Below are 57,671 nucleotides of genomic sequence, written 5' to 3'. Positions count from 1 at the left end.
GGCAGGGCTGCAGCTTAGGTTGATGACATTGCGCGAAAGCTGGCCCCTTGCCTGAAATCGAAAAGGCACTTTGTTCCCTCCGGAATTCCGGACTGTTCCAATTGAAAGTTTGGATTTCCAGACGTTTGAGCGACAATTCCCCGGATGTTGTCGCGTGGTGGCTGCCTATTTGACAAAGCCCTGTGCCGCTTTCATAGTTGCGCACAGCAAACGTTTGCTATCCGATAAAAAAGCAAAAAACGGAGTGAACTTCATGCATTTGCCTTCCCTTGGACGGATCCGGGCCTTGGCCGTACTCGCCGTTCTTTTCACTGCTTCCGTCGCCTGCGCCGAAGACCGCCCCAAGGTTGCCCTGGTCATGAAGTCCCTCGCCAACGAGTTCTTCCTGACCATGAAGGATGGCGCCAAGGCCTATCAGAAAGAACACCCGGATGACTTCGAACTGGTGTCCAACGGCATCAAGGACGAATCCGATACTGGCGCGCAGATCCGTATCGTCGAGCAGATGATCGTCTCCAGGGTGGATGCCCTGGTAATCGCACCTGCCGATTCCAAGGCACTGGTGCCAGTGATCAAGCGCGCCATGGATGCCGGCATCATCGTGATCAATATCGATAACCGCCTCGATCCCGGGGTGCTTGCGAGCAAGCAACTCAGCGTGCCCTTCGTCGGGCCGGACAACCGCAAGGGCGCGCGTCTGGTCGGCGACTACCTGGCGAGCAGGCTCAAGGCCGGTGACGAGGTCGGCATCATCGAAGGGGTGCCGACTACCACCAATGCGCAGCAACGTACCGCCGGCTTCCAGGACGCGATGGAGGCAGCCCAGATGAAGGTTGTCTCGGTACAGTCCGGCAATTGGGAAATCAACAAGGGCAATGCCGTTGCGTCGGCGATGCTCAACGAATACCCCAATCTCAAGGCCTTGCTTGCAGGCAACGACAGCATGGCACTGGGCGCAGTCTCGGCGGTGCGCTCGGCGGGGCGTAGCGGTCAGGTTCAGGTGGTGGGGTACGACAACATCAAGGCCATTGCGCCGATGCTGGCCGACGGGCGTGTGCTCGCCAGCGCCGACCAGTATGCCGCCCGACAGGCAGTATTTGGCATCGAGGCGGCGTTGAAGATGCTCAAGGGCGAAAAGCCAGAGGTGGATGGCGACAATGTCATCCAGACGCCGGTCGACCTGGTGGTCGGCAAACAATGAGCACCGACGTGCTACTGACCGTCAGCGGGGTAGGCAAGACCTACGCCCAGCAGGTGCTTGGCGGCATCGACCTTACCCTTCGGCGCGGCGAGGTAGTGGCGCTTACCGGCGAGAATGGCGCGGGCAAGAGTACGCTGTCGCGGATCATCGCCGGCCTGGAACTGGCCAGCGCCGGAAGCATGGAGTTCCAGGGGCGTCCCTACCAGCCAGGCAGTCGCACTGTTGCCGAGCGCCTGGGTGTACGAATGGTGATGCAGGAACTCAACCTGCTGCCGACTCTCAGCGTTGCGGAAAACCTGTTCCTCAACCAGTTGCCCGGACGCTTCGGCTGGATCGATCGCAAGCGCCTGCGGCGCCAGGCCGGGGTGGCCATGGCGCGCATGGGGCTGCAGGCTATCGATCCGAATACGCCGGTGGCAGAGCTGGGCATAGGCCACCAGCAGATGGTCGAGATCGCCCGCAACCTTATCGGCGACTGCCATCTGCTGATTCTCGACGAGCCCACTGCCATGCTCACGGCGCATGAGGTTGAACTGCTTTTCGAGCAGATAGAGCTGCTGCGTGAGCGCGGAGTCGCGGTGCTTTATATCTCCCACCGATTGGAAGAGCTCAGGCGCATCGCGCAACGTATCGCGGTACTGCGCGATGGCCAGCTGGTCTGCGTCGAGCCGATCCTGCGCTACAGCAGCCAGGAGTTGCTCAGGTTGATGGCGGGGCGGGAGCTGGTCGAGCATATCCAGGCGCCAGATCGGCGGATTGGCGAGCCGTTGCTGCGGGTCCGCGGCCTGGGGCGAGGAGAAAAGGTCGTCGATGTTTCGTTCGAAGTGCGGGCTGGCGAGGTCTTCGGGTTGTTCGGCCTGGTGGGCGCAGGACGTACCGAACTGCTGCGCCTGATCTACGGCGCAGACCCTGCCGATCACGGCACGCTGGAGGTGGGCCGGCCACTGCGGAAATGCCGCATCGATTCGCCGATGGCGGCGGCGCGTCTTGGCATTGCCCTGATCAGCGAGGACCGCAAGGGCCAGGGTCTGCTTCCGGGCGAGTCGGTCAGTGCCAACCTGGTCCTGGGGAACCTCGCAGCGGTATCCCGCGCGGGTATGGTGAGCCAAAGCGCCGAGCGGGCGCTGGCCGAACGGTGCATCGCTGCCCTGGGCATACGTAGCGCAGGATCGGAGCAGTTGGTCAGGGAGCTGTCCGGCGGTAATCAGCAGAAGGTCGTGATTGGCCGATGGCTCGAACGGGACTGCCAGGTATTGTTGTTCGACGAACCGACCCGGGGCATCGACGTCGGCGCGAAGCTGGATATCTATCATCTGCTTGCCGAACTGACTCGCCAGGGCAAGGCGCTGGTGGTGGTATCCAGCGACCTGCGCGAGTTGATGCTGGTATCCGACCGTATCGGTGTGCTCAGTGCGGGGCGGCTGGTGAGTACCTTCGAGCGGGGCGACTGGAGCCAGGACAACCTGCTGGCTGCGGCCTTTTCCGGCTATCACGAACCTGAAGCGCTGTCGTCCGCGGCAGCGCCGGGAAATCCGCCATGAAGACATCCTCCCTGGGTACTGCGCCGACGGCCAAGCGTGCCCCCGGTCGGCTTGCGTTCGGCACCTGCTTCGGCCTTGCAGGTGCCCTGCTGGGCATGGTTGCCCTGTTTTCCCTGCTCAGCAGCCATTTCCTGTCCTACGCGACCTTCAGCACGCTTGCCAACCAGATTCCCGATCTGATGGTGCTGGCGGTAGGCATGACGTTCGTGCTGGTCATCGGCGGAATCGATCTCTCCGTCGGCTCGGTGCTGGCCCTCGCGGGTTCGGTGGTGAGCGTCGCCATGCTGGGTTGGGGCTGGAGTGTATTGCCGGCAGCCTTGCTGGGCATGGGCAGTGCGGCCCTGGTCGGCAGCCTTACCGGATCCATCACCGTAGCCTGGCGTATTCCTTCCTTCATCGTATCCCTTGGTGTGCTGGAGATGGCCAGGGGTGCTGCCTATCAACTGACCGATTCGCGCACTGCCTATGTCGGGGATGCCCTGGCCTGGTTGTCCGATCCCATCGCCTTTGGCATTTCGCCGTCGTTCCTGATTGCCCTGGCCGTGATCGTGTTGGCCCAATTGGTGCTGGTGCGTACGGTCTTTGGCCGCTATCTGGTCGCAATCGGCACCAATGAAGAGGCCGTGCGCCTGGCCGGGGTCGATCCCCGGCCCTACCGGATCCTCGTGTTTGCCCTGATGGGTTTGCTTGCCGGCCTGGCGGCACTATTCCAGGTCTCCCGGCTGGAGGCGGCCGACCCCAATGCCGGCTCCGGCCTGGAGCTGCAGGTCATCGCCGCCGTGGTGATCGGTGGTACCAGCCTGATGGGCGGGCGTGGCTCGGTGGTCAGTACGTTCTTCGGCGTACTGATCATTTCCGTGCTGGCGGCGGGGCTGGCGCAAATCGGGGCGTCGGAGCCGACAAAGCGCATCATTACCGGAGCGGTCATCGTGATCGCCGTGATTATCGACACTTATCGCAGCCGGCGCACAGGTCGGTGGAATTGAAAGCATGGCAACCATAAAAGACGTAGCGGCACTGGCTGGAATTTCCTATACCACCGTGTCCCATGTGCTGAACAAGACCCGGCCGGTCAGCGAGCCGGTGCGTTTGAAGGTCGAGGCCGCGATCGCCGAACTCGACTATGTGCCCAGTGCAGTGGCGCGCTCCCTCAAGGCCCGCAGCACCGCAACCATCGGTCTGCTGGTGCCCAATAGCGTCAACCCGTATTTTGCCGAGCTGGCCCGGGGAATCGAGGATGCCTGCGAGCGTAACGGCTATTGCGTCATTCTGTGCAATTCCGACGACAATCCGAAAAAGCAGCGCAGTTATTTGCGGGTGCTGCTGGAAAAGCGCATCGACGGCCTGATCGTGGCCTCGGTGGGGGAGGAGCGCGATCTGCTCGAGAGCCTGTCAGGCGTGCGAACACCCATGGTCATTCTCGATCGCGAGCTGGAGGGGGTTGACGCCGATCTCGTGCGCATCGACCACGAGCAGGGAGCCTATCTGGCGACCCGGCACCTGCTTGATCTGGGGCACGTGGATATCGCCTGCATCAATGGCCCGGCGCAGACCAGCGTGGCGAAGATGCGCCTTGCCGGCTTCCAGCGGGCCCTGGCTGAAGCGGGGGTGAGCTTGCCCGAGGGGCGGGTGGTCAGCAGCGAGTTCACCAGCCTCGGTGGTTACGGTGCGGCAGCCCGCCTGCTCGCCGGCGACCGCCCGACGGCGATCTTCGCCGGCAACGACATGATCGGCATGGGTGTATTGCGCGCTGCTGCCGAGCGTCATATCACGGTGCCGGGCGAGTTGTCGGTGATCGGTTTCGACGATATCCAGATGTGCCAGTACGTCTATCCGGCGTTGACCACGGTCGGGCAGTCCATCCGTGACCTTGGCGAGATGGCTGCGTCGATGCTGTTGCGGCGCATAGTGGCTGCTGGAACGCTACCTGTGGAACAGCGGATCGTCGCGCCGAAGATCGTCCTGCGCGAGTCTACCGGGCGCAGTCCTGACCTGTTCGGCGCAGAGGGCTGAGGGCGCATCATGCAGGGCAGGGTTGTGGTGATCGGCAGTCTCAACATGGACCTGGTGACTCGCGCACAGCGTCTGCCACGAGCAGGGGAGACCCTGGCGGGAGAATCTTTCACCACGGTCCCCGGGGGCAAGGGGGCGAACCAGGCGGTCGCCGCTGCAAGGCTCGGGGCCGAGGTCGCGATGATCGGTTGTGTCGGTGATGATGCCTATGGCCAGTCGCTGCGCGAGGGGCTGATTGCAGAGGGTATCGACTGTCGAGCGCTCGAGGTGGTTGCTGGCATGTCCAGCGGTGTGGCGTTGATCGTGGTGGATGCAGCCAGCCAGAACACCATCGTCATTGTCGCGGGCAGCAATGGTTGCCTGTCCTCTCGCTTGATAGAGCGTTTCGACGCGATGCTGCAGGGGGCGGATGTGGTGGTCTGCCAGATGGAGGTACCGCCGGATACCGTGGCATTTGCCCTTGCACGAGCGCGGCAACTGGGCAAGACGGTGATTCTCAATCCTGCGCCGGTCAACGGTCCACTGCCCGTGGAGTGGCTGGCCTCCGTCGACTACCTGATTCCCAACGAAAGCGAGGCGGCGGCCCTGACCGGCCTGCCCGTGGACGACCTGTCCTCGGCGCAGGAGGCAGGCCGGCATCTACGCGGCCTGGGCGCGGCTCGGGTCATCGTTACACTGGGGGCGCAAGGTGCGGTAATGGTCAGTGCCCGGGGAAGCGAGCATTTCGCCGCGCCAGTGGTGCAAGCAGTCGATACCACGGCGGCCGGCGATACCTTCGTCGGTGCGTTCGCGGCGGCTTTGGCTCGCGGCTGCACCGAGCATGAGTCGATTCTTTTCGGCCAGCGTGCTGCTGCGATTTCCGTTACTCGCGCAGGGGCCCAGCCGTCGATTCCTCGTCTGGAAGAGCTCGGTGGCTGACGTCATGGGGATGAGCAGCCAGCGGGTCGTTCCGGTAGCGCTCGAAGACCTGGTCGATGAAGAGGCGGGCGGCATCGCTACCCATCTCCTTGACCAGCAGGTCGATTGCGATAAGGCTCAGTTCTTCCGCTGTTCCCGGGCTATAGGCGCTCTGTCCTTCAGGCCATTTGACCTTGATGTCGGCATCGATGCTGTGGCTGGTCATGGAGATCTCACGGTTGCCGTTTTATTGAAAGCATGCCGCTGGTTCCAGGGTCCCTGTGCTTGCATGACCGGGTTCGGTGCGGTGCTTTCAGTTTAACCGTGTTCCAGGGGAGGTCGCTCTGCGACTTAGGCATAAGGATGCCGACATGGCAAACTATCGGTATTTCTCCGGCAGGACCGCGGCATGACCATCGATCTCAACGACCCCCGGCAATTCACCCTCGACAACGTCCGGCAGTTGCTTGCCAGCGGCAATCCGATGAAGCACAACCAGTTGCGTGTCAGTCGAGCGGGGCAGGCCTGGTTGTCCGAAGTGGTTGGCGGCGCGCAACTGGATGGCTTGCTGTTCCGGCTGGAAACTTGGGCAGCCGGTTCCGGCTGCGTGGGGGCTGTGGCTGCGGAAGATGAGCGCTGGGTTCGGCAAGTGTTCAAGGTCTTGCAGGATAACTGGCCAAGGCCTGTCAGCGACTATATTGATCTGTACTGAATCGATCTGTGCAAAATCCAGACACTATTGCCATTTTTCCTGAGCATGCGACTCAGGCAAACTGACCCGCTTTTGTAACAACTGGCATCAGATGCTGTCGGAACGAACAGCATTCAGCATCCCTTAAGGAGGATTCATGTTTCATTTGCGTGCGTCACTGGTGAGCCTCTTGGCTGCTGCCGTTCTGGTCGGCTGCAGCAGCGGTGGCAGTGCATCGAAGACACCCGAGCCGGTGGCTCCTGCGAACACTGATGGTCGTTGCGACGCTGGCAATGCCGGATTTGTCGTTGGCAAGCCTGCGTCTGCCGACCTGCTGGAGCAGGCGCGCAAGGCAAGCGGCGCACAGTTGGCCCGTATCCTGAAACCTACCGATGCGATCACCCTGGAGTATCGCTCCGAGCGGTTGAACCTGCATGCCGATGACAAGGGCATCGTCAATCGCGTCAATTGCGGCTGATTTGTTGCGCCAATGAAAAAACCCGTCGCAAGCGACGGGTTTTTTCATTCGGCAGAGGGTTACTCTGCTGGACGAACCTGTGCAGCCTGCATGCCTTTCTGGCCTTTCTCGGCCACGAAGGATACGGTCTGGCCTTCTTTCAAGGATTTGAAGCCGTCGGATTCGATCGCCTTGAAGTGGACGAACAGGTCATCGCCGCCGCCTGCAGGAGTGATGAAGCCGTAGCCTTTCTCATCGTTGAACCATTTAACGGTGCCGTTTTGGCGATTGGACATGGGGTGTATCTCCAGAAACTAGATTTTCGGTAGTGCGGTGTCGCCGAGAGCCAACAGGATGCACTTGATCATCATAGTCTAATTATTGGCAAGTGGTGGCTTTTAGCTTCATCGAATGCTGATCTGGCGCAAGATTGAGCCGGATCAGCCTCACTGTTTAGGCGCGCAGGCGGATTTCACTGCAGCCTGGGCTCTGTCCCTCAGCTTGGCGTCTACGCCGGCCTTGCTGTCCAGTTGCTCGATTTCCGCGGTGGTGAAGTTCTTCTCGATGGCGTCTGCGCCGCATTTGCAGTGCTTGTCTGCCTGGGCGGCGGTGACACCTTGCTGGCTGCTGGCAACCTGTACGCATTGATCCATGTATTCGCCTTTCTTGCCTGCGGGCCATGGTCCGGCATTGGCGGCCAAGGGCAGCAGCAGGGATCCGGCGGCAGCCAGTGCAAGAAGAGAATGAAGTCGCATAACCAGGCACTCCTTGGGTTTCGGTCTCATGGAAGAGAAGAGTAGGACGCTTCAATGACTCTGAGCGGGAAAAAACCGCTGGAGTTCACTGAACGGTCTTTTTTCCAAATATTTCTCCTTGTCGCGGGTTCAGCGGGTCGCAGCGTTCGATCCCTGTGCTAGGATGCCCGGCTCGGGTTCGCTGAGCTTCTGCTTCGCGTATCCCGTATCCACTTATTTCTGTTCCAGTCACTCTGGTTCGTTCCCTGGCAGGCATCCGACTTCTGCCACTGTGAGGCAGGCCTTCCGCAAGGAAGGACAGGGGCGAATCGCGTACTGGCTCATCCCAACCCACGTGACCTTTGGTAGGGGTCACCACTAGGAGAGGAGGCGCCATGCCCGTAATTACTCTTCCCGATGGCAGTCAACGCACGTTCGACAAGGCGGTTACCGTTGCCGAGGTCGCTGCATCCATTGGCGCAGGTTTGGCCAAGGCCACCGTCGCCGGCAAGGTCGACGGCAAGCTGGTCGATGCCTGCGACCTGATCGAGCACGACGCTAGCCTGCAAATCATCACGCCCAAGGACGAAGAGGGGCTGGAAATCATTCGTCACTCCTGCGCGCACCTTGTTGGTCACGCAGTGAAACAACTGTACCCGACCGCGAAAATGGTCATCGGTCCGGTCATCGACGAAGGCTTCTACTACGACATCGCCTACGAGCGTCCTTTCACGCCTGAAGACATGGCGGCGATCGAGCAGCGCATGCAGCAGCTGATCGACAAGGACTACGATGTCATCAAGAAGGTCACCCCGCGCGCCGAGGTGATCGAAGTGTTCAAGGCCCGTGGCGAGGATTACAAGCTCCGCCTGGTCGAGGACATGCCCGATGAGCAGGCGATGGGCCTGTACTATCACGAAGAATATGTCGACATGTGCCGCGGCCCGCACGTGCCGAACACCCGTTTCCTCAAGTCGTTCAAGCTGACCAAGCTGTCCGGCGCCTACTGGCGCGGCGATGCCAAGAACGAGCAACTGCAGCGCGTCTATGGCACTGCCTGGGCCGACAAGAAGCAGCTGGCTGCCTACATCCAACGCATCGAGGAAGCGGAAAAGCGCGATCACCGCAAGATCGGCAAGCGCCTCGGCCTGTTCCACCTCCAGGAAGAAGCCCCGGGCATGGTGTTCTGGCACCCGAATGGCTGGACCCTGTACCAGGTACTGGAACAGTACATGCGTCAGGTCCAGCGCGAGAACGGCTACCTGGAGATCAAGACGCCGCAGGTGGTCGATCGCACCCTGTGGGAAAAGTCCGGACACTGGGCCAACTACGCCGACAACATGTTCACCACCCAATCGGAAAACCGTGACTACGCGGTCAAGCCGATGAATTGCCCGTGCCACGTGCAGGTGTTCAACCAGGGGCTCAAGAGCTATCGCGAGTTGCCGTTGCGCCTGGCCGAATTCGGGGCCTGCCACCGTAACGAAGCCTCCGGCGCCCTGCACGGCATCATGCGTGTGCGCGGCTTCACCCAGGACGACGCGCATATCTTCTGCACCGAAGAGCAGATGCAGTCCGAATCGGCAGCGTTCATCAAGCTGACCATGGATGTGTACTCCGACTTCGGCTTCCAGGACATCCAGCTCAAGCTGTCCACCCGTCCCGAAAAGCGCGTCGGCTCCGATGAGCTGTGGGACCGTGCCGAGGCCGCACTGGCCGCTGCACTGGACAACGCAGGCCTGCCGTATGACCTGCAGCCGGGCGAGGGCGCCTTCTATGGTCCGAAGATCGAGTTCTCGCTCAAGGACTGCCTGGGGCGTGTCTGGCAGTGCGGTACCCTGCAGCTGGACTTCAACCTGCCGATCCGCCTCGGCGCCGAGTATGTTTCCGAAGACAACGGCCGCAAGCATCCAGTGATGCTGCACCGCGCCATCCTCGGTTCGTTCGAGCGTTTCGTCGGAATTCTGATTGAGCACTACGAGGGTGCATTCCCGGCCTGGCTGGCGCCGACCCAGGCTGTGGTGATGAATATCACCGACAAACAGGCCGAATTCGCCCAGCAGGTGGAAAAAACCCTGACCAATAGCGGATTCCGTGCCAAGTCTGACTTGAGAAATGAAAAGATCGGCTTTAAAATCCGCGAGCATACCTTGCTCAAGGTTCCCTATCTCTTGGTTATTGGAGATCGGGAAGTCGAAACGCAAACTGTCGCTGTGCGTACCCGTGAAGGTGCCGACCTGGGCTCGATGCCCGTCGCCCAGTTCGCGGACTTGCTTGCGCAAGCGGTTTCCCGGCGTGGTCGCCAAGATTCGGAGTAATTACCATTAAGCGTGATATGAGACAGGATAAACGAACTGCACCGAAGGCCCCGATCAACGAGAATATCTCGGCACGCGAGGTTCGGTTAATTGGCGCTGACGGCGAGCAGATTGGCATCGTCTCGATTGATGAAGCGCTTCGTATCGCTGATGAAGCGAAGCTGGACCTGGTAGAAATTTCTGCTGACGCTGTACCCCCTGTATGCCGGGTGATGGACTACGGCAAGAGCCTCTTCGAGAAGAAGAAGCAGCAGGCTGCGGCGAAGAAGAACCAGAAGCAGATCCAGATCAAAGAAATCAAGTTTCGTCCAGGGACGGAGGAAGGGGATTACCAGGTAAAACTACGCAACCTGGTACGTTTCCTTAGTGATGGGGACAAGGCCAAGATCTCTCTGAGATTCCGTGGTCGTGAGATGGCCCACCAGGAGCTGGGCATGGAGCTGTTGAAGCGGGTCGAGGTTGACCTCGCCGAATACGGCACCGTTGAGCAGCATCCGAAGATGGAAGGACGCCAGCTTATGATGGTCATCGCCCCCAAGAAAAAGAAGTAACCACCAGGGCACGGCAGGCCTTGCGGTTATGTTTATCCACTGAATGCGGAGTATCCGAACATGCCAAAAATGAAAACCAAAAGCGGTGCCGCGAAGCGTTTCCTGAAAACCGCTTCCGGCTTCAAGCACAAGCACGCTTTCAAGAGCCACATCCTGACCAAAATGTCGACCAAGCGTAAGCGTCAACTGCGTGGTAGCAGCCTGCTGCACCCGTCGGACGTTGCAAAAGTCGAGCGCATGCTGCGCGTACGTTAATTTCGGTCAAAGATAGAGGAAGTAACTCATGGCTCGTGTAAAGCGTGGCGTCATCGCTCGTAAGCGTCACAAGAAAATTCTGAAACTGGCTAAAGGCTACTACGGCGCGCGTTCCCGCGTATTCCGTGTTGCCAAGCAAGCGGTCATCAAGGCAGGCCAATACGCCTACCGCGACCGTCGTCAGAAAAAACGTCAGTTCCGCGCTCTGTGGATCGCTCGTATCAACGCTGGTGCTCGCAACAACGGTCTGTCCTACAGCCGTCTGATCGCCGGTCTGAAGAAAGCGTCCATCGAGATCGACCGCAAGGTTCTGGCTGATCTGGCAGTGAACGAAAAAGCGGCGTTTGCTGCGATTGTCGAGAAAGCTAAAGCCGTTCTGGCTTAAGTACCCACGACAATCATCCGCCGCCGGACCCGGCGGCGGATGTTAAACGTCATAGATAGGGGAAGAGCCTGTAAGCTCTTCCCCTATTTCGTATCTGGAGTCTGTACATGGAAAACCTGGATGCGCTGGTCTCCCAAGCCCTGGAGGCTGTGGAACGCGCTGAAGACATCAATGCCCTGGAGCAGATCCGGGTTCAATTCCTTGGCAAGAAAGGCGAACTGACCCAGGTGATGAAGACCCTGGGCAACCTGCCGGCTGACGAGCGCCCGAAGGTGGGTGCCCTGATCAACGACGCCAAGGAGCGCGTCACCGAAGTGCTCAATGCACGCAAGGCCGCTTTCGAAGAGGCCGAACTGAGCGCGCGCCTGGCGGCCGAATGCATTGACGTGACCTTGCCGGGCCGTGGCCAGACCTCCGGTGGCTTGCACCCGATCACCCGTACCCTCGAACGCATCGAGCAGTTCTTCACCCATATTGGCTACGGCATCGCCGAAGGCCCCGAGGTCGAAGACGACTACCACAACTTCGAAGCGCTCAACATTCCCGGCCACCACCCGGCCCGGGCAATGCACGACACCTTCTATTTCAATGCCAACATGCTGTTGCGGACCCACACCTCGCCGGTACAGGTGCGGACCATGGAGTCTTCGCAGCCGCCGATCCGCATTGTCTGCCCGGGCCGCGTCTATCGCTGCGACTCGGACCTGACCCACTCGCCGATGTTCCACCAGGTCGAAGGCCTGCTGGTGGATCGCGACATCAATTTCGCCGACCTCAAGGGCACCATCGAGGAGTTCCTGCGGGTCTTCTTCGAGAAAGAGCTGGCGGTGCGTTTCCGTCCGTCGTTCTTCCCCTTCACCGAGCCGTCGGCTGAAGTCGATATCCAGTGCGTAATGTGCAGTGGCAAAGGTTGCCGCGTGTGCAAGCAAACGGGTTGGCTGGAAGTCATGGGCTGCGGCATGGTGCATCCGAACGTGCTGCGCATGTCCGGGATCGATCCGGAAGAGTTCTCGGGCTTCGCATTCGGCATGGGCGCCGAGCGCCTGGCCATGCTGCGTTACGGTGTCAACGATTTGCGCCTGTTCTTCGACAACGACTTGCGGTTCCTCGCGCAATTTCGCTAGGTCGCGCACCCGTAACGAATCTTTAGGAGAGCAGGATGAAATTCAGTGAAAAGTGGCTGCGCGGTTGGGTCAACCCGCAGGTTTCCCGTGACGAACTGGTGGCCCGTCTGTCGATGGCTGGACTTGAAGTCGACAGCGTGACCCCGGCCGCCGGCCAGTTCAGCGGTATCGTCGTGGGCGAGGTGCTGAGCACCGAGCAGCACCCCGACGCCGACAAGTTGCGCGTTTGCCAGGTGAGCAACGGCAGCGAGACGTTCCAGGTTGTCTGTGGTGCACCGAACGTGCGCCCGGGCCTGAAAATTCCCTTCGCCATGATCGGCGCCGAGCTGCCGGGCGATTTCAAGATCAAGAAGGCCAAGCTGCGTGGTGTCGAGTCCAACGGCATGCTTTGCTCGGCCTCCGAGCTGCAGATCAGCGACGACAACGACGGCCTGCTGGAACTGGCTGCCGATGCGCCGGTTGGCCAGGACATCCGTGAATACCTGGATCTGGACGACGCCAGCATCGAGGTCGACCTGACTCCGAACCGCGGTGACTGCCTGTCCCTAGCTGGCCTGGCCCGCGAAGTCGGCGCCCTGTACGCCGTACCGGTCACCCGGCCGGAGGTCCCTGCGGTCGCCCCTGTGCATGACGAAGTGCGCCCGGTGGAAGTGCTCGCGCCTGCTGCCTGCCCGCGCTACCTGGGCCGGGTGATCCGCAATGTCGATCTGTCCCGTCCGACCCCGCTGTGGATGGTCGAACGCCTGCGTCGCGCCGACGTACGCAGCATCGACGCTGCCGTCGATATCACCAACTACGTGATGCTCGAACTGGGTCAGCCGCTGCACGCCTTCGATCTCGCCGAGATCAACGGCGGCATCCGCGTGCGTATGGCGGAGGTGGGCGAGAAGCTGGTCCTGCTGGACGGCCAGGAAGTCACCCTGCGTCCCGACACCCTGGTCATCGCCGACCACAGCCGTGCTCTGGCCATCGCTGGCGTGATGGGCGGCGAGCATAGCGGCGTGTCCGCGACCACCCGCGACCTCTTCCTGGAAAGCGCGTTCTTCGAGCCGATCTCCGTCGCTGGCAAGGCCCGTTCCTACGGCCTGCACACCGATGCCTCGCACCGCTATGAGCGCGGTGTCGACTCGCAACTGGCCCGTGAAGCCATGGAGCGTGCCACCGGCCTGCTGCTGGAAATCGTTGGCGGTGAAGCCGGGCCAGTCATCGAGACGCTGAGCGAGGAGCACTTGCCGAAGGTTGCGCCGATCACCCTGCGTGCCGAGCGCATCAGCCAGATGCTGGGCATGGAAATGGCCAGTGCCGAGGTCGAGCAACTGCTCAACGCCCTGGACCTGAAAACCATCGCTGGCGAAGGCCAGTGGCAGGTCGAAGTGCCAAGCCATCGCTTCGATATCAGCCTCGAAGTCGACTTGATCGAAGAGCTGGGTCGCCTGTACGGCTACAACCGCCTGCCGGTTCGTTACCCGCAAGCACGCCTGGCGCCCCAGGCTCGCGCCGAGGCTCGTGGCGAGCTGCCGGCACTGCGTCGGTTGCTGGTCGCTCGCGGTTATCAGGAAGCGATTACCTACAGCTTCATCGATCCGAAACTGTTCGAGCTGTTCACCCCGGGTGTCGAGCCGCTGCTGCTGGCCAACCCGATCTCCAGCGACATGGCGGCCATGCGGGCGTCCCTGTGGCCAGGCCTGGTCAAGGCGCTGCAGCATAACCTCAACCGCCAGCAGGACCGCGTGCGCCTGTTCGAGAGCGGCCTGCGCTTCGTCGGCCAGCTGGAAGGCCTGCAACAGCAACCGATGCTGGCCGGTGTGGTGTGCGGTAGCCGTCTGCCGGAAGCCTGGGCCAACGGCCGTGAAGGCATCGACTTCTTCGACGTGAAAGCGGATGTCGAAGCGCTGCTGAATTCCTCCGGCTCGCTGGGCGAGTTCACCTTCGCTGCCGGCAAGCACCCGGCACTGCATCCGGGCCAGACCGCGCGCATCGAGCGCAACGGTCGCGAAGTCGGGTTCCTCGGTGCACTGCACCCGGAACTGGCCAAGACCCTCGGTCTGGACCGTCCCGTGTTCCTCTTCGAGCTGGTACTGGGCGAAGTAGTGGAAGGGCGCCTGCCGAAGTTCCATGAACTGTCGAAGTTCCCGGAAGTTCGCCGTGACCTGGCCTTGATCGCGGGTCGTGATGTTGCTTCGAGTTCGGTACTTGAAGTAATTCGTGACAATGCAGGCGAATGGCTCACCGACCTCAGGCTGTTTGACGTCTACCAGGGTAAAGGTATTGATCCTGATAGAAAAAGCCTGGCAGTCGGCTTGACCTGGCAACATCCATCGCGCACTCTTAACGACGATGAGGTGAATGCCACGACCCAGAATATCCTCACCTCGCTCGAACAAAGGTTGAACACCACGTTAAGGAAATAGCGTATGGGTGCTCTGACGAAAGCTGAGATGGCAGAACGGCTGTACGAGGAGTTGGGCCTGAACAAGCGTGAAGCCAAAGAACTGGTTGAACTGTTCTTTGAGGAAATCAGGCACGCTCTTGAAGACAACGAGCAGGTCAAGTTGTCCGGCTTCGGCAACTTCGATCTGCGCGACAAACGCCAGCGTCCGGGACGCAACCCCAAAACCGGGGAAGAAATCCCGATAACGGCACGCCGCGTCGTCACCTTTCGTCCAGGGCAGAAACTGAAGGCCCGGGTTGAGGCTTATGCTGGAACCAAGCCATAACGACGAACTCCCGCCTATTCCGGGAAAACGTTACTTCACCATTGGTGAGGTCAGTGAACTCTGTGCGGTAAAACCGCATGTGCTCCGTTACTGGGAGCAGGAGTTCCCGCAGCTCAACCCGGTCAAGCGCCGCGGAAACCGGCGGTATTACCAGCGCCAGGACGTGCTGATGATCCGCCAGATCCGCGCTTTGCTTTACGACCAGGGCTTCACCATCGGCGGTGCGAGGTTGCGCCTGTCCAGTGACGAGGCCAAGGACGATACCACCCAGTACAAGCAACTGATCCGGCAGATGATTGTCGAGCTGGAAGACGTGCTGGTGGTGCTGAAGAAGTGACCCGGGCCGGGTTTTGGAAGGGGCATGAAAATAATCCTTCCAAAATTCAAAAGCTTAAGGTAGATTCTTCACCGTTCTCAGCAATACCGAGAATGTAGTCGGGGCGTAGCGCAGCCCGGTAGCGCACTTGCATGGGGTGCAAGGGGTCGAGTGTTCGAATCACTCCGTCCCGACCAAAAATCCCCCGAAGATCCAGTTGCTGTCTCGGACTGGATTTTCATAGATGCTGGTTAGTGGTCATCCACATGCCACATCGTAAAGCGGTAAAAAAGCGGGAATAGCTCAGTTGGTAGAGCACGACCTTGCCAAGGTCGGGGTCGCGAGTTCGAGTCTCGTTTCCCGCTCCAAACATGAAATGCCAGTCAGCCTAGCTGACTGGCATTTTTCATTTCCGGGTCCGAATATTTTCGGCCGGCCCAGGGTCTGTGTGAAAAGTCTTGAGACGAAGGTCAGGCAAGGCGAAAACAGCCGAGGAAGCGGAGTTTACGGGTTGTAAATGAGCATTCCGAGGCTGTTTTCAACGCAGCATCATCGAGTATCAAGGCTTTTCACACACAGCCTAGGAACGATTCTTCAAGCGGGACGGTCCAGTGACGACGCCGGCTCAAGGGATCTTTTCCAAAATGCGCTAGGCTTCTCGATCGGTAATTCAATGTGGATCGACAGATCCCGAGGGAGTGCTGTGCAAGCGCGAAAATTCAAGACAATCTGGTTTCCTCTCGCAGCCATCGCCGTCATTGTCGGCGGGTTGGCGCTGCTGTTCGCCTGGGCTGCGGGTCTGCTAGGGGATCGGACCACCACCAGGACATTCCTTGGCAATACGCTGCAGGAGTTCGAGCCCGGTTATCGTCGTGCACATGGCAAGGGTGTGTGTTTCACCGGGGTCTTTCACAGTAGCGGGGCCGCGTCCTCGCTGTCGAAGGCTCGTGTTTTCTCCCAACAGGACATCCCGGCCATCGGACGCTTCTCCATCGGGTCCGGAGATCCCCATGCGGCCGATACTTCCACCAGTACCGTCAGCATGGCCTTGTTGCTTACCGCCGACGACCAGTCGCAATGGCGGATGAAGCTGAACAACGCACCCTATTTCCCGACCCGTGATGCCGAGGGATTCCTGGCGCAGAGAAGCGCTTTCGAGCCCGATCCTGCCACGGGGCAGCCGGATCCGGCACGTGTCGCTGCGTTCTTCGAGAAGTATCCTGAAGCGCGCAAGGCGGTCGAGTACAAGGCTACCGCGCCCTGGCCGCGCAGTTTCGCAGGTGCGCAGTACAACGTGATCAACGCTTTCGTGTTGCTGGCCGCGGATGGCAAGCGCCAGGCCGTGCGCTGGTCCATGCGACCCCATGCGACGCTGCCAGGCCTTTCTGCCGAAGAGCGGGCGAAGGCTGGCCATGATTTTCTGTTCGAGGACATAAAACAGCGGTCGGCGAACGGGTCGCTTTATTGGGACCTGGTCCTGCAATTGGCCGAAGCCGGCGATCCGGTCGATGATCCTTCCCAGCCATGGCCTCCCGAGCGGCAACAGGTGGTCGCCGGTACGCTGGAGGTGACCAGCGTTCGCGATCAGGCCGAAGGCGGATGCCGCGATATCAACTTCGATCCCACGCTCGTGCCCTCGGGTATCGAACTGTCCAAGGATCCTGTACTGGCAGCACGGGCTGGAATTTATTCGCACTCCTATAACGCGCGCCTGCGCGAGATCGGGTTTGGAAAAGCGACCCAGGCTATCGGCAAGAAGGACGGCGAATGATGCACGACCTACCTGAAACCCCCGCGCCCGCACCTGGGCATTTCAACCTTCTCGGACGAGTCCTGCACTGGGCAATGGCGATCGGAATCATGGCCATGCTCTTCATCGGCGTCGGCATGATGAGTTCATTGTCCCTGCGTCCCTGGTTGATCGACCTGCACCAACCGCTGGGGATTGCCATCCTGGTCCTGGCGTTGCTGCGTCTTGCCAATCGCCTGCTGCGAGCGGTGCCGCCGCTGCCCGCGAGTGTTCCACGATGGCAGGCGGCGGCGGCACATGCTTCCCACTGGTTGCTTTACCTGATGATGATCGCCTTGCCGCTGCTCGGCTGGGCGGTACGTTCCGCAGGCAACTGGCCCGTCATCCTCATGGACGGATGGATGCTGCCCGCCATAGTCCCCGAAAACCCGGTGCTTTACGCATGGCTGCGCTTGGCACACGGAATCGGCGCATGGCTGCTGTTCGCGCTGCTTCTGGGGCATATCGGTGCTGCCCTGGTGCACGCCTGGATTTTCCGTGATGGCGTCTTTTCCAGCATGGCGCGAGGGTCCCGTACCCGGGTGTCGCGCCTGCCGGACAACTGAGTCCCCTCACCACCTAACGAGATGAATCGCCAGGCCGATCAGCGCGCAGGCCACCAACACCTGGATCACTCCGCGCTTGAAGCGGAACAGGGCGACGGCTGCGCCTGCGGCGATCAATGCCGAAGGCCAGTCGAACATCCCTGCGAAGCCGTTTGGCCAGAGCACGTGGAAGCCGAAGAACAGTGCCAGATTGAGGATGACCCCGACCACGGCGGCGGTGATTGCGGTCAATGGCGCGGTGAACTTCAGTTCGTTGCGGGTCGACTCCACCAGCGGGCCGCCAGCGAGGATGAACAGGAACGACGGCAGGAAGGTGAACCAGGTGACCAGGCTCGCGGCGATCGCGCCGGCGGCGAACGGATGGTCGGCGCCGAACATGGGATGTGCATAGCCGCCTACGAACCCGACGAAGGCCACCACCATGATCAGCGGCCCGGGGGTGGTTTCCCCCAGGGCGAGGCCGTCGATCATCTGGGTCGGCGTCAGCCATCCGTAATGCCCCACTGCTCCTTGATAGACATAGGGCAGAACCGCATAGGCGCCACCGAAGGTAAGCAGCGCGGCCTTGGTAAAGAACCAGCCCATCTGGGTCAGCGTGCCGTTCCAGCCGAAGGCTGCGAGCAGGACGCCCATGGGCAGCAGCCAGAGGGCCGCACCGAGCACGATCAGGCCAAGCAGGCGGGGCCAGCGGAAGCGGGCGTGCTCGGGGGCTGGCGTGTGGTCATCGATCAGGGCAGGGCCGTAATCGGTGCTGGCCGCCTTGTGCCCACCGCCGATCACGAATTTCTCCGGTACCAGGCGACCGCCGATGTAACCGATGATCCCGGCGCCCAGCACGATCAGCGGGAAGGGCACGTTCAACGCGAAGATGGCCACGAACGAGGCTGCGGCGATTGCCCACAGCCAGGGGTTTTTCAGGGCCCGGGAGCCGATCCGGTGCGCCGCATGGACGACGATGGCGGTCACCGCCGGCTTGATGCCGTAGAAGATCCCGGCCACGGCCGGTACTTCGCCAAAGGCGATGTAGATCCAGGACAAGCCGATCAGGATCAGCAGCGATGGCAACACGAACAACGCGCCGGCGATCACTCCGCCCCAGCTCCGGTGCATCAGCCAGCCTAGATAGGTAGCCAATTGCTGTGCTTCTGGTCCGGGCAGGAGCATGCAGTAGTTCAGCGCATGCAGGAACCTCTTCTCGCTGATCCAGCGCCGACGCTCGACAAGCTCCTGGTGCATGATGGAGATCTGCCCAGCGGGCCCGCCAAAGCTGATGAAGCCCAGTTTCAGCCAGAACAGGAACGCTTCGAGGACGCCCACGGGAGGGCGCTCGACCTGTGGTCGCTCGGTGGCAGGGGTGTCGGTATCAGCCAATTGGCAGTCTCCTCGGATGGTGTGGTGGCGAATCGATAAGCGCCCTGGCATTGGCGCGCACAAAACTCATTTTCCGACTGTCGGGATCCGTGTCCGCCCAAGCTGCTCACGCAGCCAGGTGCCAGCCTTGCCAGAACGCGACAGCGACGACCAGACCAGGTCGACCCCCACGGTCCAGTCGGTGAACGGATACGCTTCCAGCTCCAGCTCGACCAGTTGTCCGTCAGGGCTGAGGTCCTGCATGAGCTGCGTAGGGACAGTAGCCCAGCCCATGCCTTCGCGCAGCATGTTCATCAGGGTGAGATAGCTTTCAACCCGCCAGTGATTCGGTGAGTTGAGGTATTCGCTGGTAGGCAGCCGGTCCTGGAACGGCAGATAGACCAGTTGCCGGAAGTTGCTCAACTGGTGAAGCTCACCGGCGCCATCCGCGCCAGCGGATGATCCCGGCACACGACATTGCTGAAGGTGATGCTGCCCAGGCGTTTGAACTGCAGGTTCCTGGGGTAATGCGAGCGCGTGCACAGGATCCCCAGCAGCACCTTCTTCTCCTCGATCAGGTCAAGGGCGTCCTGCCGGGACGGATGCAGCACGGTCAGGTCGACATGGGTGAACTGCCTGGAAAAATACTCCATCACGGGCGCGAGTGCCTGGTAGGGAATCGCATCGTCGATGCTGATCGCCAGCTCGGTCTCCAGCTCTTCGGCCAGGCTGCTGGCCCGGTTTTCCATGTTGAAGCACTGCCCGAGGATTGCCTCGGCGTCGCGCAGCAGCGCACGCCCTTCGCCGGTCAACTGCGGATAGCGATGACTGCGGTCGAACAGGGTGACACCCAGGTCGATCTCCAGGTTGCCGATGGAAATGCTCACCGCCGACTGCGATTTGTTCAGCTTGCGCGCTGCGGCGGAGAACGAGCGCTCGCTGGCGACTGCGCAAAAGGCGGCCAGTTGCTCCAGGGACATCCTCATCGTTGCACCATGAAAAAAATTGATAGGTCCCATTTTTACAACGGGAGCGGCGGGGCGCATGTTTGCCCCGCCATATAAAAACAATCACGACAAAAATCCTATCCCATCACTGCCTCGACCATGCCAACCAGGAGAAGGCAATGACCAACACCGTTCACCCCGTAGACCAGCGGCTTCCGCTGGCGCAAACACTGATACTGGGCTTCCAGCATGTGCTGGTGATGTATTCGGCATGCATCATCGTTCCGCTGATCCTTGGCGCCGCGCTGCAGCTTCCCAAGGACCAGTTGACCCTGATCATCAACGCCGACCTGTTCGCCGCCGGCCTGGCCACGCTTGTGCAATGCGCAGGCAACCGTTTCTTCGGCATCCGCTTGCCGATCATGATGGGCGTCACCTTCGCCTCGGTCACGCCGATGATCGCCATCGCCCTGAACCCGTCACTCGGGCTGCCGGGCGTCTATGGGGCGATCATCGCATCCGGTCTGTTCGGGATTCTTTTTGCGCCGCTCATGGGCCGGCTTCTGCGCTTCTTTCCACCGGTGGTGACGGGGACCGTGCTGCTGGTCATCGGCATCAGCCTGATGCGCGTCGGGATCGACTGGTCGGCCGGCGGCAACCCGGTGCTGGCCAACGGCAGTCCCAATCCGGACTACGGTAAACCGGCCTACCTGGCCATTTCGCTTTTGCAGCTGATCCTCATCCTGGGTATCAATCGCTTCGCAAAAGGGTTTCTCGCCAATATCGCGGTCCTGCTGGGTGTGCTGGCCGGTTTCTTCATCGCTCTGTTGCGTGGCGATATCGCGCTTGACGGCCTGCAGCAGACGCCATGGCTGGCGACGATCACACCGTTCGCCTTCGGCATGCCGAAATTCGATGTGGTCGCAGTCGTATCGATGTGCCTGGTCATGCTGGTGACCATGGTCGAGTCGACCGGGATGTTCCTCGCCCTGGGCAAGATGGTCGACCGTCCGACCACCCGCGAAAGGCTGGTCCGCGGGCTTCGCTCCGATGGGCTGGGGGCCATTCTTGGCGGGGTGTTCAACGCGTTTCCCTATACCTCCTTTTCGCAGAACATCGGCCTGGTGACCATTACCGGGGTCAGGAGCCGCTATGTGTGCATGGCCGGGGCGATGATCCTGATCGGCCTGGGGCTGTTTCCCAAACTGGCCTGGATCGTCGCGTCCACGCCCCAGTACGTTCTGGGTGCCGCCGGCATGGTGATGTTCGGCATGGTCACGCTGATGGGCGTGCGCATCCTTGCAACGGTCGATTTCGAGCGGTCGCGTTCCAACCTCCTGATCGTCGCCACCAGCGTGGGCATCGGCATGATCCCGATGGTCTCGCCGCAGTACTTTCATCATTTGCCCGACTGGTGCCGGGTATTCACCGAAAGCGGGATCGTCCTCAGCGTTTGCAGCGCCATGCTCCTCAACCTCCTGTTCAACGGCCTGGGCACGGCCGACGAAGCCCGGGCGCAAGCTGCCCGCTCTGCCGCGCTCGGCGACAGCTGAACGCCTGCACACCCTATAAACAGCAAGAAGGTTAAACACGATGACTTGTGAACTCATCAGGGCCGACTTCGTCCTCACCATGGATGCCCGCAATAGCGTGATCGAGGACGGCGCAGTGCTGGTCCGGGACGGTTTGATCGCCGATATCGGCCCGGCGCACGAGTTGCTCGCCCGGCACCCGCTGGCCCCGGTCCGTCGCCTGACCGATCGCTTGCTGATGCCGGGCCTGGTCAATACCCACTGCCACTCCGGCATGCTCCGCGGCACTGCCGAGGGCCTGCCGGTCTGGGACTGGCTGCAGGCCTACATCGATCCCATGCACCGTGTGCTGCTGCCCGGCGAGGCGCGCCTGGCGTCGATGCTCTGCTACAGCGAAGCGCTGCTGTCGGGCACCACCACGCTGGTGGATATGTGGCGCTACATGCATGGCAGCGCCGAGGCCGCCAACGAGCTGGGCATCCGTGCGGTACTGGTCCCCTATGTGGCCGAGCATCCGGACCATGACTACTTCGAAACCCTGGACGCAAACGATGCCTTGATCCAGCGCTGGCACGGCGCAGCGAACGGGCGCATCGACGTGTGGGTCGGCCTGGAGCACCTGTTCTACGCCGTGCCGCAGGCCTGGAAGCGCATCGCCGACATGTGCAAGGCCAACCAGGTGGGGTTCCACACCCACAGCAACGAAAGCCGCTTCGATGTCGAGGAAACCCTGCGGCGCTACGGCGTACGTCCCGTCCAGGCCCTGGAGAAGTTCGGTTTGCTCGATGCCAGTAAGGTGCTGCTGGCCCATTGCGTCTGGGTCGATGACCAGGAAATCGCCTTGATGGCCCGGCGCAGGGTCGGGGTGGCGCACAACCCGGTCAGCAACATGAAGCTGGCGTCGGGAGCCGCTCCGATCGTGAAACTCCTGGCGGCGGGCGTTGCCGTTGGCCTGGGGACCGATGGCGAAAAGGAGAACAACAACCTGGATATGTTCGAGGAGATGAAGGTGTCCTCGCTGTTGGCCAAGTTCGCCAGTCTTGACGCCGCGGCGCTCGATGCCTGGTCGGTGTGTCGCATGGCTACCATCGACGGCGCACGCGCCCTGGGCATGGACGACCGGATCGGCTCGCTGGAGATCGGCAAGGCCGCCGACATCATCGCTATCCGTGTCGACACGCCGAGAATGACGCCATTGATTTCCCGTGGTCCGCTGGCCAACCTTCATCACAACCTGGTACACGCCGTGCAGGGCGGAGACGTGGACATGACCATGGTCGCCGGGCGCGTGCTGGTGGAAAACGGCCAGCTCAAGAGCGCCGAACTGGACGTGCTGATCACCGAGGTCAACGAGACGGCCCCCGACCTGTTTGTCCGGCGCAAGGCCTGGCTTGACCAGGCCGGGGTGTCGGTCAACGAGCTGGACCGGGTGGGCAGTGCCTGAGGCGAAGGTTGCGGCCTTCGCCCGGCATCCTCAGCGGGGTGGAGCGGTGGTTCAGCAGTTGCGAGCCACCGCAGGCCTGGCCCGGCGGTACAGCACGGTGGTAGCGGTGAAGCCGCATACCGCTGCGAACATCAGCCAGTAGGCCGGTGAGGCCTTGTCTGCGGTGGCTTCGACCAGCAGTGTCGATACGGCCGGAGTGAAGCCGCCGAACAGCGCGGTAGCCAGGCTGAACGCCAGCGAGAAACCCACCACCCGCACGTTCTGCGGCATGACCTCGGTCAGCGCCGCGACCATGGCACCGTTGTACATGCCGAAGAAGAACGAGAAGTACAGCAATACCGCCAGCAGCCGCTCGAAACTGGCGGCCTCGGCCAGCCAGTGCATGGCCGGGTAAGCGGTCAGCACGCACAGCAGGGAGATGCCCAGCAGCAGCGGCCGGCGGCCGATGCGGTCGGACAGGCTGCCGCCGATGGGCAGCCAGATGAAGTTGCTCACCCCGACCAGCAGTGTCACCACCAGGCTGTCGGTACTGCTCAGGTGCAGCACGGTCTTGCCGAAGGTGGGCGTGTACACCGTGATCAAGTAGAACGTGGTGGTGGTCATTGCCGCCAGCAGCCCGCCCGCCAGCACGGTGCGCCAGTTGTCGCACATGGAGCGGAAGACCTCGCTGGCGCCCGGGTGGTGCTTGCGGGCCTTGAACGCTTCGGTTTCCTGCAACGAGCGGCGGATGACGAAGATGAACGGGATGATCACGCAACCGATGAAGAACGGGATGCGCCAGCCCCACGCGGCCAGCTCGCTGGCCTGCATCCAGGTATTCAAGGTGTAGCCCAGCGCTGCCGCCACGACGATCGCCACCTGCTGGCTTGCCGACTGCCAGCTGGTATAGAAGCCGGTGCGCCCTGGCGTGGCGATTTCCGACAGATACACGGATACCCCGCCCATCTCGGCACCGGCCGAAAAGCCCTGCAATAGCCGGCCGAGCAGCACCAGCAGGGGCGCGAACAGGCCGATGCTGGCGTAGCCCGGCACCAGGGCGATCAGCACCGTGCCGGCGGCCATGATCGACAGCGTCACGATCAGCCCTTTGCGCCGGCCCACCTTGTCGATGTAAGCGCCGAGCACGATGGCACCCAGCGGTCGCATGAGGAAACCCGAGCCGAATACGGCGAAGGTCATCATCAACGAGGTGAACTCGTTGCTGGCGGGGAAGAACGTCTGGGAGATGTAGGTGGCGTAGAACCCGAACAGAAAGAAATCGAACTGTTCGAGGAAGTTGCCGCTGGTGACCCGCAGGATAGCGCCCAGCCGGGCGCTTGCGGTTTGCTTGGTGTTTTTCATCATGGCTACCGTTTTGCTGGTTTTTGTTGTTGTTCAAGGGCGCTGTCGCGCTTATTCGCTGCCGGCGTCGATCGGGTTTGGCTGGCGTTTTTCGATGGCGTGCTTGAGCAGCGCGGCGCTGCGGAACATGCCGTGGGCGAACTTGCTGTAGGGCATGGTCAGGAAGAACGCCATCACCAGGCCTAGGTGCAGGGCCAGCAGCAGGCCCAGGGCGCTGGTTTCACGAAATGCCAGCAGTGCAAGGCCGCTGGCGCTGACCAGGAACAGCAGGGCAATGAAGCCGCGGTCCATGGGTTTCTGCTTGGCGTCGCCCTGGGTCGGGTCGCGCTGCAGGTTGAGGTACAGCAGCCCGGCGGGTCCTACCAGCAGGCCCAGGCCGCCGGCGATGCCGAGCATTACCGGCAGGCTAGTCAGCGCATAGGGTGCGGCCAGGCCCAGCAGGTAGTGGTAAAGGGTCGCGGTGGCGGTGGCCGCCAGGCACAGCATGAAACCGTAGAAGGTCAGGTGGTGGAAGCGACGCCGCCACAGGGTGAAACGGTCATCGGCGTTGTTGCAGCCCTGGCCATGGCCACCATCCAGGTACTTGAGCCTGGCGACACTGGCCGTCGCTTCCACTGCCGCAGCGGTCTTCAGCGCGGTGGTTGCCGGCGGCGGCGAGACATCCCGCCAGAAGCGGCGCACGCCCAGGCCCAGGGCGATCAAGGCGAAGCCGAACACCGAGCCGAACATCAGCACCAGGGTGTTATGCGGGAAGATGCCGTAGAAGTTGCCGCCAGGCATGGCGGTGAACAAATTGCCCATGGCCAGCAGGGTCAGGCACAGGAACAGCACCAGGGCGAAACCGCTGGCCAGTGCCAGGGTCAGCCCGTTGCGCTGATAGAGGCGTCCCAGGCTGCGTGGCCAGGCGTACTCGGCGTAGGTATCCAGGCGCACCCTGGCCATGGCCTGGGGCACGTTGACCGCGAATTCATGAGGTGCGGCGTACTGGCAGGCATGCAGGCACGCCCCGCAGTTGTGGCAAAGATTGGCCAGGTAGTGGATGTCGGCCTTGCCGAACTCCAGCCTGCGGGTCATCGCCGGGAATACCGCGCAGAACCCTTCGCAGTAACGGCAGGCGTTGCAGATGCGCATTTGCCGATCGACTTCCTGCTCCTGCAGGTTCAACAGCGGGATAAGCTCGACACCCGGCTGGGCAGGGTCGACCTGGCGAGGTTCAGGCAGTTGCGCGGTCATGATCGTTCTCGTCGAATGGGTAGTGATGGCCGGCGGCGGCGGCCGCGCTGACGCCGGCGATGCGTCCGAACGCGGTGCCGATGGACATGCCGACGCCTGCGGTGTAGCCCTTGCCCAGCACGTTTCCGGCCATCATCTCGCCGGCGACGAACAGGTTCGGGCTGGGACGCCCGGCGAAGTGCACCGCGGCCGTCTCGTCGGTGCGCAGGCCCAGGTAGGTGAAGGTCACGCCCGGGCGCAGGGGGTAGCCGTAGAACGGCGGTGTGTCGATCGGGCGTGCCCAATGGCTCTTGGCGGGTTGCACGCCGACGGTATGGCAATCGTCCAGGCGGGTGTGGTCGAAGGTGCCGGTGCGGCAGGCCTCGTTGTAGGCGCGTACCGTATCGACGAACGCCTGTACCGGAAGGCCCAGGCGCTGGGCCAGCTCCTCCAGGGTGTTGGCCGTGGTGCCGGGAAACACCGGGGGCATGAAGCGTCCGAGGGCTTTCTGGTCGATGATCGAAAAGCCGACCTGGCCAGGCTGCTGGGCCACCAGGCGCCCCCAGATCGCATAGCGCTTGGGCCAGAAATCCTCGCCTTCATCGTAGAAGCGCTGGCTGTCGCGATTGACCACGATGCCCAGCGACACGCAGTCGATGCGCGTGCAGATCCCGCCGTCGTACAAAGGCGCGCGTGCATCGATGGCGACCATGTGCGCCTGGGTAGGGTCGCCGACGGTGTCGGCGCCCAGGTCGATCATGCGGCGCAGCAGTACGCCGTTGTTGAAACGGGTGCCGCGAATCAGGAAGTTGTCCGACGGCCATTCGCCGCGCTCGTTGCGACCCCAGGCTTCGCGCAGCCATTCGCGGTTGGACTCGAATCCGCCCGCGGCCAGCACGCAGGTGCGCGCTTCGATGCGCTCGGCAGGCAGGTGCCGGCCTTGCACGTCGCGCGCACCGATATGGGCGGCGACGAAGCGGTCGCCATCCATCTCGATATCGACCACGCCGGCATCGTAGCGAACCTGTACGCCGAGCCGCTCGGCACTGCGGAAATAGGCATTGACCAACGCCTTGCCGCCGCCCATGAAGAAGGCATTGGTGCGAGCGGTATGCAGCGCGCCGGACAGCGATGGCTGGAAGTGCACGCCATGCCGGCGCATCCAGCCCCGGCAACCGGACGAAGCCTTGATCACCAGGCGTGCAAGCTTTTCGTTGGTCAGGCCCCCGGTGACCTTGAGCAGGTCTTGCCAGAATTCCTCTTCGGGATAGGCCTCGACCAGTACATCCTGCGGCGCGTCGTGCATGCAGCGCAGGTTGCGGGTGTGCTGCGAATTACCGCCGCGCCACGCCTTGGGTGCGGCTTCCAGCAGCAGGACGCTGGCCCCCGCCTCGCGGGCCATCAGTGCGGCACACAGGGCGGCGTTGCCGCCGCCAATAACAAGAACATCGATCATTTTCGCTCCTCGGTCGCAGCCGGCATGAACGAGGAGCCTGCTGCGAGTGAGCGGAAAATAGTGCGATCGAGGGCCCGCCGAAAGGCGGACTACGGCATGGGGTGTTCAGTTTTACTAAAGGCTTCGCCGGCCTGGGCTGGTGACTCAGCAACTGCTGTCGGCAATCCAGGTCGCCCCGGGCCACTGCTGCTCGGCGACCAGCCGCCGCGCCACGTCCAGCACCACGCGCCGCGCTGCCAGGGCCGCTGGCGACAGCTCGTCATCCGCCAGGGTGGCCAGCAGGTTGCGCCGGCCGACATGGGCGTCGCTGATCTGCGTCACTTCAAGCCCGTTCTCGCCCTTGAGCGCCGCGGCTGCACCGGGCTGGATGGTAGCGGCGTGGCCGGCGCGCACGGCGTTCATCAGCACGGCCAGGCCATCGACTTCCATGATGATATTGGGCACCAGGCCCGAGCGTTCGAACGCCGTCATCAAGGTGCTGCGAAGCCCGTGCTGGACGCTGGGCATGATCAGTGGCAACTGGCCCAGATCGGCCAGTTGCACGCTGCCGGAATGCGGAGCGTGAGGCACCTGGGGGGCGCTGATGACGAACAGCCGTTCATCGAGCAGCGGCGTCACGCTCCAGCGTTTGCCGCCCTCGAGCTGGAACAGGATGGCCAGGTCGAGCTGGCGGGCATTGAGTTGGGCGGCCAGGTGGCCGGAGAGCATTTCCACCAGGTGCAACTGGATATCCGGGTAGCGCTCGCGCATCGCGTCGATGAGGGGAAGGGCGAGCACGGTCGCGGTGGTCGGCGGCAGGCCCACGGTGACATAACCGCTCATGCGTCCGCGGTGGGCGGCAAGAATGGCATTGTCGGCCTGGCGCAGGCTGAGCTGGGCATGATGCAGGAACGCCATGCCGGCGGTGGTCGGGGTGACGCCGGTGGTGGTGCGGTTGAGCAGCCGGGTACACAGCTCGCTTTCCAGCTTGGCGATCTGCTGGCTCAGGGCCGATACGCCGACATCCAGCTCCAGCGCGGCGCGACCGAGGCTGCCCTGTTCGATGATTTTCACGAAGTAGCGCAGTTGTCTGAGTTCCACGGTTCAGGAGTTCCAGTCAGGAGGCCAGGTTCTGGCGGATAACCCGTACGAATTCTCCCACCACCCGATACCTCGATAGCAGGTCGTCGCGCAATTCCAGCGGCTCGAACCCCGGGTCGGAGGAGCGTGGTAGCAGCAGGATTTTTTCGTGGTGCCAGCCATTCTCGTCCTCGACCTTGACACTGCGATATTCCTTGACCGTGTACTGGGCACCTGCGCCTTCATCCCAGAGTTCCACCAGGACGATCCGGCCTTGGCGGCTGCCGCCTCGCTCGGCGCGGAACAGGCAGGTCGAGCCATCGGGAATGATGGTGTTCATCGATTCGCCCAGCACCTCGCAGGCGAAGTAGCCGCGGTCCAGCGGGAGGTCGTCGCCAACGACGATCCAGCTTTGCCGTTCGGCCTGCTGTACCTCGCTGAAGCCGCCTGCCGCAGCGCGCAGGTCGTACAGTGGCACCGTGTTCACGTAGGGGGTCGGTTTCACCGTTTCGCGCACGGGCTCTGCCGTGGAGTGCAAGGGCAGGTGCTGCGCCAGGTAGTCACGCAGGTCCTTGTTGCAGGCGTAGATGAATGTCCCGCGGATACCGCGGAGCATCATGGTCTTGTAGATATTGAGAATGTACTGCTTCAGTTCGCCCGGCTGCCTGATCCCGCTCTTGCCGTTGCGGTCGAAATAGCGGGCCGGGTCGATGGTGATCTCGCCGCGGACCTTGTCGTAGCCGATCTCGTGGCCAAGGATGACGGCGGCGAAGTTCAGGTCATAGCCCTGGGTGGTGTGGATACAGCCGACTTCGGCCTCGGAACCCGGCGTATTGATCCAGTCCTGGCTGGTGCTGTTCCAGCGCAATTGCACACCGTCGATCTCGATATCGAACGCGTCCTTGTTCTTCCGCGAGATCCAGGGCCAGGCGTAGCCGGCGATCATGCGCGACAGGCCGAACTGGCGATTTCTTTCCTGCACCACCTGCATCATGTCGCCGAGCGAATCGAACAGTGCCAGTTCATAGTTTTTCGGGGTGAACCTTGGCTGGCCGTTTCGGCGGACGTTGAGCAGCTCATCGAGGAAGGTCACATAGGAATTGCCGGCACGCACCCGGAACTGCGAGTACAGCGTCTGCACTTGCGTCGTGCCCAGTGCCTTGAGCCTGGCAAAGTCCTCGGCATTGGCATCAGAGGGCTTGATCGACTGGCTGTTGTCGTAGAAGAAGATCGCCTTTCCCGCCTGGCGGCAGACCCAGTCCACTTCACTGCAACCGAAGGGGTCGAAGCCCAGTGCCCGGGAGGCAGTGTCGAACCCTTTAAAGTAGGGCCCCAGGTTGCTGCGCTTGCGCAAGCGATGGGCTTCATCCACCAGGACGATGTCGTAGTCTCGCTTGGTCAGGTCGGCAGGACCGATGACCATGTCCGGGGACAACCCGGCAATATGCCTGAAGGCTTTTTTCAAGGTTGAGCGAAACGACGCCATGGGCACCACAAGCGCCATTTTCGGCGTGCCGTAGCGTTGCTTGATGCCCTGCAACAGGTTGCGCAGTTCGGCTTGTTCACTATCGAACTCGTGGAAACTGGTTTCATCGATATCCGAGTGCAGCAGTTTGAACAGGTAGATCGCCAACACCGATTTGCCCGTGCCCGCGCCACCTTGCACCACCAGGGTTTTGCTTTGCTCGTCGAGCAGCGCATGCAGGATGCCGAGCAGTCCCTGGCGCTGCTCGGAGGACAGCGACTTGTAAGGCGAGTACTTGAACAGGTCCGAGTTGTCGATCGACTCCAGGGAATGCTGCACCAGCCCTTCACTGCGCAGTTTGTTCCAGGTCTCCTTGAAGATCGCGGCATAGAGTCCGGAGCGCTGGTAATAGTTGTGATCGACCAGCCCCAGGTTGCTGTTGAGCAGGGAGAACCTGCCATCGGCGGCAATGTACTTGATCAGCGAGGATTCGATATCGAGGGTCGCCGACTTGTTGAACCTGTCGCTGCTGATCAGATGCACCGAGCGCAGCAGGCTCTTGTCGCCATTGGCCAGGTGGGTGTTCATCCGCTTGAGGGCATCGGCGGTCTCGCCAATGTAGGCTTGCTTTCTGGCTTCGTCGCTGAGGATATAGACCAGCGGCCACGAATCCGCTGCGTGGAAGTGCTCACGAAGCTGTTGTTCCAGCGTCCGGCGCGAAAAGGCGTAGCGGTTCACTTCGACCAGCGGTTTGCCGTCCAGGGCTTTGTTCATTACAGCTCCGTGTATTTCCTGGCAGATCCCCTGGCCTTGTCCACCGGATACTTGCGCTCGTTGAGTTCGATCTTGTCGAGGATGATCTGCTGCGCGTCGAGCTCGTAGTGATCAGCCAGCAGCAGGGCATAGGCAAGCACATCGGCCAGTTCTTCCCTGACCCTGGCGATGTCGGCTTCCTCGGCCGACTTCCACAGGAACACTTCCGCCAGTTCGCTGGCTTCGATGCTCAAGGCGAGCGCCAGGTCCTTGGGGTTGTGGAATTTCTTCCAGTCACGGGCATCGCGAAATGCACGCAGCTTCTTGATCGCTTCTTCCATATTCAGGCACGCCGGCAAGTTGATGCGCTCATGATTGCTTACGAAATCGGGTGAAACAAGGTTTTCGCCCGGCAGGTGTAGCGCGGGCTGTAGCGCCAGGTGCAACACCTGTAGCGCCCGCGCTGCACCTGGCTGGTTGCTCCGGTTCCGGCAAGCCCGCGTGATACGGCGCTTGCAGGCTGCCAAGGGGCTCTGGCATGGCCGTTGCTCCATTGCCTGTGCGCAGCAAGCGCCACTAATAAGAACAGGACAACTCCCATGACACAGATTGGCCATGCCTCGCCTCCCGGCGCCCGTTCCATCGTCGCCGGCATTCCCTTGAAGTCCCTGGCCGCCGCGCTGCTGCTGAGCCTGGCTGCGGCACCTGCCCTGGCCGCCGAGATGCCGGCCAATGTCGACAGCAAACGTCTCATCGCCGCCGACCAGGAACCTGGCAACTGGATGAGCACCGGTCGTACCTACGACGAACAGCGCTACAGCCCGCTCAAGCAGATCACCGACCGCAACGTCGGCCAGCTCGGCCTGGCCTGGAGTTACAAGCTCGATCTGGACCGGGGCGTGGAGGCCACGCCGATCGTGGTCGATGGCGTGATGTACACCACCGGGCCGTTTTCCGTGGTCTACGCACTGGATGCCCGCAACGGCAAGCTGATCTGGAAATACGATCCTAAATCCGATCGCAACCGCGCCGGTGAAGCCTGCTGCGACGCGGTCAACCGCGGCGTGGCGGTGTGGAAGGGCAAGGTGTACGTGGGCGTGCTCGATGGCCGCCTGGAAGCCATCGACGCCCGCACCGGCCAGCTTGCCTGGTCGGTCGATACCCGCGCGGACCACAAGCGCAGCTACACCATCACCGGCGCGCCTCGAGTGGTCAACGGCAAGGTGGTGATCGGCAACGGCGGCGCCGAGTTCGGCGTGCGTGGCTACGTCACTGCCTATGATGCCGAAACGGGCAAGCAGGCCTGGCGTTTCTATACCGTGCCGGGGGATCCGAAGTTGCCACCGGAAGGCAAGGGCATGGAGATCGCCGCCAAAACCTGGCATGGCGATGCCTTCGTCGAGCAGGGCGGCGGCGGCACGGCCTGGGACTCTTTCGCCTTCGACCCGGAGTTGAACCTGCTGTACATCGGCGTCGGCAACGGCTCGCTATGGGACCCGAAATGGCGCAGCCAGGCCAAGGGCGACAACCTGTTCCTGTCGTCGATCGTCGCGGTCAACGCCGACACCGGCGAATACGTCTGGCACTACCAGACCACGCCGGGCGATGCCTGGGACTACACCGCGACCCAGCACATGATCCTCGCCGAACTGGCGATCGACGGCAGGCAGCGCAAGGTGCTGATGCAGGCCCCGAAGAACGGCTTTTTCTATGTGATCGACCGTGCCACCGGCGAGCTGCTTTCGGCAAAGGGCATCGTGCCGCAGAGCTGGACCAAGGGCATGGACATGAAGACCGGCCGGCCCATCGTCGATGACGAGAACGCCGCGTACTGGAAGGACGGCAAGCGCAAGCTGGTGACCCCGGCCTTTTGGGGCGCCCATGACTGGCAGCCGATGTCCTACAACCCGAACACCGGGCTGGTGTACATCCCGGCCCACATCATGTCGGCCTACTACGAACACATTCCCGAGGCGCCGAAGCGCAACCCGTTCAAGAGCATGTACCAGCTGGGCCTGCGCACCGGGATGATGCCGGAAAACGTCGATGGCCTGCTGGAGATGGCCAAGGGCTGGTCCGGCAAGTTGATCGCCTGGGACCCGGTCAAGCAGCAGCCCGCCTGGGAAGTGCCCTATGTGACCATCTTCAACGGCGGCACCCTGAGCACCGCCGGCAACCTGGTCTTCGAAGGCAGCGCCGATGGCCGCGTCATCGCCTACGCCGCCGACAGCGGCAAGAAACTCTGGGAGCAACCGGCAGCCAGCGGGGTGATGGCGGCGCCCATCACCTACAGCATCGACGGTGAACAGTACGTGACCTTCATGGCCGGCTGGGGCGGGGCGTTCTCCACATTTGCCGGGGCGTTGTCGCTGCGCGCGGGTGTGCAGCCGTTCTCCCAGGTGCTGACCTACAAGATCGGCGGCACCGCCAAACTGCAGGAACCTGCACCTCGTCCGGACACGCCCAAACCTCCACCCCTGGGCACCGATACGGCGGCCATCGAGGCCGGCGCGAAACTCTACGACGGCTACTGCTCGCAGTGCCACGGCATCCACGCGGTCAGCGGCGGCGTGCTGCCGGACCTGCGCAAGCTCACCGCGGAAAAGCACCAGATGTTCCTCGGCATTCTCTACGGAGGCCGCGTACCCGACGGCATGCCGTCGTTCGCCGATGCCTTCACGCCTGAACAGGTCGAGCAGATCCACCAATACCTGATCAAGCGTTCCCACGACCTGCAGAACGAAGGCGAAGCCTGGAAGCAGTTCAGCACCAAGCACTAAGCCACGGACCGACATGGAGAAGACACATGAGTGACGCTACTTATCAGAACTACATTGGCAACGCCTTCGTCCCCAGCGACGAACTGATCGAGGTGTACAACCCGGCCAACGGCCAGTTGCTCGGGCGGGTGCCCCAGGGCAGCAGCGCACAGGTCGAGCAGGCCATCGCCGCCGCGCGCCAGGCGCAGAAGGCCTGGGCGTTGCGACCGGCAATCGAACGTGCCGGCTACCTGCGGGCCATCGCCGGCAAGGTGCGGCAGCACAGCGAGCGCCTGGCGCGGATCATCACCGCCGAGCAGGGCAAGGTGCTGGAGCTGGCTCGGGTCGAGGTGAACTTCACCGCTGATTACCTCGACTACATGGCCGAGTGGGCGCGGCGCCTGGAGGGCGAAGTGCTGAGCAGCGACCGCCCTGGTGAGAGCATCCTGCTGCTGCGCAAGCCCCTGGGCGTGGTGGCCGGGATCCTGCCGTGGAACTTCCCGTTCTTCCTGATCGCGCGCAAGATGGCGCCGGCCTTGTTGACCGGCAATACCATCGTGATCAAGCCGAGCGAGGAAACCCCGATCAACTGTTTCGAATTCGCCCGCCTGGTGGCCGAGACCGATCTGCCTGCCGGTGTCTTCAACGTGGTCTGTGGTACCGGGGCGACGGTGGGCAACGCGCTGAGCAGCCACCCCGGCATCGACCTCATCAGCTTTACCGGCAGCGTCGGCACCGGTTCCCGGATCATGGCCGCGGCGGCGCCGAACATCACCAAGCTCAACCTGGAGCTGGGCGGCAAGGCGCCTGCGATCGTTCTGGCCGACGCGGACCTGGACCTGGCGGTCAAGGCCATCACCGCCTCACGGGTGATCAATACCGGGCAAGTCTGCAACTGCGCCGAGCGGGTCTATGTCGAGCGCAAGGTGGCCGATACCTTCATCGAGCGCATCGCAGCGTCCATGGCCGCTACCCGGTACGGTGATCCGCTGGCCGAGAACGGCCTGGACATGGGCCCGCTGATCAACCGCGCCGCGCTGGACAAGGTGGCGCAGATGGTGCGTACCGCCAGCGGGCAGGGGGCCCAGGTGATTACCGGCGGCGCGCAGGCCGATCTCGGCCAGGGCTTCCACTACCAGCCGACGGTGCTGGCGGGATGCTCGGCGGACATGGAGATCATGCGCAAGGAAATCTTCGGCCCGGTCCTGCCGATCCAGGTGGTCGATGACCTGGACGAAGCGATCGCACTGTCCAACGACAGCGAATACGGCCTGACCTCATCGATCTACACCCGCAGCCTGAGTGCGGCCTTGCAGGCGACCCGCTCGCTGGATTTCGGCGAGACCTACATCAACCGCGAGAACTTCGAAGCCATGCAGGGCTTCCATGCCGGCACGCGCAAATCGGGGATCGGCGGGGCGGATGGCAAGCATGGGTTGTACGAGTACACCCATAGCCATGTGGTCTATATCCAGGGCTGACAGCCTGGTTGTTGCTGATGGCCTCATCGCTGGCAAGCCAGCTCCCACAAAACTGTGGGAGCTGGCTTGCCAGCGATTGGAGTGGTGGATTCACTACTGCAGTTTCAGGCTCAAAACCGGTCATTCGGCTGCACCAGCCCCTGCTTTTTCATCTGCCGATACAGCGTCGAGCGCGCTACACCCAGTTCCGTCGCCGCTGCGCTGATGTTCCAGCGATGCCGGCGCAGGACCGCCAGCAGGTCCTCGCTTTGCGAGTCGCTGCCTGAAGGCGCAGGGCTGCTTTGCAGCAGGTCCTCCGGCAGGCAATCCACGTCGATACAGCCGTTCTCCGCCAGGGCCACCGCATAGCGCAGGGCATTGAGCAACTGGCGGATATTCCCGGGCCATGGCGCATCGAGCAGGCACTGGCGCGCCTGGGCGGTGATTCGCATGCCTTGGGCCGCGAGCTGTGCATCCAGCAGGTGTCCGCGATCACTGCGTTCGCGCAAGGGTGGCAGGCGCAGGTGCATGCCGTTGAGGCGATAGAACAGGTCTTCGCGAAAGCCCTTGTCGCGCAGCATGGCCTGCAGGTCCTGGTGGGTTGCGCAGATCACCTGGATATCCAGCGCCACCGGTGCCGCAGCACCGATAGGCGAGATTTCCCGTTCTGCCAGCACCCGCAGCAGGCGCGTTTGCAGATGCGCAGGCATATCGCCGATTTCATCGAGGAACAAGGTGCCGCCATTGGCCAGTTCCAGCTTGCCCTTCATGCCTTTTTTCTCGGCCCCGGTGAAACTGCCGCCGCGGTAGCCGAACAGCTCGCTTTCGATCAGGCTTTCCGGAATCGCCGCGCAATTGAGCGCGACGAAAGGCCCGCCCCGGCGCGCACTGGCCTGGTGGATGGCGCGGGCGAAGGCCTCCTTGCCGGTACCGGTTTCACCGGTTATCAGGATGGCGATGTCCTTGTCGAGGACCTTGCGCAGGCGCTGCACGCTGTGTTGCAGCGTCGGGTCGGCACCTGCCAGGCGTTCCAGGTCGGGGTGGCGGGGTGGCCGGGCGCGCGTCGGCGCCGGTGCCTGTGCCACGCCGTGCCTGGCCGAGGGAATGCGCAGGCTGAGGTCCAGCAGCGTGTCGTCATGCCGGGCGCGCAAGCGCAGGCCGCGGGCGCCGCCGTGGGTCTGGCGCAGGAGGTCATCGACAGACATGGGCAGCAAGCGGTCGATCCGGCTGCCGATCAAGCGGCCGCCGGCATTACTGTCGTGGGCGACAAAGGCTGCGTGGTTGGCACCGATGACCCGACCCTCGTCGTCCAGGGCCAGCAGTTGCTCGTTGGCCAGGTCGGTGATTTCGTCGATAGGCTTCAGGGAAAGGCTGAGCCGGTCCCTGTAGCTCTGGCGGAAATGTGCGTTCTCGATCAGGCGGGCGTACAGGATCACCAGTTGCAGGGTCAGGTACTGGCTTTCCTTGGGCCCGTCGCTGTTCAGGCAGGTGGCATTCAGGCAGCCACGAAGCAGACCCTGGGCATCGAAGATCGGTGCCACCGAGCAACTGAGCGCGGCATTGGCGTCGAGGAAATGCTCCTGGCGGTGAATGATCAGCGGCTCTGCGGCGGCCAGGGTGGTACCGATGCCGTTGGTACCGGCGATGGACTCGTCCCAGCGCGCCCCGACCACCAGTCCGGAGCGTACATACGGCGTGTGTTCACGGGGCAGGCGGGCGTCGAGGGTGATGCCCTGCTCATCGCTGAGCAGCACCGCAAAGCCCGCCGGGACCACGCGCCGGGCCAGGCCGCTGACGCCCTGGCCGGCGATGGCGAGGTACTCCTGGTGTTGCTGCTGGTGGCGGCGGATATCCGCAGCGCTGAGGATATCCAGGCGCGTGGCCGTGCCTGGGTCAAGCCTGTGCTGGACCACGCTGCGATACCAGGACTGGGCGATCACTCCGTCCGGACGAATCGCTCGACCAGGAAAATGCTCGCTGACGAAGGCCGCGAGTTCACTGGGATGGGGCTGCGCGCTATGCCGGGTCATGAACGGCTCCGTATCTTGTTGTCGGTGTAACGGGCCATGTTGCGTCACGGCACTAAGATAGCCGCAGGGGGGAAGCCGTGCCAAGGGACGGGAGTGAAGAGGGGAGAGGGAAGGGGTGCGCATCCCTGCGCGGGCGTGGCGATCAGAAGCTGTATTTCGCCGTCACCATCATGTTTCGTGGCTTGCCGTAGACATCCCCACCATAGTCCACCGAGGTGGAGATGGCCGAGTAGTACTTGCGGTCGAAAATATTGTTGGCGTTGAGCTGCAGGTCGAGGTTGCGGGTCAGTTGATAGCCCGCCATCAGGTCGGTGACCGCATAGGCGCCCTGTTCGAGCCGGTACGCGCCGTTGGCGGTGGCGATATCGTTGTACATCCGGCTCTGCCAGTAGACGTTGCCGCCCACCCGCAACTTTTCCAGCGGACCTTCGAAGCGGTACACCGTGGACACCTTGAACAGATGCTCGGGTGTATCGGTGCTGAAGCGCTGGTTCTCGTTCTGCGGCTTGGCGTCATCCTTGAGGTAGTGGGTGCGGGCGTAGGTGTAGCCGGCGCCGATCTGCCAGTTGCGGGTCAGCGCTCCTTGCAGTTCCATGTCGATGCCCTGGCTGCGCACCTGGCCGGAAGCCGCGTAGCAGTTGGTCGGGTCCACGCAGCCGGAGACGTCAGTGAGCGAAACGCCACGGTTTTCCTGGTCGACGCGGAACAGCGCCACGCTGGCGTTCAGCGCCCCGTCGAAGTACTCGCCCTTGACCCCGACCTCGTAGTTCTTGCCTTCCACCGGCCTGATCGGGCTGCCGGATGCGTCCTTGTAGGCTTGCGGATTGAAAATATCGCTGTAGCTGACATAGACCGAATGATGGTCGTCCAGCTCGTAGATCAGCCCGGCGTAGCGCGTGACGTTGCGGGTGACTTTGTAATCGGCCGCCGAGTTCTGCTTGTCGTCGTAGTCGTACCAGTCCAGCCGGCTGCCGAGGATCAGCTTGAGCGGGTCGGCCAGGCTCAGGCGGGTGGTCAGGTAAACGCCTTCCTGATTGGTCACCTTGCGGCTGTTGCCGCTGTGCACGAAGTCCGGCTTGCCAGCGTTCAGCGGCCAGTTGGTGTCGTAGGGGCTGTAGTTGCGGGTGGTCATGTCGTAGATGCGCTTGCTGGCGCCGACCACCAGTTCATGGCTGCGGCCAAAGGCCTGGAACGGGCCGCTGGCGAACGCATCGACACCGGCCTGGTCTTCGTCGTGAGCGGACTGGTAAACGGTGCGCGCCAGGCTCTTGTCGGGGGCCCAGCGCGACTGATAGGAGCCCGAGAACAGCGCGTCCTGCTGGGTATAGGAGGCATTGACCTGCAGCTTCCAGTCGTAGGCCAGTTGCTGGCGGATTTCGGCGAACAGGGTATTGATGTCCTGGTCCTTGTCTTCCCAATCGGTGCCCGGGTTGTACGAGCGCGGCAGGTCGAGGTGATGGCCGTCGAGGCCGACCATCGACGAGCCCCAGAAGTAATTGGTCCGGTCCTTCTGGTGGGAGAAGCCCAGGGACAGCGTGGTGTCGTCGCTCAGGTCGGCTTCGGTGATGGCATAGAACAGGCCATGGGTCTCTTCGGCGCGGTCGACGAAGCTGTTGGCATCCTGCCAGGACGTCACTACCCGGCCACGCAGGGTGCCGCTGGCATTCAGCGGGCTGGAGGCATCCACTTCGCCGCGGTAGTCGTCCCAACTGCCGGCCGCACCGGTCAGGGTGACCTTCTGCTCGGCCAACGGGCGCTTGCGTACCAGGTTGATCGCCGCCGACGGGTTGCCTGCGCCGGTGACCAGCCCGGTGGCGCCGCGGACGAGCTCGACCCGGTCGAACATCGCCAGGTTCGGCTGGGCGCCTACGGTCCAGCCCTGGTAGGTGCTGGGGATGCCGTCGTACATCAGGTTGTCGATATCGAAACCGCGCGAGGAGTAGGTCTGCCGGCCGGGGCCGCTGGACTGGCTGAGGAACAGGCCGGGGGTGTACTTGACCACGTCGTTGATGCTGGTCATGGCCTGGTCGTCCATGCGCTGGCGTGTCATCACGGTGACCGCCTGGGGTGTTTCGCGCATGGTCATCGGCAGCTTGGTCGCGGTGGACATGATGCCCGTGGTGTAGGACGAACTGCCTTCGGTGGTGCTGCCGAGCTGGGTGTTGCTGATTTGCGTCGCGCCCAGTTCCAGGGTCTCCGGTGGCGTCTGCGCGGGCGTCGTGCTCGCTTCGTCAGCGATTGCCGACAGGGAGCCAGCCATGCAGATCGCTACGGACAGCAGATTGAGTGAAGGACGAAAGAGACGGGGAGGTACCGGGACAGCCATGCCATGCTCCTAATGATAAACAAAGTGCTTATGAGAATTGTTACCAATAATGATGGCAAGATTTGCTGGCACGGGGAAGGGCAAGGTGCAAAAAGATCTGACCCAGGAAAAAGCCGATGACATTTCCCCTGTCGAAGCCAGGGTATCGTGATACTTTTTAGTGTGCTTACAGGTTTAGGTTGTATCGTTAAACGGCTTGATCTCTTCGAAATTAGATAATATGTTAATTAAATAATAAGATCGGAGGATGCCATGTTCCTGTCATCGAGCGAGCAGGCCGGCTTCGAGCGCTGGTGCCAGTCCCTGCGCAGCATTTGCGGCAATTTCAGCACCCTGCCTTCGAGCCTGACCCGCCACTTCATCGGCGAGATCCACAGCCAGGCCATCGGTGCCCTGGACACCGCCCATATCCGTACCAATGCCCGCCTGATCAGCCGCGAATTGATCGGCGTGGACAGCGATGACAGCCATTGCTTCCTGATCTACCAGCGCAGCGGCCGCCAGCGGATTCGCCAGGCGGGCATGGAGGTCGAGCTGGGCCCCGAGGACATCGCCCTGGTGGACTCGGCGCGGCTGTTCGAGATCGAGCCGCTGGGCCTGGTCGAAAACATTTCCGTACACCTGTCACGGGACATCGTTACCCGCCAGTTCAAGGGCGATAACCTGTTCGGCAAGCTGTCGCGCAACAACGTGTCGAGCCGCATGGTGCGTTCGCTGGTGCAATCGATCGGCCTGCTCGGCGACGGCGCGGCCAATGGCGATGACGGCCAGGCCATCCAGAACGCCCTAGTGTCGCTGGTGCTGCCGGCGATGTCCGGGCAGGTGCAGGACGGGAACCTTCTGCTGCAGAGCGACAGCCTGTTCGCCACGGCGCTGCGCCTGGTGGACGAGTCGCTGCAGGATGTCGATCTCGGCCCTGCCTACCTGGCGGATCAACTGCACACCTCGGTGCGCAGTCTTTACCGGCTGTTCGAGGAACACGGCGAAAGCGTCTCGCGCTATATCCTTCGGACCCGTCTGACGAAAGTGGCCCATGACCTGTGTTGCCACACCCTGCGCAGCCAGTCGATCACCCAGATCGCCTTCAAGTGGGGCTTCGTCGATGTCGCCCATTTCAGCCGCGCGTTCAAGCGCCAGTTCGAGGTTTCGCCCCGGGATTACCGGGCACACGCCTTCCAGCTGTAGGCACTGGCAAGAAATGCCAACTGCGTTGGCGGTGACAGTCAAGCGCCGCCTTGCAGCACGACTTCTAATACTCCTGCGTAGTGCAGAGCCTGCTAATGCTTGGCCTGCGGGGCAGGCTGCCTTGCGGGCGCATAACAACAATAAATGTGTCGCTGGAGTCCGAAACACATGAAAACCCTTTTCCTGCTGGCGGGCCTGCCCGTGCTGCTTTCGACCCTGCATGCCTCGGCTGCCGACGCCCCGCCGAGCGCACCCGCACAGGTCGATGCGAAACGCCTGACCAATGCCAACCTCGAGCCGGGCAACTGGATGAGCCATGGTCGTACCTACGACGAGCAGCGCTATAGCCCGCTGGACGCGGTGAACGACAGCAACGTCGGCCAGCTCGGCATGGCCTGGACCACCCGCCTGGACATCGACAGCGGCACCGAGGCCACGCCGATCGTGGTGGACGGGGTGATGTACACCACCGGAGCCTTCAGCATCGTCTATGCGATGAATGCCGCGACCGGCGAGATGCTGTGGAAATACGACCCCCAGGTGCCACCGGCCAACCTCAGCCAGGGCTGCTGTGGCCCGGTCAACCGCGGTGTCGCGGTGTGGAACGGCAAGGTCTACGTTGGCAGTTTCGATGGCCGCCTGATCGCCCTCGACGCGGCCACCGGCAAGGAAGCCTGGTCGGTGGACACCATCATCGACCGCAGCAAGAGCTACTCCATCACCGGCGCGCCGCGTATCGTCAAGGGCAAGGTGCTGATCGGCAACGGCGGCGCCGAGTTCGGCGTGCGCGGCTATGTCACCGCCTACGACGCCGAGACCGGCAAGCAGGCCTGGCGCTTCTACACCGTGCCGGGCGATCCCAAATTGCCGCCGGAAAACCCGGCCATGGCCATGGCGATGAAGACCTGGACCGGCGACGGCTGGGTGAAGTGGGGCGGTGGCGGCACCGCCTGGGACTCCATGGCCTACGACCCGGAACTCGACCTGCTGTACATCGGCACCGGCAACGGCTCGCCATGGAACTACCAGTTCCGCAGCCAGGGCAAGGGCGACAACCTGTTCGTTTCATCGATCCTGGCCCTGCGCCCGGACACCGGTGAATACGTCTGGCACTACCAGGTCACCCCGCAGGACCGCTGGGACTACACCGCGACCCAGCACATGATCCTCGCCGACATCAAGATCGACGGCCAGGTGCGAAAGGTCCTGATGCAGGCACCGAAAAACGGCTTCTTCTACGTGCTCGACCGCACCAACGGCAAGCTGCTTTCGGCGAAGAACTACGTCCCGGTGAACTGGGCCAGCGAGATCGATCTGAAGACAGGCCGGCCAGTGCTGACTGGCGCGGCGGATTATTCGAAAGAACCCAAGGTCGTACAGCCAAGTTTCCTCGGAGGCCACAACTGGCACCCGATGTCCTACAGCCCCAGGACCGGCTACGTCTATATCCCGGCCCAGCACACCCTGGCCGAGCTGAAGGCGGCCAAGGAACCGATGTTCTTCCCGAACAAATCGGTGCTCAACTTCGGACTCGACGTACCGGACGTGCCGGAAGATCCGAAGGCCTTCAAGCAGATCCGCGATGCCTGGACCGGCGAGCTGATCGCCTGGGACCCGGTCAAGCAGGCCCCGGCCTGGAAGCAGGAATACGCCAGCGCCGGCAACGGCGGCACCCTCAGCACCGCCGGCAACCTGGTGTTCCAGGGCACCGCAGACGGTCGCGTGGTGGCCTACAGCGCCGACAAGGGCGAGAAGCTCTGGGAGCACCGGGCCAACTCCGGGGTCATGGCCGGGCCGATCACCTATACCGTGGGCAAGGATCAGTACGTGGCCTTTTCCGTCGGCTGGGGCGGGATCCTGCCGCTGCTGACCGGCTCGCTGACCAACAAGGCCAAGGTCCAGTCCGAGTCGCGGATCATTGCCTTCAAGCTGGGAGCCAAAGGTGAGCTACCCCCGCCGAAGCAGGCGCCGGTGTTCCCCAATGTCGAGCTGGAACTCACGGCCACACCTGAGCAACTGACCCAGGCACGCACCATGTTCAATGGCCTGTGCGCCGGCTGTCATGGCCTGAATGCGGTGGCCGGCGGGGTCGTGCCCGATCTGCGCTACCTGACGAAGGAGAAGCACCAGGCTTTCCCGGCGTTCGTCAGCGGGGCCTTGATCTACCGCGGCATGCCGAACTTCTCCGACATCCTCAAGGCCGAGGACATGGAGCTTATCCGCCAGTACCTGGTCAAGCGCACCCATGATCTTCAGGCCGATCTGAAGGCCAGCGCCGCCAACTGAGTCCGATTCATTACCCAGGCGACCCCGGAAACGGGGCCGCCCGGGGCTCTGCACGCCAACAAAAACAACAACGAGAGTCCATCATGAAGAGCTTCAACGCCCCGGCCCTTGCACTCGGCCTCACACTGTTCGGCGCTACCTGCACGGCCCTGGCCGATGTCAAACCCGACCCCGGTGATTACACCGCGCTACCCAAGGGCACCGATGTGGTGGTGCTCTATCAACAGAACCCGCGGGGCGACAAGGTCTATTCCGGCGGCAAGAAGGTCGCCGACGATCTTGATCTGGACATGACGGTGGGTGTCCTGCGCCTGATCCATTTCACGGACTTCTTCGGTACCGGCTACACCTGGGACCCGCAGATCGTCATCCCCTTCGGCCAGCAGGATATCGGTGCGACCCATACGAAGAATTCCGGGCTCGGCGACATCACCTTCGGCGGTACGCTGTGGACCATCGGCGACCTGGAGCGCAACGAGCACCTGGGTTGGTCGGTGTTCTTCACCGCGCCCACCGGCAGCGACAAGAACGAAGGCTTTGCCCTCAGCAACAACCGCTGGGCGGTGGATTTCCAGGTCGGCTACATCAAGGGCCTGACGGAGCGGATCACCTGGGATGTGATCGCCGAGGCTGAGTTCTACCAGGACCAGCGCTCCACCGATGCGAAAAAGGACACGCTGCTGCAACTGCACAATCACCTTCGCTACAACTTCACCCAGGACACCTATGCGGCGCTCACCTACCGGCACAACTGGGGCGGCCGCGAGACCCTGGATGGCGTGACCCTGGCCACCAGCCGTGACAATGGAACCGTCGGTTTCACCGTGGCGACCATGGTCAACAAGCAGTTGCAGGTGATGGGGCAGGTGATGCACGACACCTCGGTGCGCGAGGGCGTGAAGATCGATAATTCGTTGCAGTTCAGGCTGGCGTATTTCTATTGAGATCCCTTGGGGCTGCAAAGCAGCCCCAAAATCGCTCTGACACTCCTACTTTCGACCCCCAACCCAAGTCCCCCAACCCCCAGCCCCAAGCCTGATAGCCCTATGCCCAACCGCCGGTTTATGGTCCACTCAGCCCCTTTGTGCGGGACCGGATGGAAAGCCTTATGAATGACAACGAGCGGCAACGCGCCGCACACCGCTGCGCCGCCCTGGGTGCGCTATTGCTCACCAGCACCGGCGCCCTGGCCGACACCGCTGTCGATGTCGATCCCGTGGTAATCAGCGCCACGCGCACCGGCGACGAGTGGGCCCAGGCCGCGTTGTCGGCCAGCGTGGTCGATGCCGCCGACAGTCGCGGCGAACAGGCGCTGACCCTCGGCAACCTGCTCTCCGGCGTGCCAGGGGTTGTGGTGCAAAGCCGCTACAACGCCGCCCAAGGGCTGCGCCCGGCGATCCGCGGTTTCGGCTCGCGCTCCAGCTTCGGCGTGCGCGGCATTCGCGTGCTGGTCGATGGCGTACCGCTGACCATGCCCGATGGCCAGACCGAACTGGACGGCTTCGACCTGGGCCTGGTCGAGCGCATGGAAGTGCTGCGCGGACCGGCTGCCGTGCTCTACGGCAACGGCGCGGGCGGGGTGCTGGCGATCGAGACCCGCGAGCCGGGCGACCACCCCGGTGTGTCCGGCGATGTCAGCGTCGGTAGCTACGGTTTCCGCCGGCAGAGCGTGGAAGCCAGCGGCACCGAGGGCAATTTCGGCGCCCTGGCCGCTGTCAGCTCGACCCAGTCCGACGGTTATCGCCAGCATGCCACCAGCGAGGCCAACAACCTCACCGGCAAGCTGCGCTGGTGGGGCGAAACGGGGCGCCTGGCGTTGACCCTGCACGCTCTCGATAACCGCTCGGAGGACCCGGGCGGGTTGACCCTGGGGCAGGTTCGTGCCGACCGCAACCAGGCCCGTCCGCAAAGCCTGAGCTTCGATTCCGACGAGCGCATCAGGCAGCAGCGTTTGTCGCTGGTGTGGGACGGACAGCCGCTTGGAGAAGATACCTACCAGATCCGCAGCTATGTCGGTCAACGGGATTTCGAGAATCGCCTGCCATTGGCCGCCAACGGCCAGACCAGCTATGAGCGGTTGTTCGCCGGCGCCGGTGCCAACTACACCCATGTCGCCGACTGGTTCGGCCTCAAGCACTGGTTCACGTTCGGGGGCGACCTGGAATCCCTGCGCGACGACCGTGATCGCAACAACAATATCCTCGGGGGCGAGAAGGGTGCGCTGACCTCCCGTCAACGTGAAGAGGCCCGCAGCCTCGGTCTGTTCGTGGAAAACCGCACCGAGCTTGGCGAGAACTGGTTACTCAGCCTGGGCCTGCGCCACGACACCGTACGCCTGAGCGTGGACGATCACTACCTGCGTGATGGTGACGACTCCGGCAAGCGCAACCTGCGTGACCTCAACTACAGCGTTGGTCTCAGTTATCGCCTGGATCCGTCCCACACGATCTACGCCCGCGTCGCTACTTCCTTCGAGACGCCGACTGTCAGCGAACTGGCCAATCCCAATGGTGGTGGTTTCAACAGCAGCCTGGAACCGGCGGAGGCGCTTAACCAGGAGGTCGGTTTCAAGGGCGAAACTGCGCATTGGCGTTACGAAGCCGTGGTGTATCGCATCGATACCCGTGACGAACTGGTGCCCTACGTCGATGGCCGCACGTTCTACCGCAACGCCGGTTCGACCCGCCGCGACGGCCTGGAACTCAGCGCGCGCTGGCAGCCGGACGAACACTGGCAGGTCAGCACGGCCTACAGCCTCAACGACTACACCTACCGCAGTTTCGAAAATGCCGACGGCAATCGCCTGCCCGGTATTCCCGTGCAAAGCCTGTTCGGTGAAGTTTCCTACAGCCGTGACAACTGGTATGCACGCCTGAACACCTCGGTGTTCGACCGCCAGTACGCCGACAGCGGTAATACCGCACGGGTCGGTGGATATGCGCTGGTCAACCTGCGCCTGGGCATGCAGCTCAAGGGCTGGGCGGAAAACGTGGAGCCTTATGTGGGACTGGATAACCTGACGGACCGACGCTACTACGACAACCTGCGGATCAATGACAGCGGCGGACGCTACTACGAGCCGGCACCGGGACGTACCGGGTATGTGGGGGTGAAGGTAAGCTTCTGACGCGTCAGGCGTGCGGCATTCAGTAGCAGCTAAGTGCTATCACTGGACGCCATGACTGAAGTAGTCTTGCCCGACGTTGTCCTTCACTTTCATGCAAGGAGCTGGCACATGCGACTGTCCCCGACGGGCCTGGACCTGATCAAACGCCGCAACGGACTGACCCTCAAGGCCCGCCAGGATGTCAGCGGCCTGTGGTTCATCGGTTATGCCCACTATGGCGATGTCAGCGAGGGCATGGAGATCACCCAGCCCGAGGCCGAGGCCAAGCTGGAACACGAGATTGGCCGTTTCGAGACGCAACTGGCCGGGATGCTGACGGTCCCGGTCAGCCAGGGCCAATGGGACGCGCTCCTGCTGCTGGTGTTCGATTACGGCCTGGCGCGTCTGCGCAACTCGATCCTGCTGCGCCACGTCAACGCCAGCGATTTCGAACGCGCGGCGGCGGAGTTTTCCAAATGGATTCAGGTCCGGGGGCGGCCGGATATCGGCATGGTCAAGCGCCGCGATGCCGAACGGCAGATGTTCCTGCAAGGCTCGCCGGCAGCCTGAGGGCATGCTAAAACCTCGGGGGTCATTCATTCTGTAAATGCCCCCATGCCTGCCATTGCGAAACCCGCTAGAACCCTGTTCGATCTCGATCTGCTGCGCGCGATCGTGGTGGTCGCCGACTGCGGCAGTTTCACCACAGCCGCCTCGCGCCTGCACTCCACTCAATCCACCATCAGCCAGAAGGTCCGCCGCCTGGAAGACATGGTCGGCCACCGCCTGCTTGAACGCGGCAACCGCGACGTGCTGCCCACCGATGCCGGCCAGACCCTGCTCGGCTATGCCCGGCACATGCTGGCGCTCAACGACCAGATGCTCGAAGCCCTGGCCGGTGCAACCGTAGGCGTTACCGTGCGTTTGGGCGTGCCGGAGGATTTCGTTGGCGGCCGCACCACCAAGGCCTTGTCCGCCTTCAACCGCAAGCACCCCGAGGTCAAGCTGGAAGTCGCCAGTGGCCTGTGCCGGGACATCGCCCAGAGCTACGACAACGGCGAGCTGGACCTGGTGCTATTGAAGCAACGGCGCAACGGTAGGGAAGGGGTGGCCAGTTGGTCGGAAGAACTGTCATGGATCGACAGTGCGAAGAATCCAGCCTTGGAACTGGACCCGATTCCGCTGGTGACCTTCCCGCCCCGGGGCTTGTACCGCGACGAAATCATCAACGCCGTGGAGGGCCTCGGTCGGCGTTGGCGGATCGCGTTCACCAGCTCCAGCCTCAGCGGAATCCAGGCGGCAGTGGCGGACGGGATGGGCATCAGCCTGCTGCCTCCGCGGGCAGTCACCGCAGACCATCGGGTTCTTGGGGCAAAGGACGGGCTGCCGGTGGTGGACAGCTACGAGATCGTTGTAGTGCACCGGCCGACGGCGGAGCCGATGGTGAAGGAATTGGGGGTGGTGCTGGCGGGGTTGCTGGATCAGGAATGAGTGGTTGACCTCGACGGCCTCATCGCTGGCAAGTCGGAGCGCCGAACCGCAGCTCCCACAGGTTTTGTGTGCACCGCAAACCTTGTGGGAGCCGGCGTTGCCGGCGATGAGGCCCTCACAGACACCCATAAAAAAGCCCGCCATCCACCGGCGGGCTTTCTCATTCAGGCTGCGAGCCCGACGTCACTCAACGCTTCGGGTTCAGCGTCAGGTGCACGTTGCGGTTCACATCCTTGTACAGCAGGTAGCGGAACGGGCCAGGGCCACCGGAGTAGCAGGCCTGCGGGCAGAAGGCGCGCAGCCACATGAAGTCGCCGGCTTCCACTTCCACCCAGTCCTGGTTCAGGCGATACACCGCCTTGCCTTCGAGCACGTACAGGCCGTGCTCCATGACGTGGGTTTCGGCGAACGGAATCACGCCGCCCGGCTGGAAGGTAACGATGTTGACGTGCATGTCGTGACGCATGTCCGCCATGTCGACGAAGCGGGTGGTGACCCAGGCGCCGTCGGTACCCGGCATCGGGATCGGGGTGATGTCCTGCTCGTTGGTGACGAACGCTTCCGGGTGCGGCAGGCCTTCCACGGCTTCGTAGTGCTTGCGGATCCAGTGGAAGGTGACATTGGCCTTGCTGTTGTTGCGCAGGCTCCATTCGGCCGCCGGCGGGATGAAGGCGTAGCCACCCGGCTTGAGCGTGTAGTTCTTGCCCTGCAGGGTGATATCGACTTCACCCTCGACGACGAACAGCACCGCTTCGGCGTTCTTGTCCAGTTCAGGACGCTCGCTGCCGCCTTCCGGGGCCACCTCGACGATGTACTGGGAGAAGGTTTCGGCGAAGCCGGACAGCGGGCGGGCGATGACCCACATGCGCATCTTGTCCCAGAAGGGCAGGTGGCTGGTGACGATATCGCGCATCACGCCCTTGGGAATGACGGCATAGGCCTCGGTGAACATCGCACGGTCTGTCAGCAGCTCGGTCTGAGCCGGGTGCCCGCCGTGAGGGGCGAAGTAGGATTTGGACATGGACAGTCTCGGGGGTGTTTGTTGTTGTGACCCCGGGAGCGCCTGTAACGGGCGTTCTACCGGGGCTGCCGCTCTACAGTATGAGCATCGCGTCGCATCCACAAATTAAATGTTGGAATCCGTTCTATTTGCTTTGCGAATGGGGTCTCTCATGCACCACTGCGTCGAAGGCTCAGAATAGCCACTGCACGCCCAACGAATATCCCGCCTGGTTTCCTTCGTCATGGGCGAACCGGGTATTGGCCTCGGCAAATACCCCCAGCTGTTCGGTCACCATCAGCTGCGCGCCGAGCTGCGCGCGCCCGAAGCTCTTGTCGACCTTGTCCAGGTTCGCGACCCGTACGCGCCCGTCGGCCCGGGCTGCCAGGTCGATCTCGTCCAGTCGCCCATCCGCCAGCTCCCGCACCCAGCGTACGCTGGCGTAGGGCTTGACCCGCATGCCGGCCCCCAACCCCAGTTCGCCACGCAGGCGCCAGCCCAGGCTGGCCTCGAGCCCGTCGTAGTCCTGCTTCTCGTAACCCAGCGCGGTACGCAGCGCTTCGTCTTCATGGAAGTCATCGATGCGGTAATGCACGTAATCCAGCCCCGCCAGCGGCCCGGTCTTCAAGCCTCCAAGGTCGAAGTCATGGCCACCCTCCAGCCGTGCGCCCCAGAACAGCGCGGAGGTATCCCCGGACAGGCGCTGGTCAAGCAACACGGGGCCGTTGTTGGCCTGGATGTACACCGAGCGGCGGGTGTCGAAACGGGTATGCCCGGCACTCAGCTCACCCGCCAGCCACTGCGCTGCGCCATCATCGAGCAGGCCGAACAGGCCGGCTTGCCAGGTATCGCCTTCGACCCGCCCGCCATGCTCCAGGCTGTCGCGGCTGCGCTCGAAGCCCAGGCTGGCACCGACGGTCAGCGCATCGCTCAGCCGGTAGTCGCCCAGCACATGCACGCCGACGCGCTTGGACTCCGGGTTGCCGGCCACATCGAATCCGCTGTCGGGCGACACCTCGCCCTCGACGCCAACCTCGCCATCGAAGCTGCCCACGGTCCGCTGGCTGTCCAGCAAGGTCAGCCAGCGGCGGTCATGCAGTCGCGTCATTGCCTGGTGCTGGCGCTGCAACTGGTCTTCCATCTGCCGCGCCATGGCCCCGCCGGACGCGGTGGAGGCGAGCAGGTCGGCGTTGGTCAGCTCCAGTACCAGGCGCGTCAGCAGCCGCGAAAAATCCCGCAGGCGCTGGTCGATGCGCTCCTGACCGAAGGCGCCGGTGAGCACGGTCTGGTTGTCTTCGTTCGGGTCGTGCCAGGTGGACCCACCCGGAATCGCCGGGTTGTCGGTCTGCTCGTAGCCGTCCAGATCACCCAGCTCCCAATTGGTCGCCTCGATGAACAGCACTGGCACATTCAGACCCTCGAAGCTTTCGCCATCGCTGCAACAGCCTGTGCCGGCCGGGTAGGCGGGATTCAGGCCGGGATTGGTGAACAGGTCGATCTTCAACTCCCCGGCGATACGCATGAGCTGGTCGCGGTACGCACCGAGGGCCGGGTTGTCGGCGGCATTGCTGCCGGCGTGGGCGTACATCTTGTCGCCGGTGACCAGGCTATCGAGGTTGATCATCCCCAGCAGGTTGGCGCGCTGGCTGTCGCTGAGGGCCGCGACGTAAGCCCGTGAGCCGCGCAGCCCTTCTTCCTCGGCACCAAAGCCGACCACTTCCAGGCCGTTCTCCAGTTGCACGCCGCCGAGGTTGCGGGCGATCTCGGTCAGCACCGCCGCGCCTGAGGCATTGTCGTCCAGGCCTTGCAGGGTCGGGCGCCCGAAATAGGTGTCGAAGTGCGCACCCAGCACCACATAGTTGCTGCTGGTCCCGGCGGCGGAGGCGATTACATTCTGCGAACTGCGCGTGCCGGCCCAGGTGAAATCCTGGCGGCTGGTCTGGTAGCCATAGGCCAACTGTGCCTGCATCCAGTCGGCAGCGCCGGCGAAGTTGGCGGTGCCGCGATAGCGGCCGGGATAGTCGTGGATCAGGCGATCCAGGGTCTGGCTGGCGTATTGCCCGTAGTCATAGGCGCCAGCCCCCAAAGGGAGCAAGGCGGATCCGAGGGCAACGGCGATGGCGAGGGGTTTGAGCACGGCACTTGTCCTTGTGTGTCGGTAGGCGTGGGCATCTTGTCGATGCGTCGACCTGCTCGCAGCAGGAAATGGACCGAATTGTGAAGAGACCGTAAGAATTGCCGGATCTGTCGTAGGAATTTGGCAGATCTGGCGCCTGATGTCCTTTTTGCGCAAGCAACAACCTGTTCCCGCACGCAAGAGATGCGCGTGGGAACAGGTTCCCGACTGTGCAGGTCCTCAGTCTTCGCAACTGGCCAGCGCCTCTTCCAAGGCTTCCAGTGTGTCCTTGTCGAGTCCTTTCCTTAGGCGGTCGATCACCGCATCGCTGAAGCGCATCTCACCGAAGTTCAGGGCCCAGACGATGGCCTCCTTTACCCGGTGATCGCTGTCGCCCGCCAGACCCAGCAGTATTTCCTCGCTGGTGGCCGGCGGGTAGAGGCCGAACAGGGCGTCAGCCAAGGCGCTTCTAACCTCCACACTGGCATCGTTCGCCAGGCTTTTCTGGACCACCATCAGCAGGCGTGGTCCGAAGCTGCCGGATTTGCGAATCAGCGCAATACGCACCTGGGTGTCGCTGTCCCGCGACAGGGCCAATTGCACATGTGGCAGTAGCTGAGCGTTACCGGCCAGTGCCATGCGTACGCTCGCCTGTGGGTCCTTCAACAGGCGCAGTTGCACTTCCTCGCTCAACGCCCGACCGTGGAGCCCGGAGGGGCGTGCGGCCAGCGCCTCCCGTACGCAGGTCTCTTCATCTTCGGCAAGCCGGGCTTGCAGGCCCAGGCCCAGGTGCGGATGCTGGGCCAGGAGCACACGAATCTCTTCATGATCGTCCTGTGCCAGCGCAGCCTGCGCCGCCAGCTTCAAGATGAAGCCGCGCTGGGCGTTGGCCTGGGTCAGCAGTTCGCGGCGCACATCTACGTCGTGGTCCGTTGCGAGCGCCAACTGGGTGGCGGTCCTCGTGTATCGGTTACCCGCCAGTTCAAAGCGAATGTCGTAGCGGTGATCGTCGCGCAACGCCTGCTCTATATCGGCATCCAGCACCTGGCTACGAATCAGCGCGGTACGTACCGACATATCCTCGAGCAGGACGCGCGCGACGTCTGCGGCCAGCTTCTCATTGTTCGCAAGCTGACGGCGGACCTCGGTATCCGGGTGCCTTGCCAGGAGCAGTTGCAAGCCCGGAACCAGCGAACGATTGCCGGCCAACGCTTGCATCAACACTGGAGAATGCTTCCAGCCTTCGTAGTACTCGCGCTGCAGGCTTTCCCCCAGCCCGGGATTTCGGGCCAGCGCCAGCAACCTCGGCGAGGGTTCATGCTGGATGGTCCAAATGCTGCCCGGAGTGGTGGCAACAGCGTGTTGGCCGAGCTCGCGTATCAGTTCCTCGTCGATAAACGGGTTACCTGCGAGCACCATCTGCACCTTGTCGAAACCGCTTCGTGCCAGCCGGCCGTATTGTTTTGGCATCAGTCCACGGTTCGCGGCCAGCGCCAGTTGCACTTCCTCGACATCCTTGAGCAACAGCGGGAACGCTACACCTGCCAGATCTTCATTGCCGGCCAGTTCGACGCGCACTTGGACATCCGGGTCCTCGGCCAGCAACACCTGGATGCCTTCGTGGGTTTCAGCGTTGCGTGCCAGGGCGCAGCGGACCTCAGGGGCCGGATCCAGCGCCAGGCGTTGCTGGACGCTGATGCTGGTACTTCTATTGCTGGCCAGTTCAGCGCGCACCTTGGCGTTGTCGGCGAGCAGTTGCTCGTGAATGTCGACGCCCGTGGCGTTGTGCCAGGCAAAGCGCTCGCGCACTGCGCACACAGGATCATTCGCCAGGCGTTGTTGTTGCTCGGTATCGACTTCCTTATGCCATAGCAGTATGGCCTCGCGTACGTCGCTATGCGGGTCGCGAAGCAGGGTGTCGATAATTTGCGCGCTGAGGGTCTCGTTGCTGGCGAGCTCCTCGCGGACCTCCGCCAACGGATCCCGACTCAGCAGGCCGAGAATCTCCAGGCCGGCGCTTGTGTTGCCCGCCAGGGCCTTGCGCACGTCCCCGGATTCGTGCTGGACCAGACCCCGCAATTGCAGTGGGCTCAGGCCGTGGTTGCCAGCCAGGGTGACCAGTACCGCCTCCACATCCTTGATCAGGTACTGAACGGTGGCACTGCCCAAGGCCGGGTGACCGGCCAGGGTCTTGCGGACTTCGACATGAGCATCCTGGGCCAGCAGCAATTGCGCCGCAGCGCCGGTCGCGGGATTGCCCGCCAGTTGCAGGCGCACGTCCACGGGGCTTTTGGTCAGCTCCATCTGCACCGCCTCTGGCAGTTGCGCATCAGCGTGGCGAGCCGCCAGCGCAAGCAGGACGTCGATATCGTCGTCTGCCCCCAGGTTCAACTGGGCCTTTTCGCCAAGGGTCGGCAGTCGCGCCAGCGTCGCCCGGACTTCACCGCTCGGGTCTCGCGACAACAGCGACTGGAGCTCGCCGGACAGCAGCGGGTTGCCGGCCAGGGCCAGTCGCACGGCATCTTCGGTATCCTTGCCCAACTGGCGCTGGCCATCGATGCCCAGGTGCCGGTTGTGCGCCAGGGCAACACGTACCTCGGTGTCCTCGTCGTGCAACAACTGGCGCAGCAGCGATTCATGGCTGCTTTTCACTGCCAGTTGGCGGCGCTGGTCAGGCTTGAGCGCCAGCCATTGGAACCGTGACGCCAACAGATCCTGCGGTGCATGGGGATGCAGGCAGGCCAGGTGCAGCAGCTCGCGATCGAAGCCGGCCGCACCCTCGTCGATATTGATCCGCAGGGTCAGCACCCGCTCCGGGCAGTTGGGGTTACGGTACACGGCATTGCGGATTTCCCCGACCGGATCGAGAGCCAGCTTTTCCAGCAGGTCGTCCGGGCAGTCCTCGTTGCGCGCTACTTCCTCACGGCGTAAGGCGTTGGCGCTTTCGGCCATCTGGATCATCTGCGCCACGCTCAGGCCATCGCACCGGGAGGCAGGCTTGAGCTTGAGTTTCTCGAAAATCTCCTCGTACTCCGCGACCTGCTCGCGCAGGGTTTCCCGCAGGGGAACCGTCGAGTCGATGGCCGCCTCGAGGTCGCTGAAAGTCAATGCGCGGTCGGCGAGGAAGGCAGTTTCCCGTGCTTCGTTGATGGCGTTCTGAATATCCGCGCCAGCATAGTCGCGGCACTGGCTGACCAGTTGCCGGCGCTGTTCGTCGTCCAGCTCCAGGGTTTCGCCGCGGAGTTGGATATCCAGGATCGCGCCGCGCTCGATGGCATTGGGGAAACCGACGTAGAACACCTCGTCGAAACGCCCCTTGCGCAGCAGTTCCGGCGGTAGCGCGGCGACATTGTTGGCGGTGGCGATCACGAATACCGCGCCGGTCTTTTCCTGCATCCAGGTGAGGAAGTAGCCGAACAGTCGCGAGGAGACTTCCGAACCGCTGCCGCTGGTCATGCCGACGAAGGCCTTTTCCAACTCGTCGATCCACAGGATGCAGGGGCTGACCGACTCGGCCATGGTCAGGGCGCGGCGCATGTTGTGTTCGCTTTCGCCGACATACTTGCCCAGCAAGGAACCGATATCCAGGCGCAGCAATGGCAGTTGGAAGAGCCCGGCCGCAGCCTTGGCAGTCAGGGATTTGCCACATCCGGGCATGCCGGCGATCAGCACGCCCTTGGGCGCCTGGACCCGTGCCTCACGGGCTTCGCCGAGGCGGCGGAAGATCTGTGCGCGGCGCTCCAGCCACTGCTTGAGGTTTTCCAGGCCACCGATATCCGCGGCGCTGGCATTGACCCGGAGCATCTCCAGGACACCGCTCTTGGCAATGATCTGTTCCTTCTCGCGCTGGATCAGCGCCAGGGCGGCATCGTTGATCTGTTCATGCTGCAATCGAACCATCGCCAGCGCCGAGCGGATTTCCTCCTGGCTCAGGCCGCTGCATGCGGCCTGCAGGCGTTGTTGCAGGCTTTCCGGCACCAGCAGGTCGCACTCGCGGCAAACGCGGCCGATTTGTTCGACGATCTCCTCGCCACGGGGCAAGGGAAGGGGCAACAGGGTGATCTGTGCTTCGATCTGTGGCGGGATATGCAGGGTTTCCGAGACCAGGACCACCGCCGCCGCGCCGCGATGATGGCGCTGGATGCGGTTGAGCAACTGCTTCAGTCGCGCCACGGCCAGGGGCTGGTGCTCCAGGGCGCTGCGGGCGTCCTTGATGACGAACAGCTTGCCGTCCAGGTCATCGTCGAGCAGTGCCGGCAGGCTGGTAGCCAGGTCGGTGTCCGGGCCCTGGCTGCCCCGCGGCTGCTTGTTGTGAAAATCCACCCAGCCATAACCGAGGTTCCACTCCTTTGGGCTCAGATGCAGTTGCGCCGCTACGTCGGCCAGCACGGCGTCGATCCGCGCCTCTTCCCCTGAGTGGATGAACAGCCCCGGGTAACCGGCGACCAGGTGGGATTTGATCTTGTCCTTGAGTTCGAGCAGGTTCATCGGTGCTTACCAGCCAGGGAAAAGGGAAGAGGCGAAATTGCTCAGGGCGCGTCCGGCGGATTCGAGCATCCGCCCGGCTCCTTCGACGACCCGTGCGGCAGTCTTGAGTGCGGTTTTCGCCAGCGTCTTCCCGGCGGCGTAGACCGTCTCGCCGATCTGGCTGCCGGCGATCCCTCCGGCAACGCCGCCGATGAACCCGCCAACGAGGGTGCCGACCGGTCCGAGTACGGTGCCCAGGCTGGCCCCCAGGGCGGCTGCCTGGGTTGCGCCGGCGATGGCCATGGACGTGGTCACCGTGGTGCTGCCGAGGGTATCCAGGGCTTCTTCCCCGGTCAGTTCGCCCTTGCCCAGCTTGTACAGGGCCTTGGCATTCTGCAGGCCGACGCAGGCGATATTGGTGATCAAACCGGCCGGGGTGCCGCGCAGGGCCGCGCCGAGCCAGCCGTTCTTCACCGCGACTACGACTGCGCCGGACACTGCTACCTGGGCGCCGGTTTCGCCTGTGCTGCGCAGCGCGCTGTCGAAGAACGCCTTGAGTTCGTCATCGGTGCTGGGGTTTTCCCGACCGTTGAGGCTGTTCCAGGCGCGCCGTGCCAGTACCCGGACGCCCTGCAGACCGACCGCGATACAAGCACCGACCAAGGCCTGCTTGCCGATCTGTTTGGCAATGTCCAGCCGGTTGGTGTCGTTCCATTCGTACTGCCGCGCTTCCTGTTCCGCCTGGGCCTTCTCCTGCAAGGCCTTGGCGTCCTCCTTGGACAGTGGCCTGGACTTGACCCCATCGGCCTCGATCACTTCGCTGCTGTCCGCCACATCGGCACCATGGCCTTCTGGCACCAGGCGCTGCTGGTCGGCGTAGTCGCCGCTTTCGAACTGGCGTTGGGTGGCGCTGGCGTCCGAGCCGTATTTGGACTGGTATTTAGCGACCACGTTGCCATTGCCGTCGATGATCTCGATATCCACCGAGTTCAGTTCCCGGGAGTTGACCATCCTTGCCCGGTACTGGCTGCCCTTGGTGGTCGCGTCGATGTTGAAGGTATCGACGTGGTGCTGCTCGGCGATAAAACCGTCCAGGTTGGGGTTGAGGCTGATGGCACCGCCCTGGGTGGTAACGATGCGCCTGGCGTTGTCGGTGGCGTCGGCCAGGGCCTGGTCGATGCGCCCGGCGTATTGGCCTACCTGCACCGAGCCCGACAGGCCGGCGTTCTTCTCGATCTCGGCGGCGAGCCAGGAGGCCTGGCTGCGCCCTTTGTCGAGATGGTTCTGCAGCGACTCGCGGGCCTGGTTGAAGGCGCGGGTCGACTGGATGACCTCACGACTGGTCTGCTGCAGGTCCTGCTCGTCTTTCCACAGGTCAGGGTATTTGCGGAACTCGTCGCTCAGCCATTGCTCCAGCGGCTTTTCGCCACGGGCATTGCAGGAGGCGACGAAGGATGCGATCACGGCACTGGTCTTGCCAGGGTTGTCCGGCTTGTCGAACAGCACGCCCTCCATGCGCCTGGCCTGTGCTTCGGCGACCTGCTCGAAGTCGAGGCCGTATTCCGGGTCGGGTTCCTGGCCGAGGTTCTTTTCCATGTCGGCGGTCATTGGCGGGGTCCTTGCTCAGTGCAGATAGTCGGTGAGTTCGTCGTGCAGTTGCTGTTGCAGCCAGGCGGGTTCGAGAATTCGCACATGGGGGATCCAGTAGCGAACGATCGGCAGCAACTGGTTCGGGTGATTGACCCGGCATTGCAGGAGCAGGCGACCGTCGGCCAACTGCTCGATCAGTTGCTGGTGCGGCAGCACGTTGCGCCGCTGAAAGTAGTACGCGTTGCTGGCGGCGACCTGGACAGTGACCTTGAGGTGGTCTTCGCCAAACCAGATGTCATCGTCGCTTTCGATCCGGGTCTGGACAGTGCTGTCGGGGATGAAGGACTGGTCGAGTACCCGCAGGGCTTCGATGCGGGCGAAGGCAAAGCTCTTCAGGCGTCCCGCTTCGGTGGCGGCGAGGTACCAGATGCCCTTGTTGTGGACCAGGCGGTAGGGCTCGACGCTGCGCTGCTTGCCGGTATAGGTCAGCTGGCAGCGGCGGTGCTGCCCGATGGCCCGGTCCAGTTCGCGGAACGCCCCGTTTTCCGGCCGTTTGGCAGCGAAATGGCCATCGCGTACGAGAAAGCTGGTCGGACCCGGCTTGAGCAAGTCCATCCAGGCGCGGCGATCGCTGGCCGGGAACAACTGCTCGACACCGCTGATGCGGGCGAAGGTCTGCAGGTCGGCGGGGGACAAGCTGCCGCGGTAGGCGCTGGCGAGCTGGTAGACCCCATGCGCCCCTGGCTCGACCACATCGCCGAGGCGGTTCAGATCGCGGTAGATGGTGCGCTCGCTGACGCCGAAGCGTTCGGCCAGCTCAAGGCGGGTAGGGCGTTCGCCGCCCAGCAGCAGACGCAGGATATCGGCGAGGCGCAAGGCCAGGGTTTCGTGATCGGTGGCCGCCATGGCGGATCCTTGTCGGTGGGCTTGGCCGCGACTCTAGAGGAGGCGACTGACAGGCCGTGTCAGTGGCACTGACAAAGTCCATGCCGAAAGAGATGGCGACAATAACCTGAGTGGTGGCTCAAGGCCACTTCTCGGGAAAATAATGTTAAGGGAACCTCGATCTATTCTCGGTTTAACAGCTTGTTACGTATTGTCGGCACCTTCTGCGACACCACGCCGCACCCTTCGGGCGCCCTGCGCTGGCCCCTCCTGTCCTCGCGTGCCAAAATGCCGCCCCGTGAAAGGCTGGAATGAACAGCTTCCCTGCGCAAGCGTGCACCCTCCCCAAAGGATGGTTACATGAACGACCTACTGACCCGGCGCAAGGTTCTCGCCGGGCTCGGCCTGGCGGGGCTCGCCGCCCTGACCGGCTGCGATACCTCGCCCAAGCTCGACTTCAAGTACGGCAAGGACCTGAGCAACAAGATCCTCGGCCGTTCCTTCAAGCTCCAGGATGTCCACGGCGATACCTACGCGCTGTCGAGCTTCTACGGCTCCATGCCGATGGTGTTCTTCGGCTTCACCCAGTGCCCGGCGATCTGCCCGACCACCCTGGCGCGTGCGGTGCAGATCAAGAAACTGATGGGCCGTGACGGCGATTTCCTCAAGGTGGTGTTCATCACCCTGGATCCGGAACGGGATACCCCGCAGGTACTCGAAGACTATGTGAAGGCCTTCGACCCGACCTTCACCGCGTTGTCCGGCACCCCGGAACAGATCGCGGCCACCGCCAAGGAGTTCGGCGTGTTCTACGAGAAGGTACCGCTGGGCGACAGCTACACCGTGTCGCACTCGT

At 62.8% G+C, this 57,671-nt stretch carries 47 protein-coding genes and 2 tRNA genes (1 of these 49 running past the window's edge); 30 read left to right on the top strand and 19 right to left on the bottom strand.

The genetic code is table 11. The features are described from left to right. Positions 1 to 253 precede the first annotated feature (253 nt). Genes N7650_RS15500 through rbsK form a run of 5 tightly spaced genes read left to right on the top strand, consistent with a single transcriptional unit; the run spans position 254 to position 5,673 of the window. Positions 254 to 1,201 carry a sugar ABC transporter substrate-binding protein gene (locus tag N7650_RS15500; RefSeq protein WP_279898968.1) on the top strand — a complete coding sequence of 316 codons (948 nt, stop codon included), beginning with the start codon at positions 254 to 256 and terminating at the stop codon, positions 1,199 to 1,201. Then, on the top strand, positions 1,198 to 2,742 hold the full coding sequence (locus tag N7650_RS15495) for a sugar ABC transporter ATP-binding protein (protein ID WP_009400235.1): 1,545 nt from the start codon (positions 1,198 to 1,200) through the stop codon (positions 2,740 to 2,742). The genes N7650_RS15500 and N7650_RS15495 overlap by 4 nt, the downstream gene beginning before the upstream one ends. Further along, the gene (locus N7650_RS15490) at positions 2,739 to 3,728 is read left to right on the top strand and encodes an ABC transporter permease (protein WP_009400233.1); all 990 of its coding nucleotides are present in this window, start codon (positions 2,739 to 2,741) and stop codon (positions 3,726 to 3,728) included. The genes N7650_RS15495 and N7650_RS15490 overlap by 4 nt, the downstream gene beginning before the upstream one ends. 4 nt (positions 3,729 to 3,732) lie before the next feature. Beyond that, positions 3,733 to 4,755 carry a LacI family DNA-binding transcriptional regulator gene (locus N7650_RS15485; RefSeq protein WP_009400232.1) on the top strand — a complete coding sequence of 341 codons (1,023 nt, stop codon included), beginning with the start codon at positions 3,733 to 3,735 and terminating at the stop codon, positions 4,753 to 4,755. Positions 4,756 to 4,764: 9 nt separating this feature from the next. Further along, entirely contained in the window at positions 4,765 to 5,673 is a 909-nt protein-coding gene (gene rbsK, locus N7650_RS15480; RefSeq protein WP_009400230.1) for a ribokinase, read from the top strand. Here the strand turns inward: rbsK and N7650_RS15475 are convergent. Beyond that, complete coding sequence (locus tag N7650_RS15475; RefSeq protein WP_009400229.1) at positions 5,618 to 5,878, bottom strand: hypothetical protein; 261 nt, start codon at positions 5,876 to 5,878, stop codon at positions 5,618 to 5,620. The two genes, rbsK and N7650_RS15475, sit on opposite strands and share 56 nt — an antisense overlap. A 183-nt stretch (positions 5,879 to 6,061) precedes the next feature. On the opposite strand from N7650_RS15475, the gene N7650_RS15470 reads away from it, so the two are divergent. Continuing rightward, entirely contained in the window at positions 6,062 to 6,364 is a 303-nt protein-coding gene (locus N7650_RS15470) for a hypothetical protein (protein WP_279898967.1), read from the top strand. A gap of 136 nt (positions 6,365 to 6,500) precedes the next feature. Further along, positions 6,501 to 6,821, top strand: coding sequence for an I78 family peptidase inhibitor (locus tag N7650_RS15465; protein ID WP_009400227.1), 321 nt, complete (start codon positions 6,501 to 6,503; stop codon positions 6,819 to 6,821). Between the two features lie 59 nt (positions 6,822 to 6,880). Here N7650_RS15465 and N7650_RS15460 read toward each other — a convergent pair whose 3' ends face one another. Next, positions 6,881 to 7,096 (bottom strand): cold-shock protein, encoded by a 216-nt coding sequence (locus tag N7650_RS15460; RefSeq protein ID WP_009394041.1) that lies wholly within the window; start codon positions 7,094 to 7,096, stop codon positions 6,881 to 6,883. A gap of 150 nt (positions 7,097 to 7,246) precedes the next feature. Further along, positions 7,247 to 7,555 (bottom strand): hypothetical protein, encoded by a 309-nt coding sequence (locus tag N7650_RS15455; RefSeq protein ID WP_009394042.1) that lies wholly within the window; start codon positions 7,553 to 7,555, stop codon positions 7,247 to 7,249. A gap of 374 nt (positions 7,556 to 7,929) precedes the next feature. On the opposite strand from N7650_RS15455, the gene thrS reads away from it, so the two are divergent. The 12 genes from thrS (at position 7,930) to N7650_RS15395 (ending at position 17,555) form a co-directional block, all read left to right on the top strand. Continuing rightward, the gene (thrS, locus tag N7650_RS15450; protein ID WP_009394043.1) at positions 7,930 to 9,852 is read left to right on the top strand and encodes a threonine--tRNA ligase; all 1,923 of its coding nucleotides are present in this window, start codon (positions 7,930 to 7,932) and stop codon (positions 9,850 to 9,852) included. Further along, positions 9,852 to 10,403, top strand: coding sequence for a translation initiation factor IF-3 (infC, locus tag N7650_RS15445; protein WP_170395068.1), 552 nt, complete (start codon positions 9,852 to 9,854; stop codon positions 10,401 to 10,403). Before thrS ends, infC begins: the two co-directional genes overlap by 1 nt. 60 nt (positions 10,404 to 10,463) lie before the next feature. Next, positions 10,464 to 10,658 carry a 50S ribosomal protein L35 gene (gene rpmI / locus N7650_RS15440; RefSeq protein WP_009394045.1) on the top strand — a complete coding sequence of 65 codons (195 nt, stop codon included), beginning with the start codon at positions 10,464 to 10,466 and terminating at the stop codon, positions 10,656 to 10,658. A 28-nt stretch (positions 10,659 to 10,686) separates the two neighbouring features. After that, positions 10,687 to 11,043 carry a 50S ribosomal protein L20 gene (rplT, locus tag N7650_RS15435; protein ID WP_009394046.1) on the top strand — a complete coding sequence of 119 codons (357 nt, stop codon included), beginning with the start codon at positions 10,687 to 10,689 and terminating at the stop codon, positions 11,041 to 11,043. Positions 11,044 to 11,150: 107 nt separating this feature from the next. Next, positions 11,151 to 12,167 carry a phenylalanine--tRNA ligase subunit alpha gene (pheS, locus tag N7650_RS15430; protein ID WP_009394047.1) on the top strand — a complete coding sequence of 339 codons (1,017 nt, stop codon included), beginning with the start codon at positions 11,151 to 11,153 and terminating at the stop codon, positions 12,165 to 12,167. A 35-nt stretch (positions 12,168 to 12,202) separates the two neighbouring features. Further along, positions 12,203 to 14,578 carry a phenylalanine--tRNA ligase subunit beta gene (gene pheT, locus N7650_RS15425; protein ID WP_009394048.1) on the top strand — a complete coding sequence of 792 codons (2,376 nt, stop codon included), beginning with the start codon at positions 12,203 to 12,205 and terminating at the stop codon, positions 14,576 to 14,578. A gap of 3 nt (positions 14,579 to 14,581) precedes the next feature. Beyond that, entirely contained in the window at positions 14,582 to 14,884 is a 303-nt protein-coding gene (gene ihfA / locus N7650_RS15420; RefSeq protein WP_009394049.1) for an integration host factor subunit alpha, read from the top strand. Beyond that, positions 14,865 to 15,221 (top strand): MerR family transcriptional regulator, encoded by a 357-nt coding sequence (locus N7650_RS15415; RefSeq protein WP_009394050.1) that lies wholly within the window; start codon positions 14,865 to 14,867, stop codon positions 15,219 to 15,221. The genes ihfA and N7650_RS15415 overlap by 20 nt, the downstream gene beginning before the upstream one ends. A gap of 99 nt (positions 15,222 to 15,320) precedes the next feature. Next, positions 15,321 to 15,397, top strand: a tRNA-Pro gene (locus N7650_RS15410). Positions 15,398 to 15,492: 95 nt separating this feature from the next. Continuing rightward, positions 15,493 to 15,568 (top strand) — tRNA-Gly (locus N7650_RS15405). A 335-nt stretch (positions 15,569 to 15,903) separates the two neighbouring features. Then, positions 15,904 to 16,971: a catalase family peroxidase gene (locus tag N7650_RS15400; protein ID WP_051032657.1), complete on the top strand. Its 1,068-nt coding sequence runs from the start codon at positions 15,904 to 15,906 to the stop codon at positions 16,969 to 16,971. Beyond that, positions 16,968 to 17,555 (top strand): cytochrome b/b6 domain-containing protein, encoded by a 588-nt coding sequence (locus N7650_RS15395; protein WP_240160513.1) that lies wholly within the window; start codon positions 16,968 to 16,970, stop codon positions 17,553 to 17,555. Before N7650_RS15400 ends, N7650_RS15395 begins: the two co-directional genes overlap by 4 nt. Positions 17,556 to 17,561: 6 nt before the next feature. Here N7650_RS15395 and chrA read toward each other — a convergent pair whose 3' ends face one another. From chrA to N7650_RS15380, 3 genes are all read right to left on the bottom strand, one after another. Next, positions 17,562 to 18,926: a chromate efflux transporter gene (chrA, locus tag N7650_RS15390; protein WP_279898962.1), complete on the bottom strand. Its 1,365-nt coding sequence runs from the start codon at positions 18,924 to 18,926 to the stop codon at positions 17,562 to 17,564. Between the two features lie 66 nt (positions 18,927 to 18,992). Further along, positions 18,993 to 19,328 (bottom strand): LysR substrate-binding domain-containing protein, encoded by a 336-nt coding sequence (locus N7650_RS15385; protein ID WP_279898961.1) that lies wholly within the window; start codon positions 19,326 to 19,328, stop codon positions 18,993 to 18,995. Next, a complete protein-coding gene (locus tag N7650_RS15380; protein ID WP_279898960.1) occupies positions 19,325 to 19,891 on the bottom strand; it encodes a LysR family transcriptional regulator in 567 nt (188 codons plus the stop codon). Before N7650_RS15380 ends, N7650_RS15385 begins: the two co-directional genes overlap by 4 nt. 140 nt (positions 19,892 to 20,031) lie before the next feature. Between N7650_RS15380 and N7650_RS15375 the strand changes: the two genes are divergently transcribed. Next, positions 20,032 to 21,405 (top strand): nucleobase:cation symporter-2 family protein, encoded by a 1,374-nt coding sequence (locus N7650_RS15375; RefSeq protein ID WP_279898959.1) that lies wholly within the window; start codon positions 20,032 to 20,034, stop codon positions 21,403 to 21,405. Positions 21,406 to 21,445: 40 nt separating this feature from the next. After that, a complete protein-coding gene (locus tag N7650_RS15370; protein ID WP_279898958.1) occupies positions 21,446 to 22,828 on the top strand; it encodes an amidohydrolase in 1,383 nt (460 codons plus the stop codon). A 51-nt stretch (positions 22,829 to 22,879) separates the two neighbouring features. On the opposite strand, the gene N7650_RS15365 is transcribed toward N7650_RS15370, so the two are convergent. The 6 genes from N7650_RS15365 to N7650_RS15340 all read right to left on the bottom strand — a co-directional run bounded on the left by N7650_RS15365 (position 22,880) and on the right by N7650_RS15340 (position 30,455). Further along, positions 22,880 to 24,172: an MFS transporter gene (locus tag N7650_RS15365; protein WP_009394064.1), complete on the bottom strand. Its 1,293-nt coding sequence runs from the start codon at positions 24,170 to 24,172 to the stop codon at positions 22,880 to 22,882. Between the two features lie 48 nt (positions 24,173 to 24,220). After that, a complete protein-coding gene (gene tcuB, locus N7650_RS15360; protein WP_279898956.1) occupies positions 24,221 to 25,402 on the bottom strand; it encodes a tricarballylate utilization 4Fe-4S protein TcuB in 1,182 nt (393 codons plus the stop codon). Beyond that, a complete protein-coding gene (gene tcuA, locus N7650_RS15355) occupies positions 25,383 to 26,837 on the bottom strand; it encodes an FAD-dependent tricarballylate dehydrogenase TcuA (protein WP_009394066.1) in 1,455 nt (484 codons plus the stop codon). Before tcuA ends, tcuB begins: the two co-directional genes overlap by 20 nt. Before the next feature lie 144 nt (positions 26,838 to 26,981). Continuing rightward, positions 26,982 to 27,917 carry a LysR substrate-binding domain-containing protein gene (locus N7650_RS15350; RefSeq protein ID WP_009394067.1) on the bottom strand — a complete coding sequence of 312 codons (936 nt, stop codon included), beginning with the start codon at positions 27,915 to 27,917 and terminating at the stop codon, positions 26,982 to 26,984. A gap of 16 nt (positions 27,918 to 27,933) precedes the next feature. Beyond that, positions 27,934 to 30,135, bottom strand: coding sequence for a DNA/RNA helicase domain-containing protein (locus N7650_RS15345; RefSeq protein WP_279898955.1), 2,202 nt, complete (start codon positions 30,133 to 30,135; stop codon positions 27,934 to 27,936). After that, entirely contained in the window at positions 30,135 to 30,455 is a 321-nt protein-coding gene (locus N7650_RS15340; protein WP_037058315.1) for a nucleotide pyrophosphohydrolase, read from the bottom strand. Before N7650_RS15340 ends, N7650_RS15345 begins: the two co-directional genes overlap by 1 nt. Before the next feature lie 258 nt (positions 30,456 to 30,713). Here N7650_RS15340 and N7650_RS15335 point away from each other — a divergent pair, with 258 nt between their 5' ends. Together N7650_RS15335 and aldA are read left to right on the top strand one after the other, a co-directional pair. Beyond that, the gene (locus tag N7650_RS15335) at positions 30,714 to 32,894 is read left to right on the top strand and encodes a PQQ-dependent dehydrogenase, methanol/ethanol family (RefSeq protein WP_279898954.1); all 2,181 of its coding nucleotides are present in this window, start codon (positions 30,714 to 30,716) and stop codon (positions 32,892 to 32,894) included. A 26-nt stretch (positions 32,895 to 32,920) separates the two neighbouring features. Beyond that, entirely contained in the window at positions 32,921 to 34,354 is a 1,434-nt protein-coding gene (gene aldA, locus N7650_RS15330; RefSeq protein WP_279898953.1) for an aldehyde dehydrogenase, read from the top strand. 110 nt (positions 34,355 to 34,464) lie between these two features. On the opposite strand, the gene N7650_RS15325 is transcribed toward aldA, so the two are convergent. After that, positions 34,465 to 36,363 carry a sigma-54-dependent Fis family transcriptional regulator gene (locus N7650_RS15325; protein ID WP_279898951.1) on the bottom strand — a complete coding sequence of 633 codons (1,899 nt, stop codon included), beginning with the start codon at positions 36,361 to 36,363 and terminating at the stop codon, positions 34,465 to 34,467. Positions 36,364 to 36,505: 142 nt separating this feature from the next. Next, positions 36,506 to 38,689, bottom strand: coding sequence for a TonB-dependent siderophore receptor (locus N7650_RS15320; RefSeq protein ID WP_279898950.1), 2,184 nt, complete (start codon positions 38,687 to 38,689; stop codon positions 36,506 to 36,508). Positions 38,690 to 38,941: 252 nt separating this feature from the next. On the opposite strand from N7650_RS15320, the gene feaR reads away from it, so the two are divergent. The 6 genes from feaR to N7650_RS15290 all read left to right on the top strand — a co-directional run bounded on the left by feaR (position 38,942) and on the right by N7650_RS15290 (position 46,757). Then, positions 38,942 to 39,874: a transcriptional regulator FeaR gene (feaR, locus tag N7650_RS15315; RefSeq protein WP_009394079.1), complete on the top strand. Its 933-nt coding sequence runs from the start codon at positions 38,942 to 38,944 to the stop codon at positions 39,872 to 39,874. 168 nt (positions 39,875 to 40,042) lie between these two features. Then, the gene (locus N7650_RS15310) at positions 40,043 to 42,160 is read left to right on the top strand and encodes a PQQ-dependent dehydrogenase, methanol/ethanol family (protein ID WP_279898948.1); all 2,118 of its coding nucleotides are present in this window, start codon (positions 40,043 to 40,045) and stop codon (positions 42,158 to 42,160) included. 83 nt (positions 42,161 to 42,243) lie between these two features. Beyond that, positions 42,244 to 43,104 carry a transporter gene (locus tag N7650_RS15305; RefSeq protein WP_064301745.1) on the top strand — a complete coding sequence of 287 codons (861 nt, stop codon included), beginning with the start codon at positions 42,244 to 42,246 and terminating at the stop codon, positions 43,102 to 43,104. A 164-nt stretch (positions 43,105 to 43,268) separates the two neighbouring features. Further along, a complete protein-coding gene (locus N7650_RS15300; RefSeq protein ID WP_279898946.1) occupies positions 43,269 to 45,287 on the top strand; it encodes a TonB-dependent receptor in 2,019 nt (672 codons plus the stop codon). Between the two features lie 108 nt (positions 45,288 to 45,395). Beyond that, on the top strand, positions 45,396 to 45,836 hold the full coding sequence (locus N7650_RS15295; protein WP_009394083.1) for a lysozyme: 441 nt from the start codon (positions 45,396 to 45,398) through the stop codon (positions 45,834 to 45,836). A 45-nt stretch (positions 45,837 to 45,881) separates the two neighbouring features. Further along, positions 45,882 to 46,757 carry a LysR family transcriptional regulator gene (locus N7650_RS15290; RefSeq protein ID WP_009394084.1) on the top strand — a complete coding sequence of 292 codons (876 nt, stop codon included), beginning with the start codon at positions 45,882 to 45,884 and terminating at the stop codon, positions 46,755 to 46,757. A 187-nt stretch (positions 46,758 to 46,944) separates the two neighbouring features. Here the strand turns inward: N7650_RS15290 and N7650_RS15285 are convergent, their stop codons facing one another. The 5 genes from N7650_RS15285 to N7650_RS15265 all read right to left on the bottom strand — a co-directional run bounded on the left by N7650_RS15285 (position 46,945) and on the right by N7650_RS15265 (position 56,836). Beyond that, a complete protein-coding gene (locus N7650_RS15285; RefSeq protein WP_009394085.1) occupies positions 46,945 to 47,778 on the bottom strand; it encodes a bifunctional allantoicase/(S)-ureidoglycine aminohydrolase in 834 nt (277 codons plus the stop codon). Positions 47,779 to 47,950: 172 nt separating this feature from the next. Beyond that, positions 47,951 to 49,894 carry an autotransporter domain-containing protein gene (locus N7650_RS15280; RefSeq protein WP_279898945.1) on the bottom strand — a complete coding sequence of 648 codons (1,944 nt, stop codon included), beginning with the start codon at positions 49,892 to 49,894 and terminating at the stop codon, positions 47,951 to 47,953. A gap of 219 nt (positions 49,895 to 50,113) precedes the next feature. Beyond that, positions 50,114 to 54,361 (bottom strand): AAA family ATPase, encoded by a 4,248-nt coding sequence (locus tag N7650_RS15275; RefSeq protein ID WP_009394089.1) that lies wholly within the window; start codon positions 54,359 to 54,361, stop codon positions 50,114 to 50,116. Between the two features lie 6 nt (positions 54,362 to 54,367). After that, entirely contained in the window at positions 54,368 to 55,948 is a 1,581-nt protein-coding gene (locus tag N7650_RS15270; RefSeq protein ID WP_279898944.1) for a hypothetical protein, read from the bottom strand. A 15-nt stretch (positions 55,949 to 55,963) separates the two neighbouring features. After that, the gene (locus N7650_RS15265) at positions 55,964 to 56,836 is read right to left on the bottom strand and encodes a WYL domain-containing protein (RefSeq protein WP_279898942.1); all 873 of its coding nucleotides are present in this window, start codon (positions 56,834 to 56,836) and stop codon (positions 55,964 to 55,966) included. 339 nt (positions 56,837 to 57,175) lie between these two features. Here N7650_RS15265 and N7650_RS15260 point away from each other — a divergent pair, with 339 nt between their 5' ends. Continuing rightward, a protein-coding gene (locus N7650_RS15260; protein ID WP_009398928.1) for an SCO family protein crosses the window boundary here: on the top strand, positions 57,176 to 57,671 show its 5' portion. It continues 110 nt past the right edge of the window; only the first 496 of its 606 coding nucleotides appear in the window; the start codon lies at positions 57,176 to 57,178; its stop codon lies off the right edge, out of view.

This window comes from Pseudomonas sp. GD04058 (assembly GCF_029836855.1).
Classification (GTDB): Bacteria; Pseudomonadota; Gammaproteobacteria; order Pseudomonadales; family Pseudomonadaceae; genus Aquipseudomonas; species Aquipseudomonas bharatica.
This window is presented reverse-complemented; position numbering and strand designations above follow the sequence as displayed.

Bases quoted from the DNA above. Each gene is read 5' to 3' on its own strand.
- N7650_RS15500 (WP_279898968.1), top strand. From the start codon at position 254: ATGCATTTGCCTTCCCTTGGACGGATCCGGGCCTTGGCCGTACTCGCC.
- N7650_RS15495 (WP_009400235.1), top strand. From the start codon at position 1,198: ATGAGCACCGACGTGCTACTGACCGTCAGCGGGGTAGGCAAGACCTAC.
- N7650_RS15490 (WP_009400233.1), top strand. From the start codon at position 2,739: ATGAAGACATCCTCCCTGGGTACTGCGCCGACGGCCAAGCGTGCCCCC.
- N7650_RS15485 (WP_009400232.1), top strand. From the start codon at position 3,733: ATGGCAACCATAAAAGACGTAGCGGCACTGGCTGGAATTTCCTATACC.
- rbsK (WP_009400230.1), top strand. From the start codon at position 4,765: ATGCAGGGCAGGGTTGTGGTGATCGGCAGTCTCAACATGGACCTGGTG.
- N7650_RS15475 (WP_009400229.1), bottom strand. From the start codon at position 5,878: ATGACCAGCCACAGCATCGATGCCGACATCAAGGTCAAATGGCCTGAA.
- N7650_RS15470 (WP_279898967.1), top strand. From the start codon at position 6,062: ATGACCATCGATCTCAACGACCCCCGGCAATTCACCCTCGACAACGTC.
- N7650_RS15465 (WP_009400227.1), top strand. From the start codon at position 6,501: ATGTTTCATTTGCGTGCGTCACTGGTGAGCCTCTTGGCTGCTGCCGTT.
- N7650_RS15460 (WP_009394041.1), bottom strand. From the start codon at position 7,096: ATGTCCAATCGCCAAAACGGCACCGTTAAATGGTTCAACGATGAGAAA.
- N7650_RS15455 (WP_009394042.1), bottom strand. From the start codon at position 7,555: ATGCGACTTCATTCTCTTCTTGCACTGGCTGCCGCCGGATCCCTGCTG.
- thrS (WP_009394043.1), top strand. From the start codon at position 7,930: ATGCCCGTAATTACTCTTCCCGATGGCAGTCAACGCACGTTCGACAAG.
- rpmI (WP_009394045.1), top strand. From the start codon at position 10,464: ATGCCAAAAATGAAAACCAAAAGCGGTGCCGCGAAGCGTTTCCTGAAA.
- rplT (WP_009394046.1), top strand. From the start codon at position 10,687: ATGGCTCGTGTAAAGCGTGGCGTCATCGCTCGTAAGCGTCACAAGAAA.
- pheS (WP_009394047.1), top strand. From the start codon at position 11,151: ATGGAAAACCTGGATGCGCTGGTCTCCCAAGCCCTGGAGGCTGTGGAA.
- pheT (WP_009394048.1), top strand. From the start codon at position 12,203: ATGAAATTCAGTGAAAAGTGGCTGCGCGGTTGGGTCAACCCGCAGGTT.
- ihfA (WP_009394049.1), top strand. From the start codon at position 14,582: ATGGGTGCTCTGACGAAAGCTGAGATGGCAGAACGGCTGTACGAGGAG.
- N7650_RS15415 (WP_009394050.1), top strand. From the start codon at position 14,865: ATGCTGGAACCAAGCCATAACGACGAACTCCCGCCTATTCCGGGAAAA.
- N7650_RS15395 (WP_240160513.1), top strand. From the start codon at position 16,968: ATGATGCACGACCTACCTGAAACCCCCGCGCCCGCACCTGGGCATTTC.
- N7650_RS15380 (WP_279898960.1), bottom strand. From the start codon at position 19,891: ATGAGGATGTCCCTGGAGCAACTGGCCGCCTTTTGCGCAGTCGCCAGC.
- N7650_RS15375 (WP_279898959.1), top strand. From the start codon at position 20,032: ATGACCAACACCGTTCACCCCGTAGACCAGCGGCTTCCGCTGGCGCAA.
- N7650_RS15370 (WP_279898958.1), top strand. From the start codon at position 21,446: ATGACTTGTGAACTCATCAGGGCCGACTTCGTCCTCACCATGGATGCC.
- N7650_RS15365 (WP_009394064.1), bottom strand. From the start codon at position 24,172: ATGATGAAAAACACCAAGCAAACCGCAAGCGCCCGGCTGGGCGCTATC.
- tcuB (WP_279898956.1), bottom strand. From the start codon at position 25,402: ATGACCGCGCAACTGCCTGAACCTCGCCAGGTCGACCCTGCCCAGCCG.
- tcuA (WP_009394066.1), bottom strand. From the start codon at position 26,837: ATGATCGATGTTCTTGTTATTGGCGGCGGCAACGCCGCCCTGTGTGCC.
- N7650_RS15345 (WP_279898955.1), bottom strand. From the start codon at position 30,135: ATGAACAAAGCCCTGGACGGCAAACCGCTGGTCGAAGTGAACCGCTAC.
- N7650_RS15340 (WP_037058315.1), bottom strand. From the start codon at position 30,455: ATGGAAGAAGCGATCAAGAAGCTGCGTGCATTTCGCGATGCCCGTGAC.
- N7650_RS15335 (WP_279898954.1), top strand. From the start codon at position 30,714: ATGACACAGATTGGCCATGCCTCGCCTCCCGGCGCCCGTTCCATCGTC.
- aldA (WP_279898953.1), top strand. From the start codon at position 32,921: ATGAGTGACGCTACTTATCAGAACTACATTGGCAACGCCTTCGTCCCC.
- N7650_RS15325 (WP_279898951.1), bottom strand. From the start codon at position 36,363: ATGACCCGGCATAGCGCGCAGCCCCATCCCAGTGAACTCGCGGCCTTC.
- N7650_RS15320 (WP_279898950.1), bottom strand. From the start codon at position 38,689: ATGGCTGTCCCGGTACCTCCCCGTCTCTTTCGTCCTTCACTCAATCTG.
- feaR (WP_009394079.1), top strand. From the start codon at position 38,942: ATGTTCCTGTCATCGAGCGAGCAGGCCGGCTTCGAGCGCTGGTGCCAG.
- N7650_RS15310 (WP_279898948.1), top strand. From the start codon at position 40,043: ATGAAAACCCTTTTCCTGCTGGCGGGCCTGCCCGTGCTGCTTTCGACC.
- N7650_RS15305 (WP_064301745.1), top strand. From the start codon at position 42,244: ATGAAGAGCTTCAACGCCCCGGCCCTTGCACTCGGCCTCACACTGTTC.
- N7650_RS15300 (WP_279898946.1), top strand. From the start codon at position 43,269: ATGAATGACAACGAGCGGCAACGCGCCGCACACCGCTGCGCCGCCCTG.
- N7650_RS15295 (WP_009394083.1), top strand. From the start codon at position 45,396: ATGCGACTGTCCCCGACGGGCCTGGACCTGATCAAACGCCGCAACGGA.
- N7650_RS15290 (WP_009394084.1), top strand. From the start codon at position 45,882: ATGCCTGCCATTGCGAAACCCGCTAGAACCCTGTTCGATCTCGATCTG.
- N7650_RS15285 (WP_009394085.1), bottom strand. From the start codon at position 47,778: ATGTCCAAATCCTACTTCGCCCCTCACGGCGGGCACCCGGCTCAGACC.
- N7650_RS15275 (WP_009394089.1), bottom strand. From the start codon at position 54,361: ATGAACCTGCTCGAACTCAAGGACAAGATCAAATCCCACCTGGTCGCC.
- N7650_RS15270 (WP_279898944.1), bottom strand. From the start codon at position 55,948: ATGACCGCCGACATGGAAAAGAACCTCGGCCAGGAACCCGACCCGGAA.
- N7650_RS15265 (WP_279898942.1), bottom strand. From the start codon at position 56,836: ATGGCGGCCACCGATCACGAAACCCTGGCCTTGCGCCTCGCCGATATC.